This window comes from Peribacillus sp. P4_D6, assembly GCF_056401795.1.
This window is the reverse complement of the sequence record NZ_JBFUIQ010000015.1, coordinates 1-57,671: the sequence shown is the minus strand read 5'-3', so window position 1 is coordinate 57,671 and position 57,671 is coordinate 1. Positions and strand designations below refer to the sequence as shown.

Here is a 57,671-nt window from a genome sequence, read left to right as displayed (position 1 = left end):
TAAAAGGGATTTGCCTGAGATCATGGACACAATATTCATCGATATAAATAGGAAACTTCATACATAAAATAATAGGAATGCTCATGCATGCAGTAATAAGGGTCTTGCCATACTGACTTAACCTTTTGCCATGATCTAATAAAATGTAATAAATCAAAATGCTTACTAAGATATAAAAAAGATTATCTAATATGTTTTGATTAATATAAATAAAATTCATAGGATTCTCCTGAAAAAGTAACCGTTTGGTTTATTATACAAGAATAACACCAAAAAAGAGAATCTTAATAAGTAATTTATTTACAGAACGACATTTAAATTCAAAAAAAAGTTGGTTAATGTATCTATTTAATTAGAATTATTTAACGATTCATCCGTTCGAATTTGGTTATTACATAATAAAGGAAATATAATAGAGGCAGAGGTGATTTTCATTGAAAAAATGGACAAAAGAAATAGAAATAAATGCCCCAATTGAACAGGTATGGAAGTTTCTTGATGGTTCTGTAGAAAATATGCAAAAAATCATGCCTCAAGTAGTTGAACAAAAGCCGGTTAAAATAACGGAAGAAGTGGTTGGAAGTGTATATCGCCAAAAATATCGAGAAGGAAAACGAACAGAAGAGTATGATATAGAAACATTGGAATATTTGAATGAAACTAATGAGAAAAAGCTAAAAGTAGGCTTCATACTTGCTAAAATGTTTGAAATTACAGCTTTTTATGAACTAAATAAAATCAATGACAATCAGACTTCCTTTACATATACAGTCACCAGTCGCCCATTGAAGTGGTTTTTGAAGTTACTTTTAGTATTTGCCACCGATAAAGTGGTCGTGGAATTTTTAGACCGCGTCAAAAAGGTAGCTGAAGCAGAAACAAGTATGAATTAAGTCAATCTTCTATAGGGGGAATACAACTTGTCCATGTTGGAGGGTGTGCTTTATCGTTTCATTCCACTGCAGGCACTCGCTTTCCGCGGGCGGTCCGCCCTCGGCGCTTTTGCGCCTGTGGGGTCTCCCTTGGACGCGTATTTCCCGCAGGAGTCTCGCACACCCGCTCCAATCAACTCTGCGTGAAAACTAAGTCGACACAGCAACACAAATTAAATAGAATCCATCTTTTTTCAAGATGGATTCAGACTGATATACAAGCCCCATGTTTCAAAGGCATTATATGATGCCAGTAAAAAAAGCGACCGTGATAAAGACTTGATTGCTTGTGAAAGATATGGATTATTCAGAAGGCCCTTCCGAAAGAAGGGTTTCTTTCATTCATTCAAAGATGTTACTGCAAGGTAAGGCAACGATTATCCCCAAAACAAAAAAATGCGTTAGGTCTCATGTTTAATGTCTCCTGTTTTTAACAATCGGGTTGTTATTACATTCAGCGATAGTAAAATCTATTTGCTTCTCCTATACCTCAATCTCCATCCCGATGTTCCGTTCTTTCGATTGGCGATAAACGCCTTTTGCCACAGCGAGGTCAAAGTAAGCAGCACCGACTGATTTAAAGAAGGTAATTTCCTCTTCATTTTCCCTGCCTGTTTTGGTCCGCATGACAAGTTCATAAAGCTCCCCGTGTATATCATTAAACGACCAATTTCCCTGATTGGCTGCAGAAATGAGTTCTCCTGCTTCAGCCTTCACGCCCGCCAAATCGTCGACGATAATTTTAGCAGCGCGTGAAATGGTGGTATTATCCACTTCTTTCATATCCGGTAAGTAAGACCCGACCCCGTTAATGTGAGTGCCCGGCTTTAAATCGAGTCCATTAAATACTGGCTCGTTCGAGCGGGTTGCACAGCAAATAATATCTGCTTGAAGAACAGCTGCTGAAACATCTTCGCAAACTTCAATAGGAACGGTTACTCCGAATGCCCGCAGCTTTTCACCGAATTTCTCCGCTTTCTTTGGTGTGCGATTTACTAATAAAATACGCTCAATGTCCCTTACGGCTAACACACCAATTGCTTGTTCAAATCCCATAGCTCCTGTTCCGATGATCGTGAGAACCCTTGCGTCTTTACGAGCAAGAAAGTCTGTGGCAATGCCGCTCAATGCCCCTGTTCTGAGACGTGTTAAATAGGAGGCATTCAACAATGCTAGGTGTTCGCCATTTTCTGCATCTGACAGCAAGATGACTCCTTGTGTGGTTGCCATCCCCCTTGAAGGATTCTTTGGAAAAATCGTAACAACTTTGACTGCCGAAACTTCTTCAGATAAATCAGCGCTTGGCATGTAAAGGGCCGATGCCTCGTGTTGAGGGAAAGCAAGCACTGTGCGATGAGGGTTATCTATTTGTTGAGCACCATGTGCACGCAATGCGGCCTTTATATCTGCTATTGCGTCTTTCATTCCATATGATTGTTGAATTTCCTTCTCACTTATTACCAACATTCAATTGTCCTCCTTGAAGTGAAAAATCCATAGATTACATGGCACTAGTATTATGTGTTTCGTCTAATTTCTGATTGCTGCGATCCTTAACTGCCCAAATCGCTGCTAGTGACAGGACAGATGCAAAAATAATATAAAGGGCGACAGGAACATAGGAGTTATTAAACCTATCAAGTAAAGCCGTTGCAACTAGCGGCGCTGTTCCTCCTGCCAGAGCTGCTCCGATTTGATATCCAAGTGTGATGCCGGTATAACGAATCTTTGCATCGAAAATTTCCGAGAACATCGTTCCAAGAACAGCTGTGATGGGGGCCCAAATAACCCCTAAACCTATCACTGTTGCAACGATTAATAGCAGGACCGATTTTTGCTCCAGCAACCAGAAGTATGGGAATGCAAACAGTGCCATCCCAATCGTTCCCCCTATAAACAGCTTTTTGCGTCCAATCTTATCAGATAAATTCCCCATGATAGGTATTAAAATCGTTGTTATAATTGTCGCAATCATGACTGCAGTTAATGTAGCTGTCCGGGAGAAACCGAGATTTGCAGTAGCGTATGATACGACAAACGTGCTGAAAATATAAAATGGAGCTGTTTCTACCACTTTGGCTCCGACGGCGATAAGCACTTCACGCCAATAATTCTTAAGAGTTTCCACAATCGGCAGCTTTGGAACTTCTCCCGATTCCTTCACTTTTTTGAAAGACGGTGTTTCATCAATTCCTTTACGAATCCATAGGCCAAAAAATACTAGCAGAGCACTAAAAATGAATGGTATACGCCATCCCCAAGTTATGAATGTGTTTTCAGGCAGCAGAGTCATAATGGATAGGGCAACGGTTCCAAGCAGCATTCCTATCGTAACACCCATTTGAGGAATGGCCCCGAACAAGCCCCGTTTCTCAGCGGGAGCATATTCAACGGCCAATAAAAGCGCGCCTCCCCATTCACCGCCAATTCCAAGACCTTGTACTAAGCGCAACGTGATTAATAAAATCGGCGCCCAAATCCCAACGGCTTGATACGTAGGAAGAAGCCCCATCCCAAAGGTTGCGACACCCATTAAACTAAGTGTTAAAACAAGGGTTTTCTTTCTCCCGATACGATCGCCAATATGGCTGAAAATCACTCCGCCAAAGGGACGGATGAAGAATGCTAACGCAAAGGATGCATAGGAAAGCAACAGCCCTATTGTCGGATCCTCATTCACGAAGAATAGCTGGTTAAACACGAGAGCTGAAACGGTCCCATATAAAAAATAGTCAAACCACTCAATTGAACTTCCGACTAAACTCGCAATTAAAATTCGCCGCATTTGTTTCTTCTCCATCTTGAGTCACCCCATTAAAATTGAAGTGTCACTTCAATTTATTATTTCCTTTATTGTAAATAATTTATAATTTTCTGTCAATTATTTTATTAATGACGGAACATTCATCAAAATTTGTACTGTATAATGAAGCTAGATACTATGTAAAAAAAGGGGGCATCTCTATGCCTTTTGATTCAATCGGGGAAAAAATGAAATCATTGAGGAAAGAGCGAAAACTAACATTAAAGAGCCTTGCTGAACAAACAGGCGTTTCGATCAGCTTTTTATCACAAGTAGAACGGGGTAAATCAAGCGTCACATTAGAGTCATTAAAAAAAATCGCTGATACATTGGATGTCAGCCCAAGTTTCTTCTTTTCTGAGGACCGTTCCCAAGAAAATCCAAATTATAATCATGAACAATTTCACTATCAGAATTTATCCAGCGGCATTCGTGATGCTGTTTTTTCGCCTATTCTTGTCACCTTAAAGCCAGGAGAAAATAAAGGAAGCGCCTTTTCTCATAGCGGACATGAATTCTTATTCATTATCGAAGGGAAGTTAACAGTGGAAATAGAGGGAGAAAGAATGGAACTCCATGAACAGCAGTCGTTCATGTTCGATGCTAGAAAAGCCCATTACTGGTTTAACTTCTCGGATCATATTGTCCGGTTTTTGGTGGTGTCGTCGAAATAACGTCACGGTGCTGTGTAATAAAAGTATATCCAGTTAACGAAACATGCCGTACAAAAGGATAGATGTAAACAGGGATTCCTCACTGTTCATCTATCCTTCCTTTTTACCTATGTGCGACAGTAAATCAAATCATTAAAGTCGTAAGAAGCAGCATCAATGAATAAAGATATTTTAGGAGGGTTCTATGGATATTAAGGAAAAAGCGATAAAAGTCTATAATTTAATTAAGGATGGGAATATAGAACAAGCGAAAGAGCTTATTATTACTGATAAAAGTTTGCTTGATTATGTAACACCTTTTGGGACGTGGCTACATGTTGCATCTAGAGCTGGTAAACTGGATATGATAAAAATCCTAGTTAAATCTGGTATGGATATTAACATAAACGAAGGTGTACCGAAGTCAGCGCCTATTGCACATGCAGCTAGTGAAGGTGAAATTAGTATTGTAGAGTACTTATTTGAAAATGGTGCAATATTAGATGTTAGTGACCCGAATACAAATCCTCTATTTTCGGCGATTTATGGTGGGCACCTTGATATTGTAAAGTATTTTGTTAAGAATGATATTGATATTACTGTTAAGTATTCAGGGGATACTATGAAAGATATGGGAGCTTATGAATTTGCTATTGAAAGAGGGCAAACAGAAATTGCTGAATATTTAAAGCAGAAGATGGATGAAAAAGAATAGAAAAGAGACTTTTTAGTTAATAGTATTTGCTATGGGATAGTACAATAAAATGGTTACAATGACTTTATAAGTTATTCTATCAAGAACCGGATGAAAGCACTTGGGAACAGGTGCTTTTTCGCCTTCTAGGAGCTGTATGTAGCGATAGATTAAAATCATGATTCTTTAGTGCCGCCCATTATAAGTAGGGCCTTTCGATTCGCCAATAGATAAAGACCTTTGAAAAAGCAGACGCCAAGATTGGAGGGAACTCACCATTCTTGACGGCTATTGTGATGCCTAATGATCCATCGTTTCGTTCCTATTCTCTATGCCAACCAATGAAGAGACTGAATGAAGTAGGTAGTAAAGAATAGGTCATCATGAGTTCCTTTTGGATCTGACGCGAATAATAGATTAGATTCCGAATAGCCTTCCTTGATAAATTCAAGGAGGGCTTTCTTCGTGTAGTCAACCATATGCTTTTGTATCGTTTCTTTATAAATTCCCTCTAATTCCCCGACATATAAATAGAGCCGATGATTTTGACGATTCACTGTGGGTTTTAGATGGATATTTCCTTGCCGTTCATTCTTTTCTCCTTGAAGATAGCGAAGAACATCCTCGTACCAAAAGGAAGCAGATAATGAGATATATTGATGGAATACCTCTGGATAATAATAGGAGGCGGAAGTTGAAACAAGTCCTCCTAATGAGCTGCCGGAAATAGCTGTATGTGAAGGCTCAGGATTCGCAGCATAGTCTTTAACTGTTAATTTGTGTCTTTGCATTAGGTCCTCATTAGTTGATAGAATGATTTATCAGCTGTGTTTCTTTGATGAAACGATAATGTGGAGCGGTATGCTTACCTTTCAACAAATAGAAAGTGGGATTTTATGATTAACCTGGATCAAGTGAGTAAAAATTTTTCACAATTTCAGGCTATTAAGTCTGTTACTTTAACAATACCTAAAGGTGAAATTCATGGAATAATCGGAGCAAGCGGAGCAGGGAAATCAACGCTGCTGCGGCTAATGAATTTGTTGGAGACCCCAGATGCGGGCGAAGTGGAGGTAAACGGCCAAAGGTTGACAACATTGAACAATAAAGCACTTCGAGGGGCACGGAAGTCGATTGGCATGATCTTTCAGCATTTTAATCTTGTGGCAAATAAAACGGTTTATGACAATGTGGCAGCCTCTTTAGAGCTGGCAAATTATCCAAAGAAGGAACGTCGGAGCCGTGTTGCAGAGTGTCTTCAATTTGTCGGATTGGAGGGTGAGATGGAGAGATATCCTGCACAATTAAGCGGGGGACAAAAGCAGCGTGTTGCCATTGCAAGGGCATTGGCAAATAACCCGCAAGTGTTGTTATGTGATGAACCGACATCTTCCCTTGATCCAAATACAACCGCTGAAATATTAGACGTGCTACAAAACATCAACAAACGCTTCGGTGTGACGATAGTCATTGTTAGTCATGAGCTGGATGTCATTAAAAGTATATGCAATCGTGTATCGATCATGGCAGAGGGAGAGATTTATGACACGGTCATAATCGAACCAACCGGGATTCAAAAAAAGGATAATCGTCCAGAATACTTTATCGAACAATTAGCAGAGAATGGTGGGCTGGGCCATGCCTGAGATTTTAGTTCAATATGAGGCAGAAATTTGGCAGTCAATTGGAGAAACCATTATCATGGTGGGTGTGTCCATTTTAGCTGCGATTTTGATTGGATTGCCTGTCGGGACCTTGCTATTTCTTTCTAGGAAGGGTCATTTGCTTGAAAATCCGTGGACTTTCTCGATATTAAATTTACTTGTGAATATTATCCGTTCATTCCCGTTTTTATTATTGGTTGTTTTTTTAATCCCGTTTACAAGGCTCATAATTGGCACAGCCATTGGTACAGCAGCTGCTTGCGTTCCATTAGCGATCATCGCCATTGCCCATTATTCGCGATTGGTCGAGCAATCTTTATTGGACGTGCCAAAGGGTGTGATCGAGGCAGCCATTTCGATGGGGGCTTCCGTTAAGGATGTCATATTTAAATTCCTTTACGTGGAGGCTCGCTCAGGGCTTGTCCTCGGACTAACAACATCGATCATCAGCTTTATTTCCTATTCAACGATCATGGGAGTGGTCGGGGGCGGCGGTATCGGCGACTTTGCCATCAGGTATGGCTACCAGCAGTTTAAAACAGAGCTAATGATTTATATGATTATCATTATGATTATTCTAGTACAGCTTATCCAATTCATTGGAACGGCAATAGCCAGAATGATTGATAAAAGATAAATAATGGAGGGAAACATCATGAAAAAAATACTCTTTCTCATGGCAGCAATTATGTTGTTTTTAGTAGGATGTGGAAAGACGAATGAAGTAAATGAGAAAGAAAATGCGCAGAATCAGGAAAAGGAAGAGGTTACATTGAAAGTGGCCTCACTCATTCCCCCAATGACGGAAATCCTTGAGCTTGTTAAACCAAAGCTGGCAGAGGAGGGCATTAACCTGGAAATGGTCGTATTAAGTGATAATGTGCAGCCTAACACCGCACTAGCGGCAAAAGAGGTGGATGTGAACTTCTTCCAACACGTTCCATATATGGAGGAATTCAATCGAAACAAAAATGCCGAGCTAGTACCCGTGAAACCTATTTATTTTGCCAATTATGGTGTGTATTCCAAAGAATACGATTCAATGGATAAATTGCCAGAGGGTGCCGTTATTGCCATTGCAAATGATGTGTCGAATATCGATCGCTCATTGGCCTTGCTGGCACAGCATAAAGTTATCACTTTAAAGGAAAAAAAGGGTCCATACTATACAATGTCTGATATCACTGAGAACCCTAAAAACTATAAGTTTAAAGAAGTCGATTTATTAATGCTAGCGAGAACGTATGATGAAGCAGATGCAATCGTGATAACACCAGCTTACGCCGCACCGCTTGGTTTAACACCAAAAAATGACGCCCTTCTCACAGAAGGTGTTGAAAATGACTTTGCGATTACATTAGTTGCACGCAAGGATAACGTGGATTCCGAGCCAGTCCAAAAGTTGGCCAAGGCCATGACAAGCCCGGAGGTACGCAAATTTTTAGAAGAGAAATATAGTGAAACGGCCATACCGGCATTTTGATTTTGATACAAAGAAAGGGCTATTCCTTCAACAGGAATAGCCCTTCTTTATGCTAATAAATCCGTTTAGTAAAAAGTCCCCTCAATTCTTGAATAAATATAGAAACTCTTCTAAAATATATTTAGCCCATAATTTTACAATGAATATAAATATTACATAAGTAATCTCTAAGTTTTTATAAGAAAAGAAGTTGAAAGGACTTTCCATTATGTCGATGATTTACGAATCTCAAACACTAGTTTCTGCCATRCAAACACGTGTCGGACAATATAAGGACCTGAAAGAACAGCTCACGGAATTAAAAAAAGGATTTGAGAGTATCGTTCATTTGGATGATGAGCTGCAGGGGCAAGGCGCAGAGGCCATTAAAGGGTTTTACAAAGCACAGATCGATGTCGTGGATTCTTGGCTGCGCCTGATCAATCGGCATGTTGCCTTTTTAAGCGGAATTCAAGGAGATACAATCGAAGCGAACCTTAGTGAAACCGTGGTTACTGTTCCTTTTTTAGAGGAAGAGCTGACAAATGCGACTCGAAATTCCAAGGAAATGGTCACAGCCCAGAAAAATGACCTGAAAAAAATATTGGCTGGAATTGATGATATCATTCAGTTAGAGCCTTTTTCCGATGATGCGTTCTTTGAAAATATCGAGAAAGCTGAAATAAAACGGACCGAAACGATAGACAAAGTAAACGAAATCGATCACAAGTGGACGACTGAATATGCCAAATCCGAAGCGGACCAAGCGGCAGTGACGGCACTCATGGAGCAATTGAAAGTATCCAGTACAAGGGGAGGAGTAGTATCCCCGCTCTATTTTAATGCAGCAGCTTATAAAAATAGTGAAGCCTACAAAAACCTAGAAGTAAGGAAAAAAGAAACCGCGCAATATCTCAAGGTTAAGAAAGAAGAAGCGGAGAATCGCCGGATCAAAGACTTGAAGGCACAACTCGATCATGTAACAGATCCAGACGAGTTCCTCAAAATCGCCAAGCAGATCGGGTACGAAAACTTAGCGCCCACCCAGCAGCAATATGTCATGCAGCTAGAAGCATCCAAGCAAACCGCAGACATCGCAAAAGGAATCGGCGTAGGCCTGTATGATGTAGGGAAAGACTTTGTGACAGGAGTTTGGGACTTTGTCACAGATCCCGGGGAAACAGTTGAAGGTGTGGCAAACTCAATCATGCACCCGATAAAAACCTATAAATATATATCCAAATCCATCTCCGACTCATATGAACGGGATATGATAAATGGCGATGCCTACTCGCGGRCTCACTGGGTATCCTATGCCCTCGGAACAGTCGTATCGTCAGTAGTTGGAACAAAAGGCGCTGGAGCCATAACGAAAACTGGGGTAGCCACTACAAAAGCCGCTGCAGTAAAAGGCGTTACGAAAGCAAAAGAACTAATCCCTATCCCTAACCTATTACCATACAATCCAAAAAACCAACTGTCGTTGGCAGGGGGAGTACCTTATAATGTGGTTAATGGTGTTGAGTTGAAGGATCAGTTAATTTCTATAGCGAAAGTGGAGTCTGAGATTAATGGTAAGAGTACGGGTAAAGTTCTAGACTCTGTACCAACAGTAAGAAATGGGCAATTTAAAAACTGGTTTAATTCCTTAACTACAGAAGAATTTGATAAAGTATGGGCAGACCCTAAGCTAAGAGAGTCAATTAAAGACCGGTTGCGCCACCCTGGTGGGTTGCACGAATGGCACTTGGTTTCCCGTGCTGATACATTTAAATACTGGGGGGTAACTGCCGAACAAATTGTAGAAATGAGAACACTGATAAGTGAGACGAAGTTTGTTAATCCAACCGGAAAACATGGTGGAAAAGGCTCTACAAAAGCACATAATGAGCTATTAAAAATAATTGATACATCTGAAGACTATGATATGTTTAAAAGGCGCCTGCAAAATTGGGCAGATTATCGTTTTGAGGGTGGTTCTGATGCACTGCCAAGTGGATTGAAACCAAAATAGGAGGTAGCTTATGCAAAAAGAAGGATTTGTATCATTTTGGGTAGGGAATATTAACTCATCAGAGGAATTAGACAATTTACTTGAAATTTCTTATACAGAGGATGGGGAATTTATTCCATCAATGTTTGCTCAAAGCTTTGGAATCGATAGATATGACGACGCTGTTAGAGAAGCGGATTTTTATGATGAAGCTGATAACTCGCTTAGTCGATTATTGGAAGGATTCTCTTACGATGATGACATTATTCCTAAATTTTCTTCATTGTGTGGCGCACAGTTGCCAAGCCAGTATAATGTTGTAATTCTTTTATACAACTTTAAATATGAGGGAATAAAAAAGAAAACTACAATTAATAATAGTAATTTAGAGTTTTTAGGTGCAGTAGAATACTTGTAATTTAGATAAAAAACCTTGATTAGCTTAAGCTTTTCAAGGTTTTTTATGTCAATGCCGTAATAGGACAACATAGCCTTGATGCTCTAGGAAGTAGTGAATCGGTTAAGGACTGTTGAAGCTCTTGAAGATTTAGGAGACATAGCTAGTTCAAGATAGTAAAAATACAGGAGGTAATGTTATGGATGAAAAAAGTCTAAATAAAACTTTAAGAAATGCTATTAAGCTAGGTGATATTAATGAAGTAAAGCGTTTAATAGGAAATAATCCAGAATCTTTACATACAATGACACCATTTGGTACATGGTTACATGTTGCAGCAAAGAAAGGACATTTTGGAATAGTAGAATATCTGATTCATAAAGGAATCGATGTTAATACAAAAGGTGATATATTTGATGCTTCTCCTTTAAGAGTGGCTGCAGGAGCGGGGCATTTGGAGATAGTTAAGTATTTAATGAAGAGAGGCGCAGAATTAGATGTGACCTTAGCAAAAAGAAACCCATTATTTGGAGCGATTTATGGTGGGCATAAAGAAGTTGTGGAGTTTCTAGTTGAAAAAAGAATAGATATTTCAATTAGTTATACGGGAGAGAGTATTAAGAATATGGATGCATATGAATATGCTAGAGAATTTGGGCAAACAGAAATTGCTGAATATTTAAAGCAAAAGATGGATGAAAAAGAATAGAAAAGAAAAGAGATATTAAACTAAGAGAAGGTATCTTTGAGTATGACCCTGACTTAGAGGGATATATGAAAAAGCAGACAAACTTCTTTTTATGAAGTAAACGAGGGTGTATATTTAACACTTGATTTGAATAATACTCAAAGGACCTCAGTAAACTTCTTTGATACTAAAATAACTGATTCATTAAATGATTTTATTAAAAAATTGATGAAGACAATGATTACTTTTTTGATATTTGAGGATGATGTTTACCTTTCAAAACGGTTTTAAAGAAAGGATGAGTAGGTATGCCCCAGTGGAAAGATTTGCTGATAGAAGTAGAAAAATTTGAAGGTAAATATGATGGTTCACTTAGGAATCCAGTATCATTATAAAAATGAAACAAAATATTCAGCAGAAACTAAGCTTTCGAGTGTATTTTAATTAAATACGATTAGTTCTCGACAGAAAGCGATTAGGCCAAATGTTCATCCGTTACAAGAAAAAACACCCTTTCGTTAGTTCGCGGGGTGGTTTTTCTTTGTGAACGAAAAGGGAATTAATCCCGAGCGCTATACCGAAAAATATTATTGATTTCTTGCCAAGTTTTATTATCATTTAACTTTTTTAGAGTCAACTCTTTTATAGGAATAAACCCTGTTTCCTCGAGTAATTCTGGGAAGCATCGAAACTCAATATCATAATCTGAAGTAATATTAGAGAACTTAAAAGATCTGTTTAATTCCTCGCACTTCTCATTTAGAAGATTAAATGCATCTTCTGAATATCCAGCAGTTACACCAACATGAAAATATTCAATTGGTAGCGATGCGGTCCCTTTTCGCTTTCCTTCCTCAGAGACATACTCGTTTTTTAAAACAATACAACATTTATAAACAAATTCTTGTAGCTTATAAAATTCATCTTTTACATAATCCCCCAAAACATAAAGACGTTCAATATCAACTGCTGATCCGTCTTCTAGATATATGGTATAAGCTTTTTTTAATATAAATGCTAAACATTTTTTATAACCATTTTCTTTTAAGAATGTGGAAGTGCCATCATCATAAATAGCACCATAATCAGAAATAATAGTGATGATAGTTTCAATATCCATATCAATGAAATAGGTATTACGTTCGGATTGAATGGAATCACTTACCCTCACCTTAAATGTTACCTCTCCAGGTATTAAATCCTCAATTCTTTTCCTTAGTGTGTCAATATTTTTTACTTCTACCATATCTAGGCCTCCATCTCATTTTTATTTGAATTTTGTATGGGAAATACCAAATCCAATAACATAATGGCTACGAGTAACAACTGCATTAATACCTATTGGATTATATCTAAATTCTCTATAAATTGCTTAGTTTCCTGCATTTTTTCTGGGTAAAATAGTGAAGGTTTTGCTAATTACTATAGTAAAAGTAAAGAAGCTACTTTTGATGTAGATACTGAAAGATAATATAGAGGAAAAACATATTCTGCTGTATCACTTGAAACCCAATAAAGCTAAAGAAAATCTTTCAGGTTAAAGTAATACCTCAACAAATGGTTGGGAGTTCTGGCGGTATATCATTGATACGGGAGAAGCAAGGCTTATGATGATATTAGAAACATTTTGATTAAGAAATACACTTTGTAGATAAGATACATCCTACGCAGGATATTATTTTCAAGACTGATAGGGTAATTTCTATTTATCATATATTAGAGCGACTCCCTTTGTCCAAGGTCGCTTATTTTTTATGTTATCTTATCTTTTTTTTAATGCATAATACAAAACTAACCCCACCTAAAATATGCAAATACAGAAAAAAGTTCACCTGCTCTACAAAAACTTCTTTTTATGATTTAAGAATGCGAAAGTCAGAACACTCTATTAATAGCAGCTGAGGAATTACGGGGGAATCCTGTTTTAAGACAGGTCTTAGCCAGAAATGTTTTTAATGAAGAGGAATTTAAGGGTTTATGGTTAATTTACATCATTACGCTGATTGGAAAACATATAATACAATTTAAGGATGAAAATGATGAAGTTAACTCATTTATTAAGAGGTTAGAAGTTGAAGGTCTAATTGAAGGAAAGGTTTAAGAAGAATTCTTACCAATGCCCAAAGTCTTATCGCGATAGGATTATTTGAAGAACGGAAAGACAAAAGTGATGGAGTAACATACTGGGGCGCCTTTCCTATATAGGGATGGTTAAAAAAATGGTTCAAGGAAGAGAAGTTTGGGGAAGCCGAATTAAGTATATACATTTGATACTGAGCCTTCCCTCTGGAGAGGCTCCTTATAATAAAAAGGAAGAAGATTTTAGATTATGATTTATATATTTTTGTTCGAATTTAAAAACAATATAACCAAACATCTTTTTTTCATACCCTAATTAATTGTCGTTTTCCGTGTAAAACGGTTGGAAAATAGTTTAATGATAGATTTTAAAAAAAAGGAAGTCTTTTAAATGACTTCCTTTTTATCTTTGTAAATTATTAACAGTATTAGGGTCAGGCCTCCTTACCAAAATTACACTTAATTTTTTAGATTTTCATCTAATTGACTAAGAATATAGGTATTATTTAACCAAAAACACTGCTTCGTCATAACCCGACCATCTGGAAGTTCATCACCATAACTGGGATTAATGCCAATTATTTCACCATCTCCAAGTACATAGTATCGTTCAGATGTATGTGGACGAATATGGATAATGCGATTGGCCGCCTTCTCAGGGAAATCATTTTTCACATTGAAATCAATGCCGTTTTTGTTGTATTTTTTCCAAAGCTTAACGCCCCGCTGAACAACTTGTTGGATAGTTTCCCAACCTATGCCGGCTTCATTTAAATCCTGGTTCGTTATATTCCATAACTGGCAACCTTTTAATATATAACTATTACCCTGCTTTTTGAATACAACTATTAAATAGCGTTTTGAACTTAAATCATTGTAGAAATCGGACTCTTCCCATTTTTCTTGTGCCAATTCTTTTAATGTAATACTTGGAAATGAAATGCTTTCCTTAATTATTCCATTTTCATTAAGACGTATAGTTTTTACTTCAATATTAGCCTTTACGAACTCTTCCGCACGATTAGACTTGATGCCAAGCATGCGATATGCAAGAGAGCTCCAGAAACTCTTTGAGCCAGGATTTACATCAAATTCGGTAACTAGCTGTGCATCAGTTTTTCCCTGATGTTTATTGATTTTCTCGAAGATAAGCTCTTCGAAAGTCTTGTCCTCAATGTCGTGTACACTGCTTAAAATAGATTCATAAGTATCTACTTTTTCTCGAACATATTTATTTAATATGTAGGTCATATAAGATTGTTTGAAGCAAAATGCTCGTTTTCTAGCCTTCAATTCCGGAGCGTAGAATCTCTGAGGTACGTTACTTTTAACCGAATTTGAGCCTTTTGTACAAGCACCTAAATACATTGTATCTCCCTCAGATAACTCATGAGCTTTTCCTTCTTTTACTTTAGTAATAATTTTTTCGTAGTCCTGCTGAATAATTTTTAAATCTTCTTCAGGTGGAGAAAATAGTGTTACAAAGTTGATTGGATATTCCATTCTTGGTAGCAAACGATTGCGTAAATAATGCACTAATAGTGTTAATCTAAGTTTTTTGTATGTATGTGAAGCATAAAAATCTTCCTCTACAGCGTGCTGATAGCTAATCATTGTAATAACTAGTCGTTCACCAGCTGCGTACCCCCTTTTTTTACCGATTTCATAAGGTGTTACTTTTAATTCAACGCCAGCCTTTGGGAAATCAGGTTCTTGATCACTATTAATTTTATATTCAAAATGATATTCTTCTATTAAATGACCCATACCCCCTTTATAATTTGGGTTATTTATTTTTGTTATAAGTTCCTGTTTCAAGTCATCTTCAATACCAGCTACATCTAGTATATCTGCAAATGTTTTCCCGATTAATGTTTCACCATATTCTTTTATACTTATAGGATTCGTATCATCATATTTAAAAATATTAATCACACCTTATATAGTAATAATAAAAACAGACTGAAATGAATTTAAGTTTGTAATAGCTCCTTTTAATTACTAATGCTGAATGTATTATCACGCTTACGTTATAAACCAGCTGCTCTTAATTCAATGCCGATGTTGTTGAAATTCTTTTGCAATGATGGTTTAAAAAATGCTTAGCTTATTCTCAAAATGTTTTGCTTACAATCTTATTATTGTTTCGAGTATTCCTTCCTTTCGATTCCCTGTATATATCAGGAGATGGAAGAGGACGTATACAAAATCAAAGGTCTCAAGTCTTATTATTCAGTCATCGAGTAATTGAGTAATAGGATGCCAAATAATTATGGTTTATATAGTTGTGATTCTTCACATTCAAATTGGAATGGACAGTATTTACAATTATCACCAGGACGTGCAATTGAAACATCGTTAACATTTTCTTCTCGTCTATGCTTTATCTCCCCTTTTGAAGCAGAGCCGAATAAACTTAAGCCCATACGAATATGGTTATATCGCCATCTATTAATCCATGCAAACTGTTTTTTTATTCTTTCTGGATGTTTTGTCGCATAATCGATAGCCGCTGTTTGATAGACATTTTTTTTCGTTTCCGACCAATGCGGGAACCAGCTTCGGTACTGTGTAAATATATCTTGGCGTTTATTTTCCGCCGCATAGACTTGATCGTACTCAATAAGCTGCTGAAATAAAAATGGCTCATGGAAGCCATCATAAAACATCGGACGCCGGTCGAGTAAAAAAGAGTACACAAAGCGCTTTGGACAGCGATTAAATACTTGGCTCGGTAGTATTACGTATTGACGTTCATAAAACGCAATTGTATTCTTTACATATGTTGTCGCCTTATCTTTTTGTATTAGCTTATTTACCTGTTGATTAGAGCCTTTAATAAGTGTTAAAAAGTTTAAGTAGAAGCAACGCTTTAAATGCTTGCGTTCATTGAGACGGCGAACGATGGAGAAATTCAATTTAATAGCATTCGTCATAATGAGATAAAATTGATAACATGCAATTTCGACTTCAAGTTCTTTGCGTATTTGTAGTTGGCGTAGATATATATTGTTCTGACAAAGCAAATCAAAGGAATCTCTAGAAAGAGGCCAAATATTAAGTGGCTGCGATGTTGGGAATGCTTCGTTATCCATTAAACTAAAATGAATTACACGGTTATCTTCAAATTGAAGACCGTCGCTATTTAATAATGAGCTAATTGTTTCGGTTGAACTATAATCAACAGGACCGTATAGTTCCGCTTCATGTTCATCCTCAAAGTCGGCATTTTGTGCTAAAAAATATTGTAATCCTTGCATTAAGTCTTTTCGATCTAAGTGGTCCAGTGAACCATCTTTTAACTCTTCTAATGCGGAGAGAATATTTTTAGCAATTTCTTTATCGAGCTCTTCGGATAGAGACGGCACAATATCGTTATTCACATGTGCTTCTAAAATTTCCACGTATTGCGAAATATTAATTTCTGTGCCGTTAAAGAGCAAGTTGAACAGTTGCTCGATTTTGAAGATACAATCTTTTACAAAAAGCAAGTCCTCCTTAGCGCTGTAAAAATACCCTACGACTTCATGATAAAATGAGTACATGCGATGTTCATCGCTGTTATACGAATTACGATGTGCAAATTGGTGCTCGGCTTGTTGCTTTGTTGCAATAAGGTTGTCGATGCATGTTGTCCATTCGCTAAAGGTTTTGAAGCGTCTCGTGATTTCTTGCAACAAATCTAAAGTACGAATTCCTGCTTGTGCATTGAGACCGTCTACGAATAAATAACCTGAGTTAAAAATTTCACGCAACAATGTATGCGTGACGTTCCCTGAATCTTCGTATTGCGCCGTTTTAACATTAAATTTACGCTTATTAATGCGATGAATATTGACTAAAAAGGCCCCTAATGGATGCTCGGATAGCTTTTTATGCTCGGCTTGTTCAATCGGTGCTAAAAAATCACGAACTTCCATAGTGCGTGGTGAAACGTAGCGCTCATCATTACTTTGTGTATAGCGCTTAAATTGTTGAAGTGTATGGAATTCGAAATAGTTTACTTTTTTTATATCTTGTTCATCGGTTACCATTTTTGATGCTGTAAAAGAGCCGTTAATGGCGAATAAAAACTCCTTAGCATGATAGTTAACTGTAGACGGATACGGCATCGCACGTTCATAGCCGAGTTGCTGGATGTGTAAAAAGTGCTCAATCGTTTGGAAGCCATGCTTATAGTTTGGCTGATAGTTGACAACATGAATAATGTCAAATTTCTCGCTTAACAAATCGAATAATCGCTTCTGGATTGGCACAAGGAAGTAGAAGCCGTGTAATACAAGCCGACTCTTTTTACCTTGTTTAATTCGCTCATAGACGGTATCGTGCACGGAATGCGCATGTGGAATATTAGCATTGACGCGCTTTTGATCGTCGGCAATAACGTCTTTGAATAATTTTGTGAGCGTGGCACGAAATACGCGTTTTGGCGATTCGCTTAGTCGTGCAAACCATGCATGAATGCAATAGTATGAAGAATCGCGTTCAACTGCTTGCCATAAGTCTAAAAAAATGCGCTCCTGTTCTGTAACGTTTTTTAACATGCTACGCACTGCTGTACTTGTATAACCGCTTTCGCTTAATAAACGAATCGTTTTTAATAAAAGCTCTTGGTTTTTATCAATGGCCGCAAATAAATCACGATTTAATGATGGACTTTGCTCACTCAAAAGGCGAAGTTCTTTTGATAGTAATGTAAACTGCTTTAAGTTCGTTTTGCTTTTTGTCCAGTCATCCCCAATGTATTTCATTAATTCAGCAAAGGAGATGATGGGGCCCGTAAACCAACGATACAAACCACTATTGCTTTTCATCATCCCTGCCTTTAATGAATTAGTAGCTGTAATATGAATAGCATCTTTATAAGTAGCGAATGCGCTATTTGGATTTAAAAGTTCTTCCGCATTTGTATAAATTAAATTACTATAGCCAGGCATGGGCATATTCTCCTTAAGTAAACAATAATTCTCCCCAAGTATTCGGATGGGCGGCTTCCTGTTGCACATCTTGTAAGCCGTAAATTTTTAATGATTGCTTGGCGCGAGTCATCGCTACGTATAAAATTCGCGCTTCTTCACGGCGTTGTTCCTCGTTTTCTTCAGTACGCAACGTGCGATAATTAGATGATATATCTTCAAATTCACTTGGCTGATCGTAATATTTCCAGCCGAATTTTAATTTATCCTGCTCACCAATTTGGACGATAATATCCTGTTTAATTGCATCTTCGTTGCGAATGAATGCGCTGTTCGGATAGGCTATAAGCACGGTATGGAACTGGAGGCCCTTTGATTTGTGTACTGTCATGACGCGCACAAAATTATCGTCAAAGGATGATTCTTCAATTTCCGCTTCATCGCTTTCACGGTTCGTTACAATTTGTAACTTCAGCCAATCATATACTTGTATTAACGTCGCATTATTGCTGAACTTGGCATAAATTTCGGTAATGATTTTTTCGAGATTCAGTTCGTATTTTAAAACCTCAATGTCATTAAAACCGAGCGATTCTAAATTGGTCGCGTAATCGCTTTGATCTAAAAACTCCTGCACAATTGGCAAAATCGGTTTTTCTTTCATTAAATCAAATGCTTTATGCCATGCTTCAGGCACCTTAAACGAAAAGTCATCTGCGCTAATAAAACTGTTTGACCTTTGGCGTTCGTCTTGATAGCGTTTTTGAATTGTGAAATGCAGCGATTCTTCTTTAACACAGAATGCTGTTTCACTCAGTGAAAATAAAGCTTGGTTGCGCGTAATGGTATCGCTTTTTGCATAAAGCCAAGAATGTAGTAAAATGCCTAAATCGCGCGCAGCTTTTGAGACGTACAGCGTTCCTTCTGTACGTACTTCATATTGTGGACCATCCTCAAGTTCCTTTAGCATTTCGCCAATGGCAATTGCTTCATGATTGTTGCGCACTAATACGGCTAATACATGTGGCTTTTCATTTTTCGGTGGCATGAGCGCAAAATCTTCGAGTAAATAGTCAATTGTAAATTCATAATCATATAGCGCGAAAACATGGTCCTCATCCATAAAATTGTCTTGACGTGAGTACATCGGTTGCTCATGAGATGGTAATAACTCCTTTTTGCGCCAGCGTCCAAAAATCTTTTCCATTTCTTCAATTAATCTTTCGGAGGAGCGGAAGTTTTCGATTAATTGATACGTGCGCACCTTTTGACAGTTACCTGCTCCTAGATAATCATCAAGTACTGAGAACGCCGTAGAGTCAGCTCCACGGAAGCGATAAACGCTTTGCTTCGTATCGCCGACAACAGTTAAGCGTAAATTCGCCTTTGCCGAAATCGTAGCAATAAATTGAATTTGCGCGATATCTGTATCCTGGAATTCATCCACTAGCAGGTATTTATAATTTTCATTTAATTCATGTAACGGTACTTGTTGTTTAATAAGCAGCTTTAAAAAGCGCGTTAAATCAGCAACTGTTAAAAAATCCTCATCAAATTTTAATACCGTAAATTGCTCTTCAGTCTCTTTTAAAATATCGGTTACAGTAAGCTTCAACTTATCGTCTTGGGGGTTAAATTGTAAATAATCCGCTAGATCTTGTTCGACAATACCCTTTTGGTTGAATTTATCCCAGACGTTTTCAAGGAAGCGAATAATTTTATGATAATCTAAACGACTAAATGGATTATTTGCATACTGTGCCAGAGTACTGTCTAAACATTGTTCTAAGATTTCGCGGCGCTTGACGGTCATTTCAGTAATATTGATATTGGCCGATAAGCCGATATAGTGCGAGAACTGCTTTAAAATATCTTTTGCAAACGTTGGAATCGTTACGATTTTCATAAAGCTTACCTGTTGTAAGTATTTATAGTGCACTTCACTCCCTGTTGTACGATACAACTCTTCTAATCGTTCTTCTAGCGCTTCTTTCATATTGCTTGCTGCTTCATTTGTGAACGTAATCATCACGATTTCATGTAAACTCGTAATTTGCTTTGTAAACAGCAAATATAAAATACGCGATACGAGCGTCGTCGTTTTGCCACTACCTGCCCCTGCATTTACAGCGATATTGAAGGCCGGATTGGCATGCTCGATTGTGTATTGATGGAAGTTAAAGTTTTTTAAGTATTTGCTATGTTTTTTTAAATAACTCAAGCCGTCTGTTCTTTTTAAACGTTGACCATTTAGTGTGAAAATTTGTCCATCGGTTGCAGTAAATGTATCTCCGGTTTTTTTTTGATAGAGAGCGAATACTTTTTTTCCTTTATTGTGTAGCAGGTTAAGATATTGTTCGATATGATCAAAGTGTAATCCTATATAAATATATGAATATTGAACATCTCCACCGTCAATTATAGTGTCATTTTGTTTTTTTACGTCTGGTAATAATGTAAACGCATCGGTTTGTTCGTCTTTCAATAATTCCTCAGGAGAAAAGTGCGGAGCATCGCTTAAATACTCAGCAAAAAACTGTCCATCGAGCTTTCCGTATAAGGTGAATTTTGAGCCATCAGCGCTGGTGATAATGTTTTTTCGTTCTGGATGGTCACGCAAATTATATAGTTTTAGCTCATAGCCTAGTTGTAATTTTTCAATTGATTTTTCTTTTGATAAGCGGTAATTCTCATCGCCACTAAATAGTTGAATGCCGAGCATTTTGCTGTTTTTACGAACTAATATATCTGTTTTTGCTTCTAAGTCATATGTGTAGTCCATTTTCACATCATCGAATAAGCCAGATTCTTTTAATATAAAATAAAAGTGTAGCTCTGAAACTAATGCTCTATATGCCGTATTTGCATGATATTGGAGTGCTACTTTATTGGCTGGGCGTGTTAAATATTCTTTTGCGTAGTGTACCTCAAATTCCTCGACAATCGGCAAGCGTTTAAGTTTGACAATTAAATCATAAAGTTCCTTATTGAAAAGAGGTAAATTGCGCGTATACACACCACGTTTATTAAAAGGATACTCGACTTGACGGTAGGAATGGGCTAGTATGTGTTCAATTTTTTTTGCTGATTGTAAATATGTAAAAATGTCCTGAAAGTTAAAAACCATAAAGATGCCACCTTATCAAAATAAAATTCCCAAAAAGTTATATTTAACTGGGAAATTAAACTAAATAATATAATTTTACTATTAATTGATTCGAATTAAAACTTAAACCTTAAACCCATAGTTTACCAGGATAGTCTATTTTTGATATCGGTATTAATTTCAAGAATTCAAATGACAGAATATTAGTTTACTCGTTGATTTTACTTACTACCTGTATGAATCTAACTACACAATAAAAGGTGGTGGCCCAATTGGAACAATACTTAGAAAAATGGAAAAGGCTAAGTGAGGGGGAGTTACAAAACCACAATACACTTGGATGACCAGATTTCACACGAATGGTGTGTTCGCCAAGTTCTGCAATAATTGGATTTGAATATATAGCATATGGAGGAGAGACTTGCGATTTATAAGTCTTCTTAGTTCAATAAGACTAAAATATTGTTAACTGCAGATAATTTATTCTTTTCAGAAAACTACTGTGACTTTTTACCGCCTTATGACTACCAAACATATTGAAGTGGATATCATTTAATTTCAATAAGCATAAGAAGGCCAGATAAATCATGCTCTAAAAAATGTTTTAACCCTTTTTTAAAATTAAAAAAAGAACGGAAAAATATGGTCTTAAAAAGCCGTCCATTGCAGTTCAGCACTCAAGGTGTGTTAAATTTCAAAGCTTAAAAGTCTTTCGATATTTTGGCTGGAGGTCTTAAGACTTAAAGTCTCTATATTCCATAAAATAACAAGCTCCTTTCTTGAGTGTTCTGTTAAAATGGAATTTTAAAATCTTTTACAATTCACGCATTACACTTTAAAATGATAGAGTTAGGGTATATAATATTATACCGCTATATTCAAAATTCAGGTATATGAGTTAACTTATTTTGGATAAATGAATTTATTTTATATTTTTAATGGATAGTTCTTGATCTCACTAGGGATTATTATTATAATAGGTATAAAAGCCGAAAGGATGTTCGGTCATGATAAATGCAATTGAATTATTTGCGGGGGTCGGTGGGTTCCGGCTGGGCCTTGAGGCGGCAAAAGGATTTGATGTGGTTTGGGGTAACCAATGGGAACCTTCAAAAAAATCACAGGATGCTTTTAACTGTTATGCTAGACAGTTCGATAGAGGAATACACTCCAATGAAGATATTTCTACGGTAGATGAAAAGATATTTGTAAATAAAGGGATTGAACTAATTGTAGGCGGTTTTCCTTGTCAAGATTACTCCGTTGCCCGAAGTCTTTCCGGAGAAAAAGGAATTCAAGGGAAGAAAGGTGTCCTTTTCTGGGAAATCATGAGGCTTGCTGAAGGAATCAGGCCGAAGTATATCTTGCTGGAAAATGTGGACCGATTATTGAAGTCTCCATCGAAACAGCGTGGAAGGGATTTTTCCATCATGTTGGCAAGCTTCAGGGATTTGAATTACTCAGTCGAATGGAGAGTCGTCAATGCTGCGGAGTATGGACAAGCACAGAGGAGGCGCCGTGTCTTCATTTTTGCCATCAGGAACGATACGCCATATGTCAAAAGTAGGGCCAAGGAAGATGATGCGGTAATGTTGCATGAACGAGGTTTCTTCGCTAATGCATTCCCGGTCAAATGGGAAATTTCCAAAAAGCATAAACCAAATTCGTTCACGATGGAAGAAGGTATTCTCGAAATTTCAGATGAGTTCACGATGACATACCTGAATTCAGGAATTATGAGAGATGGCGCTGTATATACAGAGGAATTGCTCCCAATCGAGGAGCGGCCAAGGCTATTAGGTGAAATCTTGCAATCTGGTGTGGACGAAAAGTATTATCTTAGCACAGATGCAATCGAGAAATTCCGTTACCTTAAGGGCCCGAAAAAGATTGAGAGGACGGCTGCTAACGGACATAAATATGTATTTTCCGAGGGTGGGATGGCTTTCCCTGAATCGTTGGACAAGCCAGGCCGTACGATGCTGACAAGTGAAGGTACTGTGAATCGGAGCAGCCATGTGGTGGAAGATCCCGAAACGAAAAGGCTTCGCATCCTTACCCCAGTAGAGTGTGAAAGATTGAATGGTTTTCCAGATCATTGGACGGAAGGAATGTCCGAACGGATGAGGTACTTCTGTATGGGAAATGCCTTGGTGGTCGGACTGATTGAAAGAATGGCCAAGCGAATTCTCGAAATCGAGGAAGAAGATGCAGCAGCTATTAAAGTGAATCCACAACAACTTAGTTTATTTTAAATTTAGAATGGTCCCTGGCAAAATTGTCAGGGTCCATTTTTATTCGTGTGCCACATCTTCCTTGGCATTATCGATGAAAGTGGTGATTTTTTCGATGGTATTATCAAAATCCTTCCTTACCTCATGCTCCCAGATTCGTAAGATATGCCAATTTCCATCTGTATAATATTTTGTGATTTCTAAATCGCGTTCCTGGTTTCTCTCAAGCTTCTTCACCCAGAAATCTATATTGCTCTTTGGCATTTTTCCATGTATCGGGCAAAAGTGCCAAAAGCACGAATCGATGAATATGACGACCTTATACTTTTTGATGGCGATGTCTGGTGTTCCCATCATTCCCCTGACATTCCTCCTGAATCTATACCCCCTGTGCCATAGTTCATGTGAAACGAACGTTTCCAGCTTCGAAACGGCTTTAATGGATGACATGATTTTACTCCGGGTTTCTTTCGTCTCTGGTAATCGTGCTTTATTTGCCATTTGAAGAATCCCCTTTCAGCAAAGAAGTGTTGTCCTTAATTCCTTTACTTTATTAGTACCAATCCTTCCGATTTATAAACATCATTAATGTTTATATAACTTGATTCACTTACAATTTAAGGTAAAAGAAGAAATAACCTGTATATAAAATTTGATTCATATATAATGGTATATATGCACTATTTTGGAGTTTAATTAAGGGGGGGACCCATTGGTAGAAGATATAGAATATTCCTATGTTTATTATGTGGACCATAAAGAGGCAGGGGAACAGAAACTTTTCCTATACAGACTTCTGAAGAGGGGAATAAAAGTATTTTTATTCACGAACGGAAAGATAGACTTTGCTGATTATTGCGAAATTGGTAAATACAAAAAGGCGAAGTTATACCAGGAGATGATTTGTATTGGGCATCCCATTCAGAAAGCAATCCAGATTAAGGATGGTCAAGGACTCGATCACCTTGATTCAATTATAGCTACCTATCCAGATTTTAATGTGGAACAATATCGAATTGAACATGCACCCCATGAGAAAAACATAATGGCGAAGGCTGGCGCCGGCACGGGAAAAACGACGGTCATGATTGACAGAATACTCTATTTGTTATTGAAAGCGAAAGTTGACCCTGCTGAGATTGTCATGATTACTTTCACCAAGGATGCCGCACATAATATGTATACAAAATTAAGAGAGAATCTTTTTAAGCGGTACCACCTGACAGGCCAACTGGAATTGTTAACTGTGATAGAGAATTTAAATAAGGTCCGAATACAGACTATCGATTCATTCTGTAAATCTCTTTTGAAGGAAATCGGTTCATTAAGGGGCTTCGGGTTGAATGTACGATTACGCAGTTTCAAAATGGATAAGAAGAAGTGGATTGAAGAGGAATTGGATTCCTATCTCAAGGCAGAATTGGCGAATGGAGAAGAGAGCATACAAGTTCTAATCTCTCCACTGAAAGTATATGAGTTAGTCGATACCCTTCTTAGCTTTTGGGAAAAATTCGAACAAAAAGGTTTTTCCACAGATGAAATCCTTCATGAAGTGGAGTTTGGAGAAGCGGATGGACCCCATCAGAAGATTAATGACCTGATTCAGACTGTTATAAGGAATGTGGAACGAAGGTTTGCTATCGAGAAAGAAACGTTGAATGCTGTGACTGTCAATGACCTGACAAGGCAAATCGATCAAATAAGGCATGACCACGGTATGGAGGCTTTTCAGAACTTGTCCAATCCGATTTCGTACCTATTCGTGGATGAATTCCAGGATAGCGATGATGTACAAATTCGACTGATAGGCACAATTCAGGAAGCATTTTCGGCAACCTTATTTGTGGTGGGAGATGTCAAACAGTCCATTTATCGGTTCAGGGGTGCAAACCATACTGCATTCACCAGGTTGAAGGAAAAGCTGGATGAACGCGGAGTGGAAATCGATGATTCGGAATACGCGTTGACGAAAAACTACCGGACAACTAAATCTCTTCTAGGGCAAATGGGTGAATACTTTACACAATGGGGTGAAAAAGGCTTCCTGAAATATGGAATGGAAGGCGACATTCTGCAGGGAGTGAAGGACGACAATCGGGAAGAACCACTTACTATAGAGCGCAGAAGAGAAGATACGAAGGAGAACATGAAAACATATATCATGCCATTTGTTAAGGAAAGGTTCAAAATACTGAAAGAATCAAATAGCCAGAAACCAAGCGAGGATAAAGGGAAGATGGCTATATTGACAAGGACCATCGAAGAGGCAAGATTAATGGATAAATGGTGCAGGGAATTAGATTTGATGGCAAAACTTGAAGTCGGAGGCGGTTTTTTCACCTCGAAACCTGTGAGACAATTTTTCTCCCTTGTCTTAGCCCTTCTATATCCGGATAACGGTAAATACTTAGCGAACCTAGTTTATGGACCATATGGACAGGCCCAAAAATATATCTTGCATAAGGTCATCTCAGTAGAAGGTCATGACCAGGATGCGATTAGTGCCATTAAGGGGGCCACTAATTTCCCCTTTGAAGATTATGCTAGTCGGCTAGCTTCCCAGCCTGTTCTTTCTGTTCTCAGGTCGGTCATTTTGGAGAGAAAACCTTATGATTGGGTATTTTCCAGGAAGGTAGATGAATTGAGGGATAAAGCTTCCTATGAATACACGGATGATTATATTTTTCAGGAGGCTGCTGGGTATACGAATAATTATGAGCTTGCAATAGGTAAGCTATTTGAAATGTTGCATCAAAAATTTTCTGAAGATTTCGTTTCCCTTTATCAGATAGCTTCATGGCTGCAAGTGCAGATAGCAACTAACCGTGAGGAAGAAGATTTAATGTTGACGGATGGAAAAGTCATGGATTACATTCATATCTTGACTGTCCATCGAGCGAAAGGACTTGAATTCGATACGGTCATTATACCGTTCACGGAAAGGCCTTTCACCACTTCTTTCAGTAATATCATTTTTGATGAAGCAAGGAAAGAGATAGGCTGGAAAATCAACAAGCCTGGGTATGGATTGAAGGAAAATAGTAATTTCCAATCCATGAATAACCTTGAAGACCGAGAGTCGATTCAGGAGGAAACCAGATTGCTTTATGTTGCAATGACAAGGGCAAAGAAAGAACTGGTCATCATCAGGAATATGAAAAATGATTCCTTTAACTGGACTTGGTCGAAGCTTTTAACTCAAAATTAGATAGGATGATAGATGTGAGTGATACAGTTCGTGTAGTTACATATGAAAATCCATACACTTTTCATTTACTGCCTGACTTTCAGCCCTATATGGATACTGTACATATTTGTGCTTCGAGCTCTCTGGCACAAGGAGTGAAAAGGAAGAACCGAATACTTCATGCGTATTCCATTGGGGAGCTCATGAAGAAGTTTTATCCACGATGGAATGATACAGAACATCGTTTCAACCAATATTCGCTACTGTCTGACCTTTTGCGTGACTGGGAATGTGAAGAGAACTCAAAAGTCATCCGTTCATTTAAACGCAATAAACTAAATCTGCTTATCACGATGAGGAATCTGACGGAAATTGGGTTAAGGCCGGATGATATCCTTGATTTTTCAAAAAAGATAGAAGAGAAGCTTTTCTGTGATGTCTGGGAGAAAATGATTCCTGGCTTTACCCCGTATATGGTAGACTCCGAGCGGAATTTGAAAGATTATGAAACTATCTTTCAGGTTTTTTTAAACGAAGATTTGCCGATCAGGAACAAAACGATCGTGCTCCATGGTTTCTATTATATATCGCCAGGACAGCATTTCGTCTTTTCAAAATGGAAGGAAGCAGGGTTCGAACTTGTATTCATTAATCTATACAATGAACAGTTTCCAGAAATCTTTTCTTTTCTGGATGAGAATTTTTCCGAAAAGTATGGATGGGCTAAACGAGATAATTGGACCTTGACGACAGATCCATCGACATTACGGAGTGAACGATTCGCCTCGGTTTTACAAGGGAATGTATTGGATGGAAAGTTCGAAGGCATCCATGAAAAATCATATGAATACATGATAGAATTTGTCGGTGATTTGGAGGATGGCGTACATTATGTTTCTCCGAGCAATGATCAGCTACAGGAACGGATTCGTGAATTTAGGCCAGAGGCTTATGAAGGAGAAAGTCATTTTCTGTCTTATCCCATCGGACAGTACCTGCTCCATTTACATTCGATTAGTAATGAGGATAAAGGTGATTATTTTTTGAACGATAAAATCCTAATGGAGTGTTTTTCCTCGGGCTGGCTCAATTATGGGACAGACAATGCCCGAGATTATACGGAGCAACTGAATGCCATCCTCCCTTATTTCAGAAATTGCGAGACCATCGATGAATGGCGCGACCAGATGTTGAGATTGCAGGCTGCCAAAAAATCTTCTTCCCGTTCGATAAGGAAGAATCAATTGAAGAAAACGGATCATTTCAAGGCGGTCAGAATCAATCCTGTATTGAGGTTCTCTTTCTTTTCCGTCACCCTGAAGGATTTAAATGTTATTAAAGGGTTCATGGAAAAGCTTATTTCTGATGCCAAATGGTTAGTGAACATCGAAAATGAGCGGATTACCATCAAGACCCATTTTGACAGGGTCAAAAAGCTTCTGGATGAATCGGGTGTGAAGAATTCATTTCTAGGTTCAGTGGAAAGGGATTTGGTTAATCAGTTAGAAGGAATGCTGATGAGGCCAGTAGAAGATGGACGTACATATCATGTCAGCGATCTTGCTGAAGCCATCGTCGTCTATCTAAAGAATGGATTCGAGTTAGAATTGGAGAAAGAAAACGAAATGAACGACCAGAAAGTATCCATTCAAAGACTCGAACAATTGGATGGCCTAATCCTGTTGAATGAGGGAAAGGGGTTGCACCTTTGCGGAATGGATGAAAAGCACTTTCCAGAAGATAGTTCGCCTATGCCATGGCCGCTGTCGGAACAATTGATACAGCGATTGAATCGTCCAGCGACTGATATGTACTTATATAGAAAGGGCAATCAAGGGGCCTTTGCGAAATACCTGTTTTACTTGGCGTTATGTTATGAGGGGCAAATTTCAATTTCATGGATTAAAAATTGGGATATCCATGAGCAGTTGGAGAGGTCGGTTTATGTTCAGCTTTTAGGGTTGGAGAAAGAGGCGAATGCTGGGAAGACTAATTATCAATATTTGCCGATTAACATTCAGCCAAATGATATTGAGATGGCGACCGTGCAAAATAAGCTTCTGAGTTTTCCAAGGGAAGAATTCGTAGAGATGTATTTATGCCAGCGCCGATTCTACTATAGTTCCGTCGTGAATGGCTATTCTAGTTACCGATCTCCCTTTCACCAAGAGTTTCTGGTTGGGAACCTGGTGAAAATTTATGCTGCTAGCGGACAGGACAAGTCGGAAATCATAGAGATTCTCGAAGGGTTGTTTCCCTATTTGACCCGCATACGTCTCCGATTCATCGTCGAGGAAAATCTGAAGGAGTATCTTGTACAAGGAATGAGAAAATATGGGCTAGGACGTAGACTATATTATGAAAATCTTGAATATCCGATGAGCACTATGTATTTTCAGTTTCTAACACATCATGGAGCTTTTCAAAACGAAAGGTGGAAGGGCTCATTCGAATTGATGAATAACAGGAAGGTCAATAAACAGGACATGGATCAATTCATTTCTCCGAAGGATGGCCTTCTGGTTGAAGCGGCACCTTCAGAGTTATGCAAGCTCTGCCCCCATAATGAATATTGTGAGGATGCTCTATATTCTGTGGATATTTCAAAAAAAGGGTTTGATGACATTGAGTGAGTTGTTATTTGACAAGGGAACATATGAATTAAAAATAAACAAAGCTTTCGACTTACTTGAAAAGGCGATGGAGAAGGTGCCTTCCATCGAAGAGGACATTTCAGAAAAAACTGAACGATTTCTGCAGAACATCGAGTTAAGCGAGGAACAGCAAAAAGTGGCTAAAATGAATTCGACCCACCTTCTGGTAAAAGGATCTGCTGGAAGCGGGAAGAGCATCACTCTCCTGACAAGAATGATGCAGAAAATGTCGGAAGATTTCGGAAAACGATTCTTGTTTGTATCTTTCAGTCAGGAATTGGTTAAGGATGCGGGAAACAGGTTTTTTAAATCAAAATATCATGACGCGCTGCAGAAACACGGTCATGAAGTCCAATTCATGACCTTTCATGAACTAGCGTATCGATTATTAAAATCGATGGGAATTGAGGTTAAATTATTTCAAACATCCCACAGGAACCTGAATCATAAAGATAATAACACAAAAGGGATGATGCTAAGGATAATGAACCTTCTCGATACGGAAGAGTTCGAAGGTTACCCTTCCATTCACACGATAAAGAAGACAAAAAATACTTCATTTTTAATGGACGAATTCGCTTGGATGAAGGGGAATGGCTTCATCTCAAAAGATGATTATCTTACCTGTGAGCGTAAAGGGCGTGGAAAGCTGCCGAACCTTTCTTCCAAACAACGGATTACTATTTACCGCCTATTTGAGATTTATAGGGAGGAACAACAGAAAGATTTTAAAAATAGGATTGACCGGGAAGATTATGCCCTCTTAATCATGGAGAATCTTCACAAGTTGCTTAATTCGGAGAAGTTCGATCATATTTTCATAGATGAAGTGCAGGATCTTCAACCAATGCAGCTGAGATTATTGGTTGCCATTAATAAGGGAACATTGACTTTGAGTGGGGATGAAAGGCAGCGAATCTATAAAAGCAGTCCCTTTTCCTATCAATCACTTGGCATAAAAGTACAAAGTGGGAACAACGTCGTATTGAAGCGTAATTGGCGGTCAACTTACCAAATCATGAAACTGGCAAACTCGTTGAATTTTAATCGATCGGATGAAGATTCCAAGTATGACGACGAGAAATATTTTCCAAGGCAGGGAGAAAAGCCACTGATTAGGGCCTTTAAATCTTATAAGGATATGCTAACCCAGGTTGGCAAACAAATCATGGACATTCGCAAGAGTAAACCGGATTCAACTTTCGCGATCATCCATCGTCAGCATGACATCCAAAAGGAACGAGATATGAAGACTTTTTTTGGACGGTTTTTTAGTACAAACACTTATATCAAGAAGATAAACGTAAATAATGCGACGAGGCATGTAGAGGAACCGAAAATCTACTATCTTGAAGCTAAGGCTACAAAGGGATTGGAGTTCGACTATGTCTTTATACTGGACTTCAGCATCTTCTACTACCCGCATAAAGACGAAATAGACGATTTGAAAAAAATAAAACAATTTCGTTCCGAGGCCTTCCTTTCCGATAAAAAGGAAATTGAAGAAAAAGAAAAGCGAATCTTATATGTTTCTTTGACGAGGACGAAACAAGAGGCTTTTCTCTATTTCGTAGCTAGTGAGGATCCGGAAAAACGTATATCAACCTTTGTTAAGGATTTCTCAACAAAAGATTATATTGCTAAGGGATTTAGTAAGACTAAGGTATAAGGGGAAAAGGTGGTTAGAATATGTTCCCTTATGCTCTTCATTCCCTTATTTAATGATAGATTTGAAATATATATAAGAGTAGGAATCGAGTCAATTGGGAAAATATAAAATGAATCATTTTATAGATTAAGAGTATTGGTCTAACAGAGAGTTTTAATAATGGAGATGAACGACATGCTTGGTCAGAAGAGGAGGTATTATTCTGTGGAAGCTCTAAAGGGTTAATTTCTTACGAGGATGATATTTTCAAGCTGAACTTTGATGTCAGACCAGAAGACCAGAGGGTTTTGTTTAATATGACAAAGGATATTTGTGAATATAGACTTCATTATCACTTTGAGCGGAAGGCTAAATAAAAAGAAACCATCCTCAAAAAGAGACATTCCCAAAAGGAATGTCTCTAACTCCTTATTGTTGGTTTTAATAATTGGTGTAGTAAACCGTATTCCTAGCATAAAAAGGTACTGCAGTTTAATGGCCATCTCCAAACTTAGTCTTATATTTTTATTTTTTTCGGGTTGTAGGCCGAGGACTTTCAGCAGTTAGGAACCTAAAATGAAAAACATCTATTAAAAAAAGATCTGAAACTTCATTTCGCATTAATATGGGAGCTTATTTTTGTGGTTCCCAAGGGGAATGTGGTTGCAGGCAAAATGAGGGGACAAGCAACTATTTTTCTTGAAGGAGGTTCCTTAATTTATTAATTGCTAGTTTGTGGTTTTTAGAAACTGCCTGCTGCGAAACGTTCATTATTACCGCTATTTCTTTAAATGCCAAATTATCAACATATTTTAACTTTAGTGTTTTCTTTTGAGTATTGGTTAATTGGGATAGAGCGTTGGCAATTTCCTTATCTGAGGTAATATCTTCGATGGTTTCGGCATCTCCATTATAAATCTTCTCATATCCTTCTTCTTTAACTTCAATCGTGTCTAATAAGGGGATAGACTCATCATTTTCAGCATTTAGAATGATAGGGAAATTTTTATTTTGATCGTTAATACTTATATCGTATTTAACTGCTGTAAAATGTATGGTTTTGGATATGAGCGATACAAAACGAATATAAAATAAATGTTTTTTGAATTCTTCATCTAATTTATTCTTATTTTTGATTGAAGGAGTACATATGGCTTTTTTATACAGTGCATAATTTTTTTCTTCTTTTAAAAAGGATTTTATAATCTTACTATTTATAAACTTTCTATTGTTATTTTCATACTCGAAAAGTTGATTACTGCAACAATCAGATTTATTCATTATCATCACCTCTTTTTTGTGGATAATACTTTTCTATTTTATTAGAGATTTCTGATGTCCGTTGAACTAAATCAATCAGAAAATCTCTGTCTTCATTGGAGAGTGAGTTGTCATCTAAACATTTTGTGATAAATGTTTGTGTATTTCTTACTTCGCAAAAACACTTGAAAATATTTGGATTCATTTTCTCTCACCTCGAATATTATTTCCTAATTCCACAATAGCTTTTTCAAGCTTTTCCAATTTCTTTTCGAACCTAATAAAAAGATATAAGGCAACAAATATTGGAAATCCGAAATTACCAATTATATTAACAAGGGTCGTGTAAGTTTCCATATAAGATCCCCTCCATTTTATTTCTTTTTGTGATATTTAGTTTGAAACTCAAAAAATCCTGGAGTTTTATCAACGTCGTATCTATTTACGATTTTAATAATCAAAATAACTAATTCTTGAGTTAAATCTTCTCTTTCTTGTTGTTTTGTTTGAAATAATGATTTTAGAATCTTAGGTTGAAATAAAAAGATAACCGGCTCTAACTTATGAGGTTTAGACTTAGCTTCACTCACCAATTCATATAAATCTTTCTTCATTTTATATCCTCCTTAACATCTATAACATTGTTTGTTATTGAGTTAAATAATACTATAATTGGTTATTTAATCCTATTTTACAGAAAGAAATAATTGGAGCATATGTTTGTTAATGTTCCTTTTTTAACCTAGGGATAATAGGATATTCTACAGCTCAAATGGGTAGTAATCGGGATTTGAAAAATAACTATCCACTATCCACATTGCCATTGTTTCCTGCAGCACAACCAGAATATTAGAATTTTCCCCCTTCTCTTCTTAAAGTCCGAAAGTCACAAATAAAACAACCATTTTAGTGATTTTCTTAATTTAGTTTTTTAGTATTTTAAAATAGAAAAAGAGACTGCCTAAACTAGACAGTCTCTGAAAATTATTTTGGACATTCTTTTGGTCTTGCAGCACCTGGAACACACATTCTGCAGGTCCATGCAGCACCTACAACTGCAACTGCACATACTGCACATACAATACAAGAAAGGGGATTTAGACAGGTACAGCACGCACCAAGACAACTTCCATATATAATCAAACAACTATTCCAAGTAGAACATCCTAATTGTTTGTTCATACATGCTGCCCATGATAGAGAACAAGAATCTGCCTGGATTGTTACGATTTCTCCATTTTCGTGAACAAATATTCTTTCATTACCAATTAAAATAGCTGGTTTCATATTACTTTCATCAATAGATAGCATACCAACTAAATTTTCCTTTTGGTATAAAGGAAGAGAAAACATATTTAGGGAGTCTGAAAGTACTTTACCTTCTTCTTTATCTTCTAAATACTTGGTGTTCTGAATTACATACTCTTCATCATTGTTTAGAGTATAACCAACTTTAGTAATGTGCTTTGATAGTTTGTTAAATTCCTCATTTGAATAAGCAAGTTTACGAAAATCTGCTAATAGCTTATCATCTGTCGTTTTAGTTGCAACGTTATAAAGGTAGGACCCATTTACTTCGGTGTAATGTACTTCACCATCTAATCCTTCGTGTGTTTTCACAGGAATAGTAAATTGCTTACCAATCGTACTTTCCATTTTTGCAACTTTTCCTTCATTTAACACAGAATAATCAATTTCGTTTGCCTGCAACTTACCAAAGTCAGCTGCAAGATTAAATTGGGATGTTACTTTTTCCTGGATTATCTCTTTAAATGATTGTTTTTCTAGGGCATTTAAAGATAATGGTTTAATGATTGTCATTTAAAATCCTCCTTATAATTTTTTACCTTACAATTCTATAAGGGAGGATTTACTAACTTTTTTACAACCTATATGAAGTTTTATTTGGATTAGTGTACAAAGCGTTGCACAATTTGAGAAATCATAAAAACCAACAAACTTGAAATAATAGCTCCGACCAAAATATTATAGCCTGAAATGAAATCATTATAGAATCCAATTGTTCCAATCAATAAAAAAATTAGAATAAAAACATATGATATAGAGAGAGAAACTAAAATTTTACGAAAAACACGTTGATCTGCAACAACGTAACTATCGTTCCACTTATCGTTTTTTTTCTTGACTAAGAAATTAATTACTTGATAACCCATAACAAGAGAAGCTATCCCCCACATAATCCAGAAATTACTTCCTGTTTCATCTACAAAAATTGAATAACATGAATATCCAAAGCCTAAGAACAAGCACATATAACCAACTAAAAGCATCCACTTTTTCAAACGCATAAAGATCCCTCCTGAATTTAATCTGTTTTTTCTTCTAAAAAGAATAATTTATCGATTGGTTCATTTAATACAGCAGAGAGCATTAAAACAATTCCTATTGAGGGTTCGTATTTTTGTTTTTCCAAAGCAACAATGGTTTGTCTGTGTACACCTATTCGATCCGAAAGTTCTTCTTGAGTAAAATCATGTAATCTTCGAAAATATCTCACGTTGTTTTTTACTTTTCCTCTTTTCAAATTCTCCACCTCTTATGTATAGTATTATATACAAAATGGATTGAAAATAATACATTTTGAAGGATAAAAGGAATTGAATTGGAGATAAAGAGAAAAAATTAGAGTATATAATAGTTGTTGCTGTTGGTTTATATTAGTTTAAAGTGTTAGACAAGAAGATAAAAATAATAAGCAGGTCGTGCCAGACCTATATCATCAAAAGAAAGAGACATCCCCCACCAAAGGATGTCTCTCCCCTCCTATATACTAATAACACTCATCATCCCCTCATGCGTCGCTTCCTCAATCGTCCGTGGTCCAAGGCAATCCCCAATCTGTTTCACAATAGGCGCATGGCCTTTCATTTCTTCGAATAGTTCTGTGTTGGGTATGCGGCCAAGGGAGAGGACGATGGAGTCCCAGTTGGTTAGTTCTTGTTTTTGTTGGGTGAATAGGTTCCGGATGATGACGTGATTTTCTTTGATTGCCCCGATGTCGTAATGGGGAAGGAGTGTGACGTTTAGGTTGTATAGTTTTTTTAGGTATTCGTTCCTGAGATATTGGTGAACGGTTTCACCGATGTGCAGTCGTGATGATATGAGTGTGACGTGGCGGCCTTTTTCGGCTAGGTAGATGGCTGCTTCCATGCCGGGCCAGTCGCCGCCAAAGTCGAATACGAGTACGTTGTCCCCGACTTTTTTGGTTGAGCTGAAGAGGTCATCACTCATGATGATCCGTGGGTCATCGATTCCTTCGATGGCTGGTGTATAGGGCCGTGAGCCGGTTGCACAGATGATGGCGTCCGGGTTCGCTTCGGATATTTCTTGAGCGGTGGCTGTTTTGCCTAATTGCACATTTATATTGCTTCTCATTAGTTTCCGGGAGTAGTTATCGAGCATCGATTCTGCGAGTTCATGCCTCATCGGTGCTTTGCGCATGGTACGAAGCAGGCCGCCGATGGATTTGCTTTGATCGATCAGTGTCACGGAATGACCTAGTGAATCCGCGGTTATGRCTGCCTGTAATCCGCCAGGTCCTGCGCCAATCACGAGGACATTCTGTTTGCTTCTTGTTTTCTTTAATTCTGGCAAGATCCATGCTTCTTTACCGGTTGTCGGGTTTTGGACACAGCCAATCGGCAGTCCTTTATGATAGTGACCGATACAGGCTTGTAAACAGCCGATGCATGCATCGATTGCTTGCAGGTCGCCATCTTTTGCCTTGTTGGGCATGTCTGGGTCGACGATTAAGGCCCTGGTCATTCCGACGACATCGGCTTTTCCGGTTGATACGATCTGCTCGGCTTCAACGGGGTCGACGATTCGATTGCCGACAAAGACCGGTACGGCTCCCGCCATCCTGATTTTGAATCCATGTGGTGAAAGGTATGCGTGCTTTATCGGTGATGGCGGCACGATATGGGTTGATCCCTCGAAGGTACTTGAATCTCCGGCTGTGACATTAATGAAATCTAATCGGACTTTTTCCGCGAGATATTCGACGATTTGCACGGAATCCTTCATCGTAGTCCCGTCCATCGTCAGTTCATCTGAACTCATGCGAATGCCGACGGTAAAGTCTTCCCCGACTCTGTCCCATACCTTCTCCAAGATTTCCACAATGAATCGCATCCGATTTTCGAATGATCCGCCATAGAGATCCGTACGTTTATTTGTATGAACCGACCAAAACTGGGCAGGAAGATATCCGTGTGAACAGCAAATTTCCACTCCATCAAGTCCGCCTTCCTTTGCCAGCTGTGCTGAATGGGCGAATCCTTCTATCACTCCATCAATATCCTCCAAGCTCATTGGTTTTGGCATCACACCGAAGCGCAGGCTGGGAACGGCGGATGGCGCCCATGCCGCATTTCGGTAGTCGCTCGATACGACTTCCCGTCCGCCATGGAATAGCTGCGAGAAAACCTTCGTTCCATACTTATGAAGCGTTTCGGAAAGCTCTTTGTAGGCATCGACAATTCTTTGGTCATACCCTGCGATCGTTTTGGACGTAAGCATGCCGGATGGATGTACGGATGCTGCTTCAAGGATGATCAATCCGACGCCCCCATTAGCACGGGCTTCATGATAGGCGACCATATCCGAAGTGGGGATTCCGTCCGTGACGTGATTTGTTTGATGTGCTGTACTTAAGATCCGGTTTTTTAATTCAGTAGAACCGATCGTTAATTGGGTAAACAGATTCTTGAATTGAGCCATATCCATGACCACTCCCTAATGTTAGATAGAATGAGAGTATAGAGGGCATCCGCCTCTACCTATCCCTATACAGGTTCAATATGCAATAACCATGCCGTTCCAGGGGAATGTGGTTTCATAATCGTTTTTTTACTTGGATAAAGAGGGTATGGCTCATGGGTATCGTATTTTATAGATAGATAAGTGAACCTTTTTTGGAAAGCGGTGATTCATAAAAGGTTCAGTTCTGAATTTGTTGATTTAGAGACATTCGCCGCTTCTGAAAATGATACTTATTTCTTTTCGTATCAAAAAGTGTAACAAAAATGGTTCGCAATCAAAATATGGGGTGAAGTGATGGAAGTAAAAAAGGAATCACTAATTGTATTTTCCGATATTTCTATTTTGGATGTAAAATCCTTGCTGAAAATTAATTCTTCGCCTTTTATTGTCATGAAAAATCACTTGGAGATCCTCGGCATATTGGATGAAGGTTTCTTTTTGAAGAGATTGGATAGCGATGGCGATAATCAGGAAATCACGGCTTATCTTAATTCATCGTTTGTCGTCGTTGATGATTTAGATAAGCTTAGTGAAGAGGATATGAGCACCTATGATTTTGTGATTCAACATGGTGATAACCAATATAGCTGCCATCCGATCTCTGAAGTCAGGGAAATGCAGCTTAAAAAGAAGATGAATAGCTTAATTAGTCTAAATGAATCACTGCAGAAAGAGCTGGAAGTGACAAGAAAGAAGGTAAAGGAGCTCACGCAAATCCTAGATTCCAGCTATGATGAAATCTTCGTGACGGATGCGAACGGGGACACGCTATTCGTGAGTGAGGCGTGCAAGAAGCTTACCGGGCTGCCGCCGGAGGCCTTTATTAATAAGAACATTAATGAGTTAGTTGATAAGGGATTGATCGTCAATTCGGTTACATTAAAAACGATGAAAACGAAAGCGATCCATTCGGCGGAGCAAACCTATCCGCATGGGTTGACGGTATTCAGCACAGCGAAGCCGATTTTTGATGAGGAGGGGAACTTATATAGAATCGTTTCGAACTCCAGGGATATCACGGAATTGGTTGAGATGAAGAGTCAATTGAATAGAGTGAACCTTAGGAACCAGCGGGCCCAGCATGAAAATTCGAGAACCGTTTCTTTCAATAACTTCATTACAAATTCGGATAAGATGGTAAAGGTTTTTGAGTTAGCTGAAAAAGTCGCCCCGATGGATTCTTCCATCTTCATCCATGGAGAAACCGGAGTCGGAAAAGGGGTTTTAGCAAGGGTCATTCACGATCTCAGCAGCAGAAAGGATAAGAGTTTCATTCAAGTGAATTGCGGCGCGATACCATCGGCTTTAATTGAGTCCGAGCTGTTTGGCTACGAAAGCGGTGCATTTACGGGAGCTAATAAGCACGGGAAAAAGGGGCTGGTTGAGAGTGCTGATGGCGGCACGTTGTTTCTTGATGAAATCGGGGAAATGCCGCTCGACATTCAAGTGAAAATCCTCCATCTGGTCCAGGATCGAACATTCATGAAGGTGGGAGGAACGAAGGAGAAAAAGGTGAATATTCGCATCATCTCCGCCACGAATAAAGACTTGAAGCAAATGATCAAGAATAATCAGTTCCGCGAAGATCTATATTATCGGCTGCATGTCGTTCCAATGGAAATACCGCAGCTGCGTGAGCGGAAGGAAGATATCTTATTATTAACCGATTATTTTCTGAAGAAGTTCAATGAAAAATACGGTCAATCCATCACGATCGATGATCATTCCAAGTTAATTCTGCAGCTGCAGGATTACCCGGGCAATGTTCGGGAGTTGGAAAATGTAATCGAACAAATCGTCGTCACGGCTAGAAAGCCTATCGTAACGATAGAGGATTTGCCTTCCGATTTAACCTACAAAGATACGGCACTGGTCAATTTAACAGGAATCATTCCCTTGAAAAAAGCGTTAGAGGAAACGGAAAAGCAATTATTGTCACAGGCCCTTTCCACCTATAAATCAACCAGAAAAATGGCCAAAGCCCTGGAGGTCAGCCAAACGACGATCATGCGCAAACTGGGCAAATACCAATTTAGCTATCAGGACGATTAATAATAAATTAACCTCTATTAAAATCTGAATATTCAAAAACTTGGTATGGATATTGCATATTTAATGATTGATTATTTCTATTTTGATAAGGGGGTCAAGAAATGGGTGAGCTGATTTTCTCTTTAAGCTATGGGGGTTCCTTAATTGTCATGGGGTGGATCACGAAGGTTTTCCTAGTAAGAATGAAAAGAAATCAAGAAGAAATAAAAGCAAAAGATCCGATTGAAAAGGTGGGGATGTAAGTGGCCTTTCTCCTTGGTATTATCATATCCTTTTGTGTGTATGTCTCGATTGGCATCTTTTTATTCAGGAAAGTGAAAAGCTCAGAGGAATACTATGTTTCTGGAAGAAGCGGAAACACATTGATGATTACGGGTACGCTTGTTGCCTCTTTCCTAAGTACGGTATCTTTCATGGGAGAAGCGGGATTTTCCTATGAAGGGTATCCGATCCTGCTGCTTATCCTCGTTATTTTTAATGCAAGCGGCTATATATTCGGAGTGTTCCTGTTTGGCAGGTATTTAAGAAGAAGCAAATCATTGACCGTTCCTGAATTTTTTGGTAACCGCTTTCATTCTAAGAAGGTAAGGCTGGCGGCTGCGATCACGACGATTCTTGGAATCGCTGCATACTTGGTTGCCGTTACTCAAGGGGCAGCCGTTTTATTGGCCGAGGTTTCTGGTGTTTCCTATCCAATGGCTCTGGTGATCATGTGGGTCGTGTATTCATCCTTCACCATTCTTTCAGGAGCGAAGGGCGTCATGGTCAATGATACGGTGATGTTCTTTTTATTCTCGATCGCAACGTATCTTAGTTTTCCTTATATCATCAAATCTGCAGGCGGGTTCCCAGATGCCGTTATGAAAGCGGCAAACCTGGCTGAACGGCCTGATTTATTAAGCTGGCATGGCATTACCGGACCTGCCGCAACGATGGGCACTCCTTGGGAAGCATTGGCCTGGGCCGTCATCATGGGCTTGGTCTGGGGCATTGTCATTGCCGTGAGTCCATGGCAAAGTAGCCGATATTTAATGGCCAGAAATGAACATGTGGCCATCCGGGCCGGCGTTTGGGCAACGATATCCATTTTGACCGTCTATTTGTTTCTCCATATCAGCATATCGACAATCACCACCATTAAAGCGGATATCGCCCCGACGGAAAAGGTATTCATTTGGGCAGCGATGAATATTGTCCCGACATGGCTTGGAGTCATCATCGTCAGCGGCATCATGGCTGCCGCATTATCATCCTGTTCGAGCTTCCTTCAGATTATAGGAAGCAGCATTACACGGGATATCATGGAACAATCGCGGAAAAAGGAATATACCGATCATCATCTATTACGGGCTAGCCGCATTTCCATGGTTGTGATCAGCTTGATCATTCTATTGATTGGATTGTTCCAGCCACCTGCCGTCATGTGGATCGGCTACTTTGCGGCTACACTATTTGCGGCATCATGGGGACCGATTGCCATATCAAGCGTATTCTCAAAGAAGGTAACGAAGGAAGGCGCATTTTGGAGCATCGTATTCGGCTTCGTTGGCGTGATACTTGGAGAAAGTCTCGGCATGTTCGGAATAAGCCTTCCCGTTTACCTCAATCCTGTCATCATTGGTTTAATTTTAAGCATAGGTGCACTTATCATTGGCTCCAAGTATGGAACGATCACCATCGAAGAAAGGGAATTTCATGCAAATATTCTTCAAACACCGATTGAAATAGACGAGCAAAAAGAAATGAACATCACCCGCAGATACCCAGCCTATTTAATGATCAGCGGCGTCATGATCATCATGGTTACACTGGTGTTTTATTATTGGCCGATTAATATGAATTGAATGAGATGGCAGGGGGAACCTCCTGTCGTTTTTTCTGTAACTAGCTAAATTTMAAACTATGTATCATTATGCCTATTTTCCCTCACCTTCTAAAGAAGAGTCTGAACATAACGATATCGCAGATGATATATCTCAAACAAACAAAAACGACAATAAACAAACAGTGATACTTGAAATCGAATCGAAATAATATTCAAAAAGATCGACTGCATTAATTAGCAATCGCTCTTTTATTTTTTTACCTAGTTCTATAGTAGTTTTCAGCTGTGTATATAGGCCAGCTCCAAAACACTTCACCTTGTGAAATAATGTAGCGGTCTAAAAAGATTTCAAAATTAAGATTTAGAGATGAAAGTTCTGTGAATTCCATAATACAAAGGTAATTTGGATTCCCACTCTTTAGTTTTTCGGTATCTAGTATTAGATAACAATCATTCAACAGATGTGCAATCGGAATCCCGTGTTCACTTAGATATTCAATCTCTTGATATTCTTTTATTTCGTCTAAACTAAATATCTCAAGACCGCCTCCTATGTTAATATCGTCTTCTGCGATCAATTCATATATTCTTGCCCCATTATGGAGTGTTAAGAAGGCCTTATAGTCTTCAGGAAGCTTGATGTTATTTTCCCTTTCAAACAATTCAATTTCAGTTGTTTGTATTGGAGCATTAAAAGAACAAGAAACGCTACCAACTTCACCTTCCTCTGATATTGTCTTCATTTGTTCGTTGTTATCCAACAATTTTTTAAGTCCAGATAGGGTGTTATGTACAAAATGACTCAATTCACTAATCCCCTCCATTATTAATTAATATGAAGCCCGCCAGAGTTACTGTTTGTTGATGGAGTCATCTTGGCAATGGAAATAAATTAGACATCGAGTTTGTTCCGCCATATTTTATTGGCAATTCATGATGTATCATTTCGATGTGGAACATGCTTTATTGAAACAGAAATCAAAAGTAAAATCATTCAATGGTTTCAGTAGTTGTTTTTCCTTCAGTTGGAGCGTATTTATAGAATGTCATGCCTGCTGACCCAAGAAGAATAATGACTACTAGAACACCAGTAACCCACATGATGATTTTCTTTTTCATATTTTTCACTTCTTAGATGCTATCGTTTCATTGCTCTTACCTACTTAATTATTAATAATATCATGCAATATTTAATTGTAAAATAATTACTTTTTAGGGGGCGGTTTTTTTAAATCAAAACAAAAAGGAACAGCCGACGTCAGGCTGTCCTCTTCAGTCTCCACATTATCTTCATGATACGTGCCTACCAACCTCTGATAAAAAACCTCCAGAGTTATTAATCATCCATTAAGGATGAATCGTAACCGGTGTCCCGATTGGAACAATCCTTGATAATTCCTCCACGTCCCGATTATGCATGCGAATACAGCCTTTTGAGACGGCTTTACCAATTGAGCTGGGATCGTTCGTTCCATGAATGCCGTAGTGTTCCTTGGATAGACTCATCCACATCGTACCGAATGGGCCTCCGGGGTTGGGGGCTTTATTAATGATGATGAATTTTCCTACCGGTGTACCGAACAGCATTCTTCCAACGGCGATCGGGTATTGCTTTTGCAATACTCCATTTTTTAGCAGCCTTAGCTTACGATTGTTAACGGACACATCGATTCTAAATGGAATGGTATCAGGAGGGGGAAAACCAGGGATCATAATGGGTTGGCCAGGATAAATGACATTAGGGTTTATGGTCGGGTTAGCAGCGATGATTTCAGATAGTGGTGTACGATAGTCCCTGGATATCTGTGTCAGTGTTTCACCAGGTTTCACTGTATGAATCAGTCTGAACACCTCCATAGGTTATAGTGGTCACGTTACATTCTATGTGAATTTTTAAAAGTGTTTCGTAACTCGCTGTTATCTGTTTTTAATAAAACTTATATGTTAAGTAACTAAGCCGAAAAGAAACCGAAATGTTCTTTTGATAAAATAAGTTTTTATGGAGAAGATTTTTTGTTAGTTAAAGAGGGGGAATAAGGGTGGAGGAACATGTGAAAAAGGCTTTAATCGAATGGAATGAAGAAATCAGTGATGTATTAAATGGGATAGAAAAAGAGTATGAAGAAGTTAAGCGTGACCTTCAGGTTTATTCCTATAAATTCAATATTACTAAACAAGTTGTACAATCCACTATAAATGATGAAATTATTCGAAACATCCGCGAGCTCTATCATAAACCTTTTGAACAAAAATTGAACGAATTGAAAGAGTCGATAAAAGAGCTGGAAGAAAAGAGAAAGGTTTTTCAAATGTTTGTCGATAAAATCGAAAAGGTTAGTGAAAGAGAAGAAGGAAAACCGCAAATATCAGTCATATAAGGAAGCGAAGAGTAGTACTCAGTACAACTCTACTATTCTATACGAAAACCATGGCAGCGAATATACCTGCTTTTTTTTGCTGGAATAGCCAAAAGCGGCCCCTTGTTTACCCCAACATCAACCCGGGTACACTATCCTATAAAAAGGAAATGGGGGAATTCTATGTGGAATGCGGTCTTTTGGGGAGGGGTATCGGGTTCTGCCGTCCTGCTTGGCGCACTTGCCGCCATCCTCATTCCGATAAAGAAAAACATCATTGGCTATATTATGGCCTTTGGTACGGGTGTATTGATTGGTGCCGCGGCATATGAGCTCCTTGCTGATTCGGTGAGTGATGGAGGAATCTGGGCGACGGGGATCGGATTCATAGCAGGGGCCGCCGTGTTTACTGCCTTGGATTTTCTTATTTCCAAAAAAGGTGCGGATAAAAGGAAACGGTCCAATAATAGCTCTTCGAAGGAAGCGGGCCTAGCCATTTTCATCGGGACGGTGATGGATGCCATACCGGAGTCGATCATGATTGGCGCAAGCTTAATAAGCGGCGGCTCGGTAAGCTGGCTATTGGTCATTGCCATCTTCATCAGTAATATTCCGGAGGGGCTCTCAAGTACAACAGGTCTGCTCAAAAGTGATTACTCCAAGAAGAAAATCATGCTGCTGTGGTTTTCCGTCCTGATCATTTCGGCACTTTCCTCGATGTCGGGCTATCTATTCCTCGATCATGCCCCGGACTATGTCCTGGCAGCGATGGCAGCCTTTGCGGGAGGGGGAATCATCGCCATGATCGCCTCAACGATGATGCCTGAAGCATATGAAGACGGAGGGCCGATCACGGGCATATTCACCGCTGCGGGCCTGCTTATCTCTTTAGTTCTGGATTCGATGTAAGATTGTCCCCTTGGAAGGAAGGGGGGCAATTTTTTTTGTGAATTCTATCATGAAATGTACAAGGAATCTATCTCGAAAAAGAATTGTTGGTGTTAAAATATCATTTCAAATCATACACTCTTCATATAGATTTTAGACATTGAGGAGCTGTTGGAAATGAACTTCGAGATGCAAATAGCGAATATGTTAGCTGATAATTTAAAGGGTTTCATTACATTCGTCCGGGAAAATCATGAAAATGAAAACAATTGCTTTTGTTTAAATAAAGATAAATTGTATCAATTGAAGCTTCTTGTTGAGGAGTTTAAGTTTCAAGTATTGGCCGATGAACTTAAACGGATCAACCGGTTTACCTGGGATGAAAACTATACGCTCTTATTAGTTGATAGATTCAGAAAAGGGATGGCAATCATTGAAGAGTACGTTGAAAATAACTACAGCGATTTATTCATTTTCACCGCTAGACTTTACACGTTGAATAGCCTCAGCTTAACCTTTTGCAAGGAGGAAGAATCAATAGTCAGCTAATTAGGGCACCCGCGAAAAAAAGAAGAGCACATATTATGTGCTCTTCTTTTTTTTCATTATAGGGATAGTTGACCAAAAAGATTCTAATTCTATATGCTCCGAGCCCGATCTTATTTGCTTGGCATCGAAGAGATATATTTTTTGACCACTTCATACACATATTCTTGATTGGCTGCTGCTGTATTAGGGTTATATTTACCGCCATTCACTTTATTATTGGATAGCACCCGTATACCTAGGAAGGGCACATCGTAAGCTTTGGCGATTTGTGCTGCCGAAGCTCCTTCCATTTCTTCAACAGATGTACCATATTTCGTATGGAACCATTTAATCCGATCCACTTCATTATTCCAAACGTCTGCAGAACCGATAGTACCATCGACAACCTTACCTTTTGTGTAAGTATCCTTAACTGCATGAGCAGCTGCGAGTAAATCCTTATCTCCTTCGTAGAAGCGTGGTTTTTCAGCATTAGGATCTTCTCCTGCACTTCCTTCAGAAGCCATTAGGTCCATTGGTTTCCAAACGGTTGGATCGATTCCTTCGTTTTCAGCTTTATCGGCCGTTTTTAATGAACCTAGGTTTACCGTTCTTTCTCCTAAAACAATATCAAAAACGTTTAAGCTTGGATCATGTCCGCCTGATGTCCCTTGATTGATGATGGCAATAGGGTTATATCTTTCAATGGCCAATGCTGTAGCGGCAGCCGTATTTTCCATCCCTTTACCTGTTTTTGCAACGATTACAGGATAATTGTCTAAAGTTCCAATGTAAAATACAAAATCCCCTGATTTTTCTTCTTTAACATTTTCTAGCTTTTTAGCGAAATTTTCAGCTTCGATTGGCATTGGACCTTGAATCATGATCGGCCTTTGAGTCTTTTTTTCGACCGTTTCATTTTTGGAAGTGGAACTGCAAGCTGCAATCACCGACACGAAAAGTAAAGTAATGATTCCTAATAGAGTGTACTTTTTTAACATGTTTTTTCTCTCCTTAAAAACAAATTATCCAATTGTTTGAAACACTCGCAGTTGTGGTCAAAGAAAAAGGTCCAGAACGGCAGAATGAATGCTGCCTTCTAGACCTACGATAGTTAAAGTATAGATAATCAAGCAAAAGTGAAGCGATTGCTAAATCATTAGCTGCTCAAAAAGCGGGCGGCCGAATACTTTAACTCGTAGTCTAGTTCTTTAACTGGGAACCAGGTAGAAACGCTCAGACCATATTTCCGAGCTTATACGAGTAATTACGATTATTACTTTGCTAATATAACAAACAAATGCTAGATAATCAATAAAAAAGTGAACATTAAAATATAAATATAATATAATGTTCGTGTTTAAGGGGGGCTAATTCGATAATAACGTTGATTTCCACTCCAGGCACTCGCTTTCCGCGGGCGGTCGTGGAGCCTCCTCGGCTTGCGCCTGCGGGGTCTCCCCTAGACGCGCTTTTCCCGCAGGAGTCTCGTACCTTCCGTTCCAATCAACTGGAGAGTTTTTCAAATAAAAAAATATAGTCAAACTGACTTTTTCTCTAGTTTGACTTTAGTCTGGAGAGGGGTGGAATGGCCTCATCCCGAACCATATAGGGATGAGGCCAAAAAGCTTCTAATTCTTTATTAAAATAGTTAACCTTTTAAAGGTACTTTCCCTATGAAAGTATTCATTTGAATATCATAATGATTTTCAATATCCCTCCCAAGCCTGTTTGTAAGTTGGGTTAGCTTTTGTACTATATAGCTTAATTCAAAAACATTGTATAATTTATTCACTTCCCAAATGGATGCTAGTCTTGCGCTATTTCCAAAGGGAAGTAAAGAAATTATTGCTTCATCTTCATCAAATTCCAAAGAATAATATTTGAATTCTTGTACGTCTCTACCTTTTTTGTTTGTTTGTACCCATTTTAGTAAATAGAGATAAAATTCTAACAATGCAATATCCGCATGGAAATATATATCATTATTTATTTTAATTGTAAGAATCCCCTCAACCCTTAATGCAACGGCAGGAGAATGCCTTAAATCAAAGGGAATAGAGTCTTTATCAGTTGTAAACTCATATTCAAATTTTACGCTATTGGATAACTTGTCCATATTTTACCATCATATCCTATCACCTTTTTATTTTTACATGGAAGCTAAGGTTATGCTTACCATGCTATATTAAAACAATTAAAAATAAAAGAGATTTATAGTTAAAAATTCCTAGATAGGGTTAATTTATATTTGTGATTAAATGCTAAAACTCCTACGGAAAAATCCATAGGAGTATGAGGTTGGGATTCGGTCATTAGAATTATTGGAGCCATTCTCTAAAAGGAGAAAGATTCCAGAAGCTGAAACATGGGTGACAAAAGTACGCAAAAAGCGGCGGTATGCAAAGTGCTGTCAGGGTTTATCATGAACCAAAGTTATCACGACATTTCCTTTTTTATGTCCTAGCTCTACGTATTTATGAGCTTCGGGAATCTGTTCCAGCGGGTAGCGTTTATCAATGACCGATTTTAATTCTCCAGTTTCGATTAGCTCTTTGAGAAATAGTAAATCTTCCGTACGTTCCTTTGCTATTCCCTGTCCTTCAACTGAGACATATCGCCCGTTCGCGGTCAGTGCTTTTTTGCATGTGGCTTTCGAACTTTTCCCGACTGCATCAAAGATGATATCATATTGCTCTTGTCTTTCCGAAAAATCCTCTTCCATATAATCAATTACTTTATCGGCTCCCAATGATTTCACCAATTCAAAATTAGCGGCACTGCATACTCCGGTAACTTCTGTTCCAAAGTATTTGGCCAGCTGTACCGCGGAAGTGCCCACCGAACCGGATGCGCCATAGATGAGGACTTTTTGTCCGTCCTGGATATTGGCTTTTCTGAAAAAATGCAGAGCTGTCGTTCCACCAAAAGAAACGGCGGCAGCTTCTTCATAGGTCATAGTGGCAGGCTTCATTGCGATTGGGCCGTCTTCAGGTAAGCATGTGTATTCGGCATGGGCCCCGAAATTCATTCCAGTCATGGCAAAAATCTGGTCGCCTTTTTTGAATTTTGTCACATTCCTCCCCGTGTCTTCTATCTCCCCGGACAACTCCACTCCGAGTATCGGTTTTCGCGGTTTTCTAAGGCCCAGGAACATTCGCATCGGCAGCCATAATAAGAAAGGGCTATTGAAACTCCGGACTCTTACGTCCCCAGAAGCCACTGTTGCCGCGTGAACCTTTACCAGTATTTCGTTGTCCTTTGGGGTTGGCTTTACTACCTCTTTGAGTTCCAGAACATCGGGTGAACCGTATTTCGTGCATACCATTGCTTTCATCGCAAGTCTCCTTAGTTTTTGATACAATCTTTTAATACTATGATAGAAGCTGTAAGATAAAACTAACGTAACTGAAGTAACTTCTGATGAAATGTTGAAAAGCAGTGATTATTCATGGGGATTCCCTGAGGTAATAAGAGTACGTTCATTCGGATAAAGCCGCGAAACCTTTGGCTTTGCTGATAAACGGCAAAAGGAGATTAAAGAATGACCATTAATGAAAGACCAAGAAGAATTATTTTAGATTTAGCAGTTACATTAGATGGATTCATTGAAGGGCCGAAAGGAGAAATTGACTGGTGCATTATGGATCCTGAAATGGGGTTCATTGATTTCTTGAATCAAATTGATACTATTTTTTATGGAAGAAAAAGCTATGACTTATGGGGGCAATATACGCCAGAAAATGAGGTATCCGATACTGAAAAAGAAATGTGGAATATCGTTCATGGCAAACAAAAATTCATGTTTTCCAAAACAAGAAAAAGCACTGATAATAACGTAACGATCATAAATGAAGATATTGTTGAAGAAGTAAATAAATTAAAGAAAAAGCCCGGTAAAGACATCTGGCTGTATGGCGGGGCAAGTCTTATTACATCTTTTATAAAATTTGGGCTGGTTGATGAATTTAGGTTATCTGTTCACCCTGTTGTTTTAGGGGAAGGAAAACCCTTATTTATTGACATGAATGAGAGATTGAATCTAAGACTGGTTGATACGAAAACCTTTTCCTCTGGCGTTGTCCAACTTTGCTATCATCTTAATGAAGAGTAATTGTTAAGCATGATGAAATATACTTGTAAAATGATGAATTCACGAGTAAAACGTTGAAATTCACGAGTAAAACCCAAAAACTCACGAGTAAATGCTTAGAATTCACGAGTAAATCCCCAAAACTTACGAGTAAAGCCATAAATAGGTATCCATACTTGATGTGTGGGTCCCTTTTTTTATACATAATGCAATTTATAAATTATAAAATGTAATATATATGTTGCAAAAAGCAAAATGAATCATATAATAAGGGTAAGCGATGGAATTAAATGGAGGTCGATTAAAGGTGAATCTATTTAAACGAACGAAAAAGATCACGGATGAGCGGATTGAGAATGTAAGAAATAAAATTTATAAAGAAATGTACTATGTCATCTTGGTCATTTGCCTGGCGAGTGCACTTTTCAAATTATATAAATATGGTGCAGGCAGCGGGGAGTTATATCTGGAATTCGCGATCCTTGTTGGAGGGGGGCTGTATTACTTAGCTCGTTCGATTTTCTTAGGTGTATTCTGGGATGAGGTGGAGATGCATGACCGCAACAGCAAAACGCCGATGAGCAGGAAGACGGTTCTTGGGGCGGTTGCTTTAGCACTTATCATCGCTATATTCATGGGCGTGAATAGTGCTGTATCCTATGCCGATGGCAGTTCCCAGGGCGTATGGTATTTTGTATTGGTATCGTTTGTATCCGTCATGATCTATTTGCCGATTTTACTTCTGTTTTTTGGCGGTATATACTTGCTGGCGAAGAAAATCGGAATGAAAAATAGCTAAGATAATAAGAAATAGTAGGTGCTGTCCCTTGAAAAATATAAAACTGAAGCTTGCGAGAGTAGAAAAGGACTTGTCACAAGAAGAACTGGCCAAGATTGTCGGCGTATCCAGGCAAACGATAGGATTGATTGAATCCGGAAGGTATAATCCCTCATTAAGTTTATGTGTCGGAATTTGTAAAGCATTATCCCGTACATTGGATGATTTGTTTTGGGAGGAAGACTAATTGGGTATCCATTGACTTGGATATCTTTTTTTTCAGGAATTTATCATCAAAAAATGGGGGAAGGTATAGCATGTAAGCAAAAATCTAACATTCGAGAGGGATGGTTTGATGGATCGTACGATTGGTTACTTACGTGAGATATTGTCTAACTATACGGACCAATATCCTGAAGCGCAGGAAATATATAATAAAATCAAAAGCGGACACTTTCATTCGGAAGAAGAACTCGTCAATAAGCTATCCGGTAAAGAAGCCGGTCTCCTTAACCATATTCTTCCTCAGGAAATCAAGCATGCAAAGGAAGCGAGTGATTCCGAACGGGTCACGCAATTATCAGAGGTATATGAACTGATTATTATATGATGAAACCTTGTCCATGATGATCATGGACAAGGTTTTGTTGGTTTTATTCCATTTCACTAAGTGAATCCATATGACTGGCTATCATGGCGATGATCGTGCTTGCTTCTTCCTTGCTGAAAATGAAATTCGTTTCATCCTTTATCAGGTCATCATCCGCTGTTCGAATCCGATTGATCCGTTTCAGCACACCATCACCCGTCTCCTGAACGATACCGAACTGGTAGGTGACCTCCACTTCATTATCCTGGATATAGGCAGTCACTTCAGGCGTTTCCCAATCTACATCGATCTCGTATATATCGGAATTTTCGCCGTCAGGATCATACAAATCATCATTATCATCATCCATATCCATTTCATATGCATAATCGTAATCATCATCATTCTCATCTTCTTCCAAATAGTTATGGAAGCTCTCATGGACAGCATCGATGATATCTTCAATATCCGAAAGGATGACCTTGCTGATCTGCCCTAAATCCGGATCGAACGATTCCATATAAAATTCTTCATTATACGGATCAAAAAACAGCGAGGAAAAATAATCCCGCTCATCGTCTTCAAGCTCTGTATAAAACTCGATGCGTGGATGCTTAGATCCGCGCTCCACGATCATACTGCCATTGCGATCGTATTTCTCACAAATTGATTTAAGATGATCCTGCAATTCCCCGCTTACTCTGTCAAACCATTCTAATGACATCAACATCCACTTCCTTTCGAGATTATTATTTCCCAGAAAAGCCGAACATGACATGCCATTTAAAGGCAGCTGCAATTTAACTTCGCATCAGGAATGTCGGTAATAAAAAAAGAATGTAAAGGGAAAATAAGATAAAAGCAAAAACGTTAGATTTCCCTATACCTTTCAATGATAAAGTCAATAAAATACCTGCTGGCGATTGGCAATACCCTTTTATCCTTATACGCCAAAGTAATGGTTCGGATAATAGAAGGAGAGATGCTTTTCGTTACAATATTATAGGGACATTTATGTAAGAGCAGTTTCGGTAAAATCGAAATGCCAAGCCCTTGTTCAATCATGGACATAATCGCATAAGGATCATATACCCGGTATTGTGTATCAGGTTCAAAATCGTACTGTTTAAAAATCAATAATGGTTCATGTATCACTCCCTCATCCAACAGAATATAAGGATCTTTTAGCAATTCCTCCAAGGAGACTTCTGTGAATGATGTTAAAGGATGATCTACTGGCATCACAGCCACCATCTCATCTTCTTGCAAGGGAATCGTAGTTAAATCCGAAACATTTGAATTCACAAAGCCAAAGTCTACGCTGCCTTCTTTAATCCAGTTCGAGATTTCCGTATAATTTCCTTGATGTAATTCGAAATGTACAGTTGGATAAAGTTCCTTAAAATCCTTGATCAATCCTGGTATCCAATGACATGTAACACTGGAAAAGGTGCCAATTCGAATAAGGCCGCTTTGCAGTCCCTCCATCTCTTTATGCTTTTCAGTCAGTTCCCTATGTGAATTGCAAATCTTCCTGATATATGGCAAAAATTCCTCGCCATCTGGTGTCAGTGTAATACCCTTTCGAGAACGTAAGATAAGAGTGGTGGAAAGCTCTTCCTCTAATGAATGGACCATCTGGCTAATGGCGGACTGCGTATAGCCAAGTTCCTCAGCCGCTTTTGTAAAACTGCCTGTTTCTATGGTTTTGATAAAAGCATAATACGAATTCAACCGAACTGACCCCTTTGCATTAGTAATTCTAATAGAACTATTATAAAAATTGGTTTTACTAATGTAAATGGAAGAAATAAAATATAGTTGGAATCTAAAATTAAATCATGGAGTTGAAGCAGAAAAATAATGAAGATTAACGTTAAATACAGAAATATTATTTATGCATGTTTAATGGCTTTTTGTATGTCCTTTTTTATTTCATTCATATTAGTTTCAATAAATAGGGGGTATGATCATCAATTCTTATCTGCATGGTTAAAAACTTGGTCACAGGCTTTTATTTGTGCTTTCTTTGGAGCTTACTTCTTTCCGAGAGTCATACAACAAATAATGAGAAGAATTAATTTTGTAGAAAAACCGCTCATGATTGAGAAGGATTTATTAGTGAGAGAAGAAGACAATGGATGATGCCAGTAGATAATTAAAAGGATTTCCTGATTTTAGTGCTGCCCAAATGATGGGGAGCCTTTTTTGCGTTTCCCTGCAAAATTTCAAGATCATGCTACTTTCATCCTGTAAAAGTTTATATAGAGTGTGAAAGGGGGTGAGTGGCATGGCAAAGCAGATTCCAGTTTCAAGTACGTTGCGGATCGACTTTGAGACGGGGTTAAATGAAAAAGGGGCTCTCGTTTTCAAGCGGAGGACCTTTTCGAACATCAAGGTCGAGGCGACGGCGGATCAATTGTTTTCGACGGCTGTTGCAATCACAAGTGTGCAGAATTATCCAATGGGTGAAGTGACCAGGGTCGATATGTATTCATTGATTGGCTAAACGGTATTTGGAAAGATGCCGAAAGCGGGGGAGGTGATTGGAAATGGCTAAAGTACTGGAATTGATTTTCGTTACGGAGGAAGGAAAGTCAGCGACGATTTCCGTTGATAATCCGAAGGAGCCGGTCGAAGTGAATACGATTAAACTGGCAATGGAAAAAATCATTGCGGGGAACGTGTTCGTTACATCTTCAGGGGATTTCGTCGATTTGAAAGCGGCACGCCTTGTCGAGCGGAATGTCGAGGAAGTGGAACTCATCTAAGAACCGGTCTTGTTGGTCACCCTGGAAGAGAGGTGGAAAAAGTGGATCAAATCCTGCCGTTTGTCAGTGATATTGGGTTCCCGATCATTGTTACCCTTTATTTGCTTCATAGGATTGAAACGAAATTGGATACTTTGAATGAAACCCTTGTGGAGCTGCCAGAACGCCTGCGAGAAGGAATTCCGAAGTCAGGTTAAGGATAAGCGGGGAGCCTCGTGGGTGATAGCATCCATGAGGCTTTTCCTATTAAAATGGAAAAGTTTTAATAGATTCTAGTTTTATATCAAAACTATCGGGTATACATAAAACTGTAGCTAGTTCATCAAAAATCCAAATAATAAGGAGGAGTTTTAATGGCTAACAACAATGAAAAAATGAGCAGGGAAGAAGCTGGCCGCAAAGGCGGAGAAGCTACAGCAAAAAATCATGATAAGGAATTTTTCCAAGAGATTGGTCAAAAAGGCGGAGAGGCCACTTCCGAAAATCATGATAAGGAATTCTATCAGGAAATCGGCAAAAAAGGCGGAGAGGCTAGAGCCGAGCAACGTGATTCCGATTGAAAAATGATCAAACTTAATGGCGGGGAAAAAAGCCGCCGCTAAAAAAACGATTTGAAGTTTATAGCTGAATCTAGTTTTATGGCTGTTCAAGCGGGTACATGACATATGTAGCTAGTACATGGAAAATCCAAATAATAAGGAGGAATTTTTAATGGCTAACAACAATGAGAAAATGAGTCGCGAAGAAGCAGGACGTAAAGGTGGAGAAACAACAGCGAAAAATCATGATAAGGAATTCTATCAAGAGATTGGTCAAAAAGGCGGAGAGGCCACTTCAGAAAATCATGATAAGGAATTCTACCAAGAGATTGGCCAAAAAGGCGGAGAAGCAACCTCCCAAAATCATGATAAGGAATTCTATCAAGAGATTGGCCAAAAAGGCGGAGAAGCCACTTCCGAAAATCATGATAAGGAATTCTATCAAGAGATTGGTAAAAAAGGCGGAGAAGCCACTTCCGAAAGTCATGGCAAGGAATTCTATCAGGAAATCGGCGAAAAAGGCGGAGAGGCACGGGGCAATCAAAGTGATGATTCCGATGATGGAAAAATGAGCCGTGAAGAAGCAGGACGCAAAGGCGGGGAAAAAAGCCGCCGTTAAAATATAATCCAGTGAAACTTATACATGACCGAGGGAGTAAACATTCCCTCGGTTTTTTTATGCCAGCACAGCACATCGCAAAGTGTGCTCAGGGATTAAAGTGGGTAAAGAATAACACCTAGAAAAGAAGAGGTGATGAAGAAGTTGATTGCCCATTATTCATTTCCCCGTTTAAAAGTAGGCGGAGTTACATTCACTGCACGGCATTCATTGCTTGCTCTTGGTCTTGCGGGAATTGCTTATCTGCTTTCCAATAAGAGGAAGCATCAAGCGGTATTCAAAACGGCTTCATTGATGTGCAAAATTGAACGGAAAGAGGATTCCATCAAGCTTATTTGGCCTGATGAAGGTGGTTACTATCGGGTATTCAGGGGGCGAGAGCTGATTTACAGCGGCTCGGAGCCGAAGATGGCAGATCGGGGTCTGGCCCCAGGAACCATCTATACGTACACGATAGATAGCTTGAATGAAAAAGAACAGGCAGTGAACAGGATGAAAATACAGACATCAACGACCGCCGAAAATAAAAAAGAGGATAATATCCTTTTGGATTTGGTATTCACGACAATTGTCGCAAAAGGCCAAGCCAGCCTGGAATGGGAGCCCATCAAGGGAATAAAAGAATATACGATTTATCGAAACGGCGTGGATATTGGGAAAGTGAGCGGATGTTCCTTCAATGATCGGAGTATTAGTGAAAATCAGGAATACACATATACCATTAAAGCGAAGCGGCCCCTTCCGCGCTCGGAGCAGGAGTCCTTTGCCGTGAAATCCCTTGTAGCGAGTATTGTCGGAGCCGTAAAAAAAGGTTCATCCCAAGCAAAGGCGGCGATCGAGGAAATAACGAATACTAAAAAAGTAGGACCTGTAAAACAGCTTTTGCAGTCAGTTGAAAACGATGTGGATGGTAAAAGGAAAAGAAATTGGCAGCTGCGCTATTCCACTTTTTTACCGGAAGAGTGGCTGAAAAACCCCAATCTGGCCTCAAAGGTTCCCTATTTTAAAGGAGACAACCGCGGGTTTGATCCTGAATCATCCCGTTTCCGGACCAGGGTCGATGTGTTCATTCACGAAAAGGAAAGGGAAGCCCAGATTGAATTTTCCAAAGCGGTCGGGAAAAGTGAGGCCTACAACCATGATGGGGATTTCCTTGAGGAGGGAGTGGCCTCGGATGAAGGTGTTATAGTGAAGCGCGTAGTATCCAATCATGAGAAAACGACAATCCAGCTGACACACTCTGTAGGCAATCCGATCATCATTTCACCTGCCGTGGATTATAAAGTGATCGGGACCTTTTACCGAAATGGTGAAATCAATATCGCCGGCTATCATGATCAGGCCCCGCATCACGAAGTCTACCTAAAGGAGGCAGACGACCAAAACTGGGAACCGCTGCACCTAGCGGAAAACAAAGGGCTCGAAATGATGGCGCACCCTACGGCCAATCATTTATGGAGATACTCCACATTCACACAATGAAAAGGACGAAAAGCCAAGAGCGCTTATCGTCCTTTTTTTTGTTGAGGACCAATGCCAATCCAACCACTACATTTTTTTATAAAAACCGCTTTCGAACACTTGGCGACGGCAGCATACAGCTTTCTTCTTTCTTTCCGAACCATTTGTAACGGTTCCTGGCAATGAAATCATAAACGAAGTTCCGGATGAAGCTTGGGACGATGATGAAACCGTAAAGCAATTTCCATGCCCCTTGTAAGCGGCGGCAAATCCTCAAGGCTGCAGACGATTTATAGTAGGCCTTATCCTTTTCGATCAGCACCATGCTATCTATATCTACAGGAACATCATACTTCTTCAGCAACTCTTGTCCTGCCTCACTTTGAAGCGAAGCGTAATGAAAAAGCCCCTGCGGATCCCGCTTGATAATGAACTGGACACTCGAATCGCAAAAGTTGCATTCACCATCAAACAAAATGACCGGATTCATGAACATTCCTCCCATAGAGAGACGTTATCATACTCATGCTTATATAATACACTACCCGTTTTGAAAAGACGAAAACGTCTGGAACTGCCTGGAGTTTTGATGATGGAAGAGATTGTTCGTTCCGGCAAGTCACTAACGGGTACGTAAGCCAATAAGCGGGTGTACCCATATATAGGCAGTTTTTTGACTGTTATCAAACTGTTATTTTCCATTAACTAAACTGTAAACAAGCTGTGATATGGTAGATACTCCAATGAAGTTACAAGCCGGCAATCCTATAGTAGAGGAACGCCGGCTTTTTCATTCAAACCATAAATGAGGGTTAGAAAATATAACTGGCAGTTTCTTTATAGGAGGTAAGATTTCATGAAACGTGATCCGTATTTTGATAATGCGAAAGCTGTCTTAATCGTACTAGTTGTTTTGGGGCACACATTAGCTAGAATGGTGGAAGAAAACCAATGGATTTTAACTATTTATCTGTTTGTTTTTTCATTCCATATGCCAGCTTTTATTTTAGTATCCGGTTATTTTTCCAGGAAGATAAAAAGTAAAAAGGACCTCTGTGGGCTCATTAAGAAAATACTAATTCCCTATGTAATATTCCAGGTGATATATACCTTCTATTATCGGAAGGTATTTGATGAACCAATAGACTTCACAATATTGACTCCAAGATGGGCTTTATGGTTCTTAATAAGCTTATTCTGCTGGAATATATTATTGTTTATATTTTCCTCCAGGAAATATGGAATCGCTCTTTCAATCATTGTCTCTCTAATAATCGGTTACTTTGGTGAAGTGAATGAATGGTTAAGTTTGTCGAGAACCTTCTTTTTCTTTCCTTTCTTTTTAATTGGTCATTTTTTAGAAAAAAATCATTTTGAATGGGTTAAAAAGAAAAGTAATGCCCTGATCGGCTGGGCTGTACTAGGGTTGATCTTTATCGGTATTTATTTCAATGGGGAAATGACTTGGAGGGAATGGTTTTATGGCCGCTTAGGTTATCAGGAATTAATGGAAGGCTCCATTGCCCTCGGTTTTATATATAAGTTACTCGTATATTTAATTATGGGAGCAGCAACTTACTGTTTTTTATGTATAGTTCCTAAAAAACAAACGTTTTTTACTGAAATAGGATCCATTACATTAGGTATTTATCTTTTTCACATGTTTTTTCTGGAATATGTTTACAACTCATTTATTTATGATTGGATCAAAGAAAGTGGCCAATACTATGTTTTATTAGTCATACCTGTAACCATAATATTTATATTATCAAGAAAACCGATAGTAAAAGTGGAATGTGCGTTAATAGGAATGAAAATGAAAACATAACAGAATTCTAACACTGTAGACAAACTCGATGAAAACAAGTTTGCTCAATTTTCATTTAGGTTTGTAAAACATGGAAAGTCCATTTCCACTCCAGGCACTCGCTTTCCGCGGGCGGTCGGGGAGCCTCCTCGTCGCTTTGCGCCTGTGGGGTCTCCCCTCGACGCGCTTTTCCCGCAGGAGTCTCGCAC

General features: G+C 38.7%; 56 protein-coding genes, 3 pseudogenes and 1 riboswitch (1 of these 60 running past the window's edge). Of the genes and pseudogenes, 33 read left to right on the top strand and 26 right to left on the bottom strand.

The genetic code is table 11. The features are described from left to right. Positions 1–220, bottom strand: the 5' portion of a protein-coding gene (locus tag AC1DVB_RS07760; protein WP_477588855.1) for an ATP-binding protein. 1,049 nt of this gene lie to the left of the window's left edge; only the first 220 of its 1,269 coding nucleotides appear in the window; the start codon lies at positions 218–220; the stop codon falls past the left edge of the window. 214 nt (positions 221–434) lie between these two features. Between AC1DVB_RS07760 and AC1DVB_RS07755 the strand changes: the two genes are divergently transcribed. Together AC1DVB_RS07755 and AC1DVB_RS07750 are read left to right on the top strand one after the other, a co-directional pair. Next, a complete protein-coding gene (locus AC1DVB_RS07755; RefSeq protein WP_477588853.1) occupies positions 435–893 on the top strand; it encodes an SRPBCC family protein in 459 nt (152 codons plus the stop codon). Between the two features lie 240 nt (positions 894–1,133). Then, positions 1,134–1,229, top strand: a pseudogene (locus AC1DVB_RS07750) (excalibur calcium-binding domain-containing protein); the annotation flags it as partial. Positions 1,230–1,415: 186 nt separating this feature from the next. On the opposite strand, the gene AC1DVB_RS07745 reads toward AC1DVB_RS07750, so the two are convergent. Both AC1DVB_RS07745 and AC1DVB_RS07740 read right to left on the bottom strand, forming a co-directional pair. Next, a complete protein-coding gene (locus AC1DVB_RS07745) occupies positions 1,416–2,399 on the bottom strand; it encodes an ornithine cyclodeaminase family protein (RefSeq protein WP_477588851.1) in 984 nt (327 codons plus the stop codon). Between the two features lie 34 nt (positions 2,400–2,433). Further along, positions 2,434–3,732, bottom strand: coding sequence for an MFS transporter (locus AC1DVB_RS07740; RefSeq protein WP_477588849.1), 1,299 nt, complete (start codon positions 3,730–3,732; stop codon positions 2,434–2,436). A gap of 164 nt (positions 3,733–3,896) precedes the next feature. Between AC1DVB_RS07740 and AC1DVB_RS07735 the strand changes: the two genes are divergently transcribed. Further along, positions 3,897–4,409, top strand: coding sequence for a helix-turn-helix domain-containing protein (locus AC1DVB_RS07735; RefSeq protein WP_477588847.1), 513 nt, complete (start codon positions 3,897–3,899; stop codon positions 4,407–4,409). A gap of 184 nt (positions 4,410–4,593) precedes the next feature. Beyond that, positions 4,594–5,103, top strand: coding sequence for an ankyrin repeat domain-containing protein (locus AC1DVB_RS07730; protein WP_477588845.1), 510 nt, complete (start codon positions 4,594–4,596; stop codon positions 5,101–5,103). A gap of 308 nt (positions 5,104–5,411) precedes the next feature. Here AC1DVB_RS07730 and AC1DVB_RS07725 read toward each other — a convergent pair whose 3' ends face one another. Beyond that, positions 5,412–5,873, bottom strand: a complete 462-nt coding sequence (locus AC1DVB_RS07725; RefSeq protein ID WP_477588843.1) for an alpha/beta hydrolase-fold protein — start codon at positions 5,871–5,873, stop codon at positions 5,412–5,414. Between the two features lie 105 nt (positions 5,874–5,978). Here AC1DVB_RS07725 and AC1DVB_RS07720 point away from each other — a divergent pair, with 105 nt between their 5' ends. The 7 genes and pseudogenes from AC1DVB_RS07720 to AC1DVB_RS07690 all read left to right on the top strand — a co-directional run. Then, positions 5,979–6,728 (top strand): methionine ABC transporter ATP-binding protein, encoded by a 750-nt coding sequence (locus AC1DVB_RS07720; RefSeq protein ID WP_477588841.1) that lies wholly within the window; start codon positions 5,979–5,981, stop codon positions 6,726–6,728. Beyond that, the gene (locus AC1DVB_RS07715) at positions 6,721–7,383 is read left to right on the top strand and encodes a methionine ABC transporter permease (protein WP_477588840.1); all 663 of its coding nucleotides are present in this window, start codon (positions 6,721–6,723) and stop codon (positions 7,381–7,383) included. The genes AC1DVB_RS07720 and AC1DVB_RS07715 overlap by 8 nt, the downstream gene beginning before the upstream one ends. Before the next feature lie 18 nt (positions 7,384–7,401). Further along, the gene (locus tag AC1DVB_RS07710) at positions 7,402–8,229 is read left to right on the top strand and encodes a MetQ/NlpA family ABC transporter substrate-binding protein (protein WP_331262136.1); all 828 of its coding nucleotides are present in this window, start codon (positions 7,402–7,404) and stop codon (positions 8,227–8,229) included. Between the two features lie 208 nt (positions 8,230–8,437). Then, complete coding sequence (locus AC1DVB_RS07705; protein ID WP_477588838.1) at positions 8,438–10,222, top strand: ribonuclease YeeF family protein; 1,785 nt, start codon at positions 8,438–8,440, stop codon at positions 10,220–10,222. Positions 10,223–10,232: 10 nt separating this feature from the next. Next, positions 10,233–10,619 carry an immunity 22 family protein gene (locus AC1DVB_RS07700; RefSeq protein ID WP_095393322.1) on the top strand — a complete coding sequence of 129 codons (387 nt, stop codon included), beginning with the start codon at positions 10,233–10,235 and terminating at the stop codon, positions 10,617–10,619. 178 nt (positions 10,620–10,797) lie between these two features. Beyond that, positions 10,798–11,307 (top strand): ankyrin repeat domain-containing protein, encoded by a 510-nt coding sequence (locus AC1DVB_RS07695; RefSeq protein ID WP_477588836.1) that lies wholly within the window; start codon positions 10,798–10,800, stop codon positions 11,305–11,307. A gap of 11 nt (positions 11,308–11,318) precedes the next feature. Next, a pseudogene (locus tag AC1DVB_RS07690) lies at positions 11,319–11,546 on the top strand (SMI1/KNR4 family protein); the annotation flags it as partial. Between the two features lie 299 nt (positions 11,547–11,845). On the opposite strand, the gene AC1DVB_RS07685 reads toward AC1DVB_RS07690, so the two are convergent. The 4 genes from AC1DVB_RS07685 to AC1DVB_RS07670 form a co-directional block, all read right to left on the bottom strand. Then, complete coding sequence (locus tag AC1DVB_RS07685; RefSeq protein ID WP_477588834.1) at positions 11,846–12,532, bottom strand: hypothetical protein; 687 nt, start codon at positions 12,530–12,532, stop codon at positions 11,846–11,848. Between the two features lie 1,292 nt (positions 12,533–13,824). Next, positions 13,825–15,300, bottom strand: coding sequence for a Sau3AI family type II restriction endonuclease (locus tag AC1DVB_RS07680; RefSeq protein WP_477588832.1), 1,476 nt, complete (start codon positions 15,298–15,300; stop codon positions 13,825–13,827). A gap of 335 nt (positions 15,301–15,635) precedes the next feature. Further along, positions 15,636–18,302 carry a hypothetical protein gene (locus tag AC1DVB_RS07675; RefSeq protein WP_477588830.1) on the bottom strand — a complete coding sequence of 889 codons (2,667 nt, stop codon included), beginning with the start codon at positions 18,300–18,302 and terminating at the stop codon, positions 15,636–15,638. Positions 18,303–18,315: 13 nt separating this feature from the next. Further along, the gene (locus tag AC1DVB_RS07670) at positions 18,316–21,408 is read right to left on the bottom strand and encodes a UvrD-helicase domain-containing protein (protein WP_477588828.1); all 3,093 of its coding nucleotides are present in this window, start codon (positions 21,406–21,408) and stop codon (positions 18,316–18,318) included. A 986-nt stretch (positions 21,409–22,394) separates the two neighbouring features. On the opposite strand from AC1DVB_RS07670, the gene dcm reads away from it, so the two are divergent. Next, the gene (gene dcm / locus AC1DVB_RS07665; protein ID WP_340860138.1) at positions 22,395–23,642 is read left to right on the top strand and encodes a DNA (cytosine-5-)-methyltransferase; all 1,248 of its coding nucleotides are present in this window, start codon (positions 22,395–22,397) and stop codon (positions 23,640–23,642) included. A 39-nt stretch (positions 23,643–23,681) separates the two neighbouring features. On the opposite strand, the gene AC1DVB_RS07660 is transcribed toward dcm, so the two are convergent. Continuing rightward, entirely contained in the window at positions 23,682–24,122 is a 441-nt protein-coding gene (locus AC1DVB_RS07660; RefSeq protein WP_477588825.1) for a very short patch repair endonuclease, read from the bottom strand. A gap of 211 nt (positions 24,123–24,333) precedes the next feature. Between AC1DVB_RS07660 and AC1DVB_RS07655 the strand changes: the two genes are divergently transcribed. The 3 genes from AC1DVB_RS07655 to AC1DVB_RS07645 are packed head-to-tail and all read left to right on the top strand — an operon-like array spanning position 24,334 to position 31,131. Then, positions 24,334–26,829: a UvrD-helicase domain-containing protein gene (locus tag AC1DVB_RS07655; RefSeq protein ID WP_477588823.1), complete on the top strand. Its 2,496-nt coding sequence runs from the start codon at positions 24,334–24,336 to the stop codon at positions 26,827–26,829. 14 nt (positions 26,830–26,843) lie between these two features. Then, positions 26,844–29,441: a hypothetical protein gene (locus tag AC1DVB_RS07650; protein ID WP_477588821.1), complete on the top strand. Its 2,598-nt coding sequence runs from the start codon at positions 26,844–26,846 to the stop codon at positions 29,439–29,441. Then, positions 29,434–31,131, top strand: coding sequence for a UvrD-helicase domain-containing protein (locus AC1DVB_RS07645; RefSeq protein WP_477588819.1), 1,698 nt, complete (start codon positions 29,434–29,436; stop codon positions 31,129–31,131). The genes AC1DVB_RS07650 and AC1DVB_RS07645 overlap by 8 nt, the downstream gene beginning before the upstream one ends. A gap of 669 nt (positions 31,132–31,800) precedes the next feature. On the opposite strand, the gene AC1DVB_RS07640 is transcribed toward AC1DVB_RS07645, so the two are convergent. The 8 genes from AC1DVB_RS07640 to AC1DVB_RS07605 form a co-directional block, all read right to left on the bottom strand. Further along, the gene (locus AC1DVB_RS07640; RefSeq protein ID WP_477588817.1) at positions 31,801–32,391 is read right to left on the bottom strand and encodes a sigma-70 family RNA polymerase sigma factor; all 591 of its coding nucleotides are present in this window, start codon (positions 32,389–32,391) and stop codon (positions 31,801–31,803) included. Continuing rightward, on the bottom strand, positions 32,384–32,575 hold the full coding sequence (locus AC1DVB_RS07635; RefSeq protein WP_268565175.1) for a hypothetical protein: 192 nt from the start codon (positions 32,573–32,575) through the stop codon (positions 32,384–32,386). Before AC1DVB_RS07635 ends, AC1DVB_RS07640 begins: the two co-directional genes overlap by 8 nt. After that, positions 32,572–32,727, bottom strand: coding sequence for a YvrJ family protein (locus AC1DVB_RS07630; RefSeq protein WP_072273495.1), 156 nt, complete (start codon positions 32,725–32,727; stop codon positions 32,572–32,574). The genes AC1DVB_RS07635 and AC1DVB_RS07630 overlap by 4 nt, the downstream gene beginning before the upstream one ends. Positions 32,728–32,744: 17 nt before the next feature. Then, positions 32,745–32,984: a hypothetical protein gene (locus AC1DVB_RS07625; protein ID WP_052137339.1), complete on the bottom strand. Its 240-nt coding sequence runs from the start codon at positions 32,982–32,984 to the stop codon at positions 32,745–32,747. A 370-nt stretch (positions 32,985–33,354) separates the two neighbouring features. Beyond that, the gene (locus AC1DVB_RS07620; protein ID WP_477588814.1) at positions 33,355–34,191 is read right to left on the bottom strand and encodes a hypothetical protein; all 837 of its coding nucleotides are present in this window, start codon (positions 34,189–34,191) and stop codon (positions 33,355–33,357) included. 89 nt (positions 34,192–34,280) lie between these two features. Then, positions 34,281–34,679, bottom strand: coding sequence for a hypothetical protein (locus AC1DVB_RS07615; RefSeq protein ID WP_034309810.1), 399 nt, complete (start codon positions 34,677–34,679; stop codon positions 34,281–34,283). A 17-nt stretch (positions 34,680–34,696) separates the two neighbouring features. Continuing rightward, a complete protein-coding gene (locus AC1DVB_RS07610; RefSeq protein WP_226990532.1) occupies positions 34,697–34,924 on the bottom strand; it encodes a helix-turn-helix transcriptional regulator in 228 nt (75 codons plus the stop codon). Positions 34,925–35,154: 230 nt separating this feature from the next. Continuing rightward, positions 35,155–37,113: an oxidoreductase gene (locus tag AC1DVB_RS07605; protein ID WP_477588811.1), complete on the bottom strand. Its 1,959-nt coding sequence runs from the start codon at positions 37,111–37,113 to the stop codon at positions 35,155–35,157. 336 nt (positions 37,114–37,449) lie between these two features. Here AC1DVB_RS07605 and AC1DVB_RS07600 point away from each other — a divergent pair, with 336 nt between their 5' ends. The 3 genes from AC1DVB_RS07600 (at position 37,450) to AC1DVB_RS07590 (ending at position 41,051) form a co-directional block, all read left to right on the top strand. Then, positions 37,450–39,207 carry a sigma-54 interaction domain-containing protein gene (locus AC1DVB_RS07600; protein WP_477588809.1) on the top strand — a complete coding sequence of 586 codons (1,758 nt, stop codon included), beginning with the start codon at positions 37,450–37,452 and terminating at the stop codon, positions 39,205–39,207. A gap of 101 nt (positions 39,208–39,308) precedes the next feature. Then, the gene (locus AC1DVB_RS07595) at positions 39,309–39,449 is read left to right on the top strand and encodes a hypothetical protein (protein WP_153246165.1); all 141 of its coding nucleotides are present in this window, start codon (positions 39,309–39,311) and stop codon (positions 39,447–39,449) included. Continuing rightward, on the top strand, positions 39,450–41,051 hold the full coding sequence (locus AC1DVB_RS07590; RefSeq protein WP_098863824.1) for a sodium:solute symporter family protein: 1,602 nt from the start codon (positions 39,450–39,452) through the stop codon (positions 41,049–41,051). It abuts the gene before it with no gap. Between the two features lie 238 nt (positions 41,052–41,289). Here AC1DVB_RS07590 and AC1DVB_RS07585 read toward each other — a convergent pair whose 3' ends face one another. The 3 genes from AC1DVB_RS07585 to AC1DVB_RS07575 form a co-directional block, all read right to left on the bottom strand. Further along, on the bottom strand, positions 41,290–41,838 hold the full coding sequence (locus AC1DVB_RS07585) for an SMI1/KNR4 family protein (protein WP_057276954.1): 549 nt from the start codon (positions 41,836–41,838) through the stop codon (positions 41,290–41,292). A 184-nt stretch (positions 41,839–42,022) separates the two neighbouring features. After that, on the bottom strand, positions 42,023–42,151 hold the full coding sequence (locus tag AC1DVB_RS07580) for a hypothetical protein (RefSeq protein WP_268750812.1): 129 nt from the start codon (positions 42,149–42,151) through the stop codon (positions 42,023–42,025). A gap of 228 nt (positions 42,152–42,379) precedes the next feature. Next, complete coding sequence (locus AC1DVB_RS07575) at positions 42,380–42,874, bottom strand: L,D-transpeptidase family protein (RefSeq protein WP_403191959.1); 495 nt, start codon at positions 42,872–42,874, stop codon at positions 42,380–42,382. A 197-nt stretch (positions 42,875–43,071) separates the two neighbouring features. On the opposite strand from AC1DVB_RS07575, the gene AC1DVB_RS07570 reads away from it, so the two are divergent. From AC1DVB_RS07570 to AC1DVB_RS07560, 3 genes are all read left to right on the top strand, one after another. Further along, the gene (locus AC1DVB_RS07570) at positions 43,072–43,410 is read left to right on the top strand and encodes a hypothetical protein (protein WP_034309801.1); all 339 of its coding nucleotides are present in this window, start codon (positions 43,072–43,074) and stop codon (positions 43,408–43,410) included. 162 nt (positions 43,411–43,572) lie between these two features. Continuing rightward, positions 43,573–44,298 carry a ZIP family metal transporter gene (locus tag AC1DVB_RS07565; RefSeq protein ID WP_034309799.1) on the top strand — a complete coding sequence of 242 codons (726 nt, stop codon included), beginning with the start codon at positions 43,573–43,575 and terminating at the stop codon, positions 44,296–44,298. Positions 44,299–44,454: 156 nt separating this feature from the next. Then, positions 44,455–44,826: a hypothetical protein gene (locus AC1DVB_RS07560; RefSeq protein WP_134784576.1), complete on the top strand. Its 372-nt coding sequence runs from the start codon at positions 44,455–44,457 to the stop codon at positions 44,824–44,826. A gap of 110 nt (positions 44,827–44,936) precedes the next feature. Here the strand turns inward: AC1DVB_RS07560 and AC1DVB_RS07555 are convergent, their stop codons facing one another. From AC1DVB_RS07555 to AC1DVB_RS07545, 3 genes are all read right to left on the bottom strand, one after another. Continuing rightward, entirely contained in the window at positions 44,937–45,806 is an 870-nt protein-coding gene (locus AC1DVB_RS07555) for a 5'-methylthioadenosine/S-adenosylhomocysteine nucleosidase (protein ID WP_477588805.1), read from the bottom strand. Between the two features lie 178 nt (positions 45,807–45,984). Then, positions 45,985–46,088: riboswitch (purine riboswitch) on the bottom strand. 368 nt (positions 46,089–46,456) lie between these two features. Then, positions 46,457–46,924, bottom strand: coding sequence for a DUF7878 domain-containing protein (locus AC1DVB_RS07550; protein ID WP_477588803.1), 468 nt, complete (start codon positions 46,922–46,924; stop codon positions 46,457–46,459). Between the two features lie 294 nt (positions 46,925–47,218). Continuing rightward, positions 47,219–48,142 (bottom strand): NAD(P)-dependent alcohol dehydrogenase, encoded by a 924-nt coding sequence (locus tag AC1DVB_RS07545; RefSeq protein WP_377333686.1) that lies wholly within the window; start codon positions 48,140–48,142, stop codon positions 47,219–47,221. 207 nt (positions 48,143–48,349) lie between these two features. Here AC1DVB_RS07545 and AC1DVB_RS07540 point away from each other — a divergent pair, with 207 nt between their 5' ends. The 4 genes from AC1DVB_RS07540 to AC1DVB_RS07525 all read left to right on the top strand — a co-directional run bounded on the left by AC1DVB_RS07540 (position 48,350) and on the right by AC1DVB_RS07525 (position 50,286). Beyond that, positions 48,350–48,919, top strand: a complete 570-nt coding sequence (locus AC1DVB_RS07540; protein WP_057276949.1) for a dihydrofolate reductase family protein — start codon at positions 48,350–48,352, stop codon at positions 48,917–48,919. A 286-nt stretch (positions 48,920–49,205) separates the two neighbouring features. Beyond that, positions 49,206–49,697 carry a DUF6773 family protein gene (locus AC1DVB_RS07535; RefSeq protein ID WP_057276948.1) on the top strand — a complete coding sequence of 164 codons (492 nt, stop codon included), beginning with the start codon at positions 49,206–49,208 and terminating at the stop codon, positions 49,695–49,697. Positions 49,698–49,725: 28 nt separating this feature from the next. Next, positions 49,726–49,923, top strand: a complete 198-nt coding sequence (locus AC1DVB_RS07530) for a helix-turn-helix transcriptional regulator (protein WP_458357259.1) — start codon at positions 49,726–49,728, stop codon at positions 49,921–49,923. A gap of 108 nt (positions 49,924–50,031) precedes the next feature. Then, a complete protein-coding gene (locus AC1DVB_RS07525) occupies positions 50,032–50,286 on the top strand; it encodes a sigma-G-dependent sporulation-specific acid-soluble spore protein CsgA (RefSeq protein WP_095678967.1) in 255 nt (84 codons plus the stop codon). Positions 50,287–50,329: 43 nt separating this feature from the next. On the opposite strand, the gene AC1DVB_RS07520 is transcribed toward AC1DVB_RS07525, so the two are convergent. Then, the gene (locus AC1DVB_RS07520) at positions 50,330–50,989 is read right to left on the bottom strand and encodes a hypothetical protein (protein WP_477588799.1); all 660 of its coding nucleotides are present in this window, start codon (positions 50,987–50,989) and stop codon (positions 50,330–50,332) included. A gap of 146 nt (positions 50,990–51,135) precedes the next feature. Next, a complete protein-coding gene (locus tag AC1DVB_RS07515) occupies positions 51,136–51,999 on the bottom strand; it encodes a LysR family transcriptional regulator (protein WP_477588797.1) in 864 nt (287 codons plus the stop codon). A gap of 129 nt (positions 52,000–52,128) precedes the next feature. Between AC1DVB_RS07515 and AC1DVB_RS07510 the strand changes: the two genes are divergently transcribed. The 7 genes and pseudogenes from AC1DVB_RS07510 to AC1DVB_RS07480 all read left to right on the top strand — a co-directional run bounded on the left by AC1DVB_RS07510 (position 52,129) and on the right by AC1DVB_RS07480 (position 55,676). Then, positions 52,129–52,410 carry a DUF2798 domain-containing protein gene (locus AC1DVB_RS07510; RefSeq protein ID WP_063575294.1) on the top strand — a complete coding sequence of 94 codons (282 nt, stop codon included), beginning with the start codon at positions 52,129–52,131 and terminating at the stop codon, positions 52,408–52,410. Positions 52,411–52,555: 145 nt separating this feature from the next. Beyond that, entirely contained in the window at positions 52,556–52,774 is a 219-nt protein-coding gene (locus AC1DVB_RS07505) for a DUF1659 domain-containing protein (protein WP_053536156.1), read from the top strand. A 43-nt stretch (positions 52,775–52,817) separates the two neighbouring features. Then, positions 52,818–53,036, top strand: coding sequence for a DUF2922 domain-containing protein (locus AC1DVB_RS07500; RefSeq protein ID WP_057276944.1), 219 nt, complete (start codon positions 52,818–52,820; stop codon positions 53,034–53,036). Between the two features lie 41 nt (positions 53,037–53,077). Continuing rightward, on the top strand, positions 53,078–53,233 hold the full coding sequence (locus AC1DVB_RS07495) for a YvrJ family protein (protein ID WP_034309764.1): 156 nt from the start codon (positions 53,078–53,080) through the stop codon (positions 53,231–53,233). Positions 53,234–53,389: 156 nt separating this feature from the next. After that, a pseudogene (locus AC1DVB_RS07490) lies at positions 53,390–53,593 on the top strand (KGG domain-containing protein); the annotation flags it as partial. Positions 53,594–53,747: 154 nt separating this feature from the next. Continuing rightward, the gene (gene gsiB / locus AC1DVB_RS07485) at positions 53,748–54,194 is read left to right on the top strand and encodes a glucose starvation-inducible protein GsiB (protein ID WP_477588794.1); all 447 of its coding nucleotides are present in this window, start codon (positions 53,748–53,750) and stop codon (positions 54,192–54,194) included. Positions 54,195–54,329: 135 nt separating this feature from the next. Continuing rightward, the gene (locus AC1DVB_RS07480) at positions 54,330–55,676 is read left to right on the top strand and encodes a DUF3238 domain-containing protein (RefSeq protein WP_477588792.1); all 1,347 of its coding nucleotides are present in this window, start codon (positions 54,330–54,332) and stop codon (positions 55,674–55,676) included. 76 nt (positions 55,677–55,752) lie between these two features. Here AC1DVB_RS07480 and AC1DVB_RS07475 read toward each other — a convergent pair whose 3' ends face one another. Further along, a complete protein-coding gene (locus tag AC1DVB_RS07475) occupies positions 55,753–56,145 on the bottom strand; it encodes a thiol-disulfide oxidoreductase DCC family protein (protein ID WP_477588790.1) in 393 nt (130 codons plus the stop codon). 366 nt (positions 56,146–56,511) lie between these two features. Between AC1DVB_RS07475 and AC1DVB_RS07470 the strand changes: the two genes are divergently transcribed. Continuing rightward, entirely contained in the window at positions 56,512–57,483 is a 972-nt protein-coding gene (locus AC1DVB_RS07470; protein WP_230137665.1) for an acyltransferase family protein, read from the top strand. Positions 57,484–57,671: the final 188 nt, after the last annotated feature.

What these genes read in the sequence shown, in the direction of transcription:
- AC1DVB_RS07745 (WP_477588851.1), bottom strand. Translation starts at nt 2,399, where the DNA reads ATGTTGGTAATAAGTGAGAAGGAAATTCAACAATCATATGGAATGAAA.
- AC1DVB_RS07740 (WP_477588849.1), bottom strand. Translation starts at nt 3,732, where the DNA reads ATGGAGAAGAAACAAATGCGGCGAATTTTAATTGCGAGTTTAGTCGGA.
- AC1DVB_RS07735 (WP_477588847.1), top strand. Translation starts at nt 3,897, where the DNA reads ATGCCTTTTGATTCAATCGGGGAAAAAATGAAATCATTGAGGAAAGAG.
- AC1DVB_RS07730 (WP_477588845.1), top strand. Translation starts at nt 4,594, where the DNA reads ATGGATATTAAGGAAAAAGCGATAAAAGTCTATAATTTAATTAAGGAT.
- AC1DVB_RS07725 (WP_477588843.1), bottom strand. Translation starts at nt 5,873, where the DNA reads ATGCAAAGACACAAATTAACAGTTAAAGACTATGCTGCGAATCCTGAG.
- AC1DVB_RS07720 (WP_477588841.1), top strand. Translation starts at nt 5,979, where the DNA reads ATGATTAACCTGGATCAAGTGAGTAAAAATTTTTCACAATTTCAGGCT.
- AC1DVB_RS07715 (WP_477588840.1), top strand. Translation starts at nt 6,721, where the DNA reads ATGCCTGAGATTTTAGTTCAATATGAGGCAGAAATTTGGCAGTCAATT.
- AC1DVB_RS07710 (WP_331262136.1), top strand. Translation starts at nt 7,402, where the DNA reads ATGAAAAAAATACTCTTTCTCATGGCAGCAATTATGTTGTTTTTAGTA.
- AC1DVB_RS07700 (WP_095393322.1), top strand. Translation starts at nt 10,233, where the DNA reads ATGCAAAAAGAAGGATTTGTATCATTTTGGGTAGGGAATATTAACTCA.
- AC1DVB_RS07695 (WP_477588836.1), top strand. Translation starts at nt 10,798, where the DNA reads ATGGATGAAAAAAGTCTAAATAAAACTTTAAGAAATGCTATTAAGCTA.
- AC1DVB_RS07685 (WP_477588834.1), bottom strand. Translation starts at nt 12,532, where the DNA reads ATGGTAGAAGTAAAAAATATTGACACACTAAGGAAAAGAATTGAGGAT.
- AC1DVB_RS07675 (WP_477588830.1), bottom strand. Translation starts at nt 18,302, where the DNA reads ATGCCTGGCTATAGTAATTTAATTTATACAAATGCGGAAGAACTTTTA.
- AC1DVB_RS07670 (WP_477588828.1), bottom strand. Translation starts at nt 21,408, where the DNA reads ATGGTTTTTAACTTTCAGGACATTTTTACATATTTACAATCAGCAAAA.
- dcm (WP_340860138.1), top strand. Translation starts at nt 22,395, where the DNA reads ATGATAAATGCAATTGAATTATTTGCGGGGGTCGGTGGGTTCCGGCTG.
- AC1DVB_RS07660 (WP_477588825.1), bottom strand. Translation starts at nt 24,122, where the DNA reads ATGGCAAATAAAGCACGATTACCAGAGACGAAAGAAACCCGGAGTAAA.
- AC1DVB_RS07640 (WP_477588817.1), bottom strand. Translation starts at nt 32,391, where the DNA reads ATGAATAAATCTGATTGTTGCAGTAATCAACTTTTCGAGTATGAAAAT.
- AC1DVB_RS07635 (WP_268565175.1), bottom strand. Translation starts at nt 32,575, where the DNA reads ATGAATCCAAATATTTTCAAGTGTTTTTGCGAAGTAAGAAATACACAA.
- AC1DVB_RS07630 (WP_072273495.1), bottom strand. Translation starts at nt 32,727, where the DNA reads ATGGAAACTTACACGACCCTTGTTAATATAATTGGTAATTTCGGATTT.
- AC1DVB_RS07625 (WP_052137339.1), bottom strand. Translation starts at nt 32,984, where the DNA reads ATGAAGAAAGATTTATATGAATTGGTGAGTGAAGCTAAGTCTAAACCT.
- AC1DVB_RS07620 (WP_477588814.1), bottom strand. Translation starts at nt 34,191, where the DNA reads ATGACAATCATTAAACCATTATCTTTAAATGCCCTAGAAAAACAATCA.
- AC1DVB_RS07615 (WP_034309810.1), bottom strand. Translation starts at nt 34,679, where the DNA reads ATGCGTTTGAAAAAGTGGATGCTTTTAGTTGGTTATATGTGCTTGTTC.
- AC1DVB_RS07600 (WP_477588809.1), top strand. Translation starts at nt 37,450, where the DNA reads ATGGAAGTAAAAAAGGAATCACTAATTGTATTTTCCGATATTTCTATT.
- AC1DVB_RS07595 (WP_153246165.1), top strand. Translation starts at nt 39,309, where the DNA reads ATGGGTGAGCTGATTTTCTCTTTAAGCTATGGGGGTTCCTTAATTGTC.
- AC1DVB_RS07580 (WP_268750812.1), bottom strand. Translation starts at nt 42,151, where the DNA reads ATGAAAAAGAAAATCATCATGTGGGTTACTGGTGTTCTAGTAGTCATT.
- AC1DVB_RS07565 (WP_034309799.1), top strand. Translation starts at nt 43,573, where the DNA reads ATGTGGAATGCGGTCTTTTGGGGAGGGGTATCGGGTTCTGCCGTCCTG.
- AC1DVB_RS07560 (WP_134784576.1), top strand. Translation starts at nt 44,455, where the DNA reads ATGAACTTCGAGATGCAAATAGCGAATATGTTAGCTGATAATTTAAAG.
- AC1DVB_RS07555 (WP_477588805.1), bottom strand. Translation starts at nt 45,806, where the DNA reads ATGTTAAAAAAGTACACTCTATTAGGAATCATTACTTTACTTTTCGTG.
- AC1DVB_RS07550 (WP_477588803.1), bottom strand. Translation starts at nt 46,924, where the DNA reads ATGGACAAGTTATCCAATAGCGTAAAATTTGAATATGAGTTTACAACT.
- AC1DVB_RS07545 (WP_377333686.1), bottom strand. Translation starts at nt 48,142, where the DNA reads ATGAAAGCAATGGTATGCACGAAATACGGTTCACCCGATGTTCTGGAA.
- AC1DVB_RS07540 (WP_057276949.1), top strand. Translation starts at nt 48,350, where the DNA reads ATGACCATTAATGAAAGACCAAGAAGAATTATTTTAGATTTAGCAGTT.
- AC1DVB_RS07525 (WP_095678967.1), top strand. Translation starts at nt 50,032, where the DNA reads ATGGATCGTACGATTGGTTACTTACGTGAGATATTGTCTAACTATACG.
- AC1DVB_RS07520 (WP_477588799.1), bottom strand. Translation starts at nt 50,989, where the DNA reads ATGTCATTAGAATGGTTTGACAGAGTAAGCGGGGAATTGCAGGATCAT.
- AC1DVB_RS07510 (WP_063575294.1), top strand. Translation starts at nt 52,129, where the DNA reads ATGAAGATTAACGTTAAATACAGAAATATTATTTATGCATGTTTAATG.
- AC1DVB_RS07505 (WP_053536156.1), top strand. Translation starts at nt 52,556, where the DNA reads ATGGCAAAGCAGATTCCAGTTTCAAGTACGTTGCGGATCGACTTTGAG.
- AC1DVB_RS07500 (WP_057276944.1), top strand. Translation starts at nt 52,818, where the DNA reads ATGGCTAAAGTACTGGAATTGATTTTCGTTACGGAGGAAGGAAAGTCA.
- gsiB (WP_477588794.1), top strand. Translation starts at nt 53,748, where the DNA reads ATGGCTAACAACAATGAGAAAATGAGTCGCGAAGAAGCAGGACGTAAA.
- AC1DVB_RS07480 (WP_477588792.1), top strand. Translation starts at nt 54,330, where the DNA reads ATGAAGAAGTTGATTGCCCATTATTCATTTCCCCGTTTAAAAGTAGGC.
- AC1DVB_RS07475 (WP_477588790.1), bottom strand. Translation starts at nt 56,145, where the DNA reads ATGAATCCGGTCATTTTGTTTGATGGTGAATGCAACTTTTGCGATTCG.
- AC1DVB_RS07470 (WP_230137665.1), top strand. Translation starts at nt 56,512, where the DNA reads ATGAAACGTGATCCGTATTTTGATAATGCGAAAGCTGTCTTAATCGTA.